General features: G+C 37.6%; 46 protein-coding genes, 3 tRNA genes and 1 pseudogene (1 of these 50 running past the window's edge). 27 read left to right on the top strand and 23 right to left on the bottom strand.

The features are described 5' to 3' along the window. On the top strand, positions 1–1091 hold the 3' portion of the coding sequence (locus tag IQ215_RS08595; protein ID WP_193800902.1) for an aldo/keto reductase. 37 nt of this gene lie to the left of the window's left edge; only the last 1091 of its 1128 coding nucleotides appear in the window; its start codon lies beyond the left edge, outside the window; the stop codon is at positions 1089–1091. A gap of 210 nt (positions 1092–1301) precedes the next feature. Here the strand turns inward: IQ215_RS08595 and IQ215_RS08590 are convergent, their stop codons facing one another. Both IQ215_RS08590 and lipA read right to left on the bottom strand, forming a co-directional pair. After that, positions 1302–2555, bottom strand: a complete 1254-nt coding sequence (locus tag IQ215_RS08590; protein ID WP_193800901.1) for a lipid-A-disaccharide synthase — start codon at positions 2553–2555, stop codon at positions 1302–1304. An 8-nt stretch (positions 2556–2563) separates the two neighbouring features. Further along, positions 2564–3454: a lipoyl synthase gene (lipA, locus tag IQ215_RS08585; RefSeq protein ID WP_193800919.1), complete on the bottom strand. Its 891-nt coding sequence runs from the start codon at positions 3452–3454 to the stop codon at positions 2564–2566. 175 nt (positions 3455–3629) lie between these two features. On the opposite strand from lipA, the gene IQ215_RS08580 reads away from it, so the two are divergent. Further along, positions 3630–4877 carry an S-layer homology domain-containing protein gene (locus IQ215_RS08580; RefSeq protein WP_193800900.1) on the top strand — a complete coding sequence of 416 codons (1248 nt, stop codon included), beginning with the start codon at positions 3630–3632 and terminating at the stop codon, positions 4875–4877. A gap of 443 nt (positions 4878–5320) precedes the next feature. On the opposite strand, the gene IQ215_RS08575 is transcribed toward IQ215_RS08580, so the two are convergent. Further along, positions 5321–5977, bottom strand: coding sequence for a hypothetical protein (locus IQ215_RS08575; protein WP_193800899.1), 657 nt, complete (start codon positions 5975–5977; stop codon positions 5321–5323). Positions 5978–6180: 203 nt separating this feature from the next. Between IQ215_RS08575 and trpD the strand changes: the two genes are divergently transcribed. The 4 genes from trpD to thyX all read left to right on the top strand — a co-directional run bounded on the left by trpD (position 6181) and on the right by thyX (position 9965). Continuing rightward, entirely contained in the window at positions 6181–7215 is a 1035-nt protein-coding gene (trpD, locus tag IQ215_RS08570) for an anthranilate phosphoribosyltransferase (RefSeq protein WP_193800898.1), read from the top strand. A gap of 173 nt (positions 7216–7388) precedes the next feature. Next, positions 7389–8642 carry a cell division protein FtsZ gene (ftsZ, locus tag IQ215_RS08565; protein ID WP_193800897.1) on the top strand — a complete coding sequence of 418 codons (1254 nt, stop codon included), beginning with the start codon at positions 7389–7391 and terminating at the stop codon, positions 8640–8642. A gap of 221 nt (positions 8643–8863) precedes the next feature. Then, a complete protein-coding gene (locus IQ215_RS08560; protein ID WP_193800896.1) occupies positions 8864–9184 on the top strand; it encodes a nucleoside triphosphate pyrophosphohydrolase family protein in 321 nt (106 codons plus the stop codon). After that, on the top strand, positions 9174–9965 hold the full coding sequence (gene thyX, locus IQ215_RS08555) for an FAD-dependent thymidylate synthase (protein ID WP_241735290.1): 792 nt from the start codon (positions 9174–9176) through the stop codon (positions 9963–9965). Before IQ215_RS08560 ends, thyX begins: the two co-directional genes overlap by 11 nt. Before the next feature lie 10 nt (positions 9966–9975). Here thyX and IQ215_RS08550 read toward each other — a convergent pair. Further along, positions 9976–10049, bottom strand: a tRNA-Met gene (locus tag IQ215_RS08550). A gap of 337 nt (positions 10050–10386) precedes the next feature. Here IQ215_RS08550 and IQ215_RS08545 point away from each other — a divergent pair. The 3 genes from IQ215_RS08545 (at position 10387) to IQ215_RS08535 (ending at position 12268) form a co-directional block, all read left to right on the top strand. Then, entirely contained in the window at positions 10387–11301 is a 915-nt protein-coding gene (locus IQ215_RS08545) for a DMT family transporter (protein WP_193800918.1), read from the top strand. 159 nt (positions 11302–11460) lie between these two features. Beyond that, on the top strand, positions 11461–12162 hold the full coding sequence (locus IQ215_RS08540) for an HAD family hydrolase (protein ID WP_193800894.1): 702 nt from the start codon (positions 11461–11463) through the stop codon (positions 12160–12162). A gap of 33 nt (positions 12163–12195) precedes the next feature. Further along, positions 12196–12268, top strand: a tRNA-Ala gene (locus tag IQ215_RS08535). A 67-nt stretch (positions 12269–12335) separates the two neighbouring features. Here the strand turns inward: IQ215_RS08535 and IQ215_RS08530 are convergent. Further along, entirely contained in the window at positions 12336–14081 is a 1746-nt protein-coding gene (locus tag IQ215_RS08530; protein ID WP_193800893.1) for an ABC transporter ATP-binding protein, read from the bottom strand. A gap of 239 nt (positions 14082–14320) precedes the next feature. After that, positions 14321–15838: a site-2 protease family protein gene (locus tag IQ215_RS08525; RefSeq protein WP_193800892.1), complete on the bottom strand. Its 1518-nt coding sequence runs from the start codon at positions 15836–15838 to the stop codon at positions 14321–14323. 107 nt (positions 15839–15945) lie between these two features. On the opposite strand from IQ215_RS08525, the gene IQ215_RS08520 reads away from it, so the two are divergent. The 3 genes from IQ215_RS08520 to IQ215_RS08510 all read left to right on the top strand — a co-directional run bounded on the left by IQ215_RS08520 (position 15946) and on the right by IQ215_RS08510 (position 19015). After that, entirely contained in the window at positions 15946–16593 is a 648-nt protein-coding gene (locus IQ215_RS08520; RefSeq protein WP_193800891.1) for an MBL fold metallo-hydrolase, read from the top strand. 386 nt (positions 16594–16979) lie between these two features. Then, positions 16980–18341 carry an MFS transporter gene (locus IQ215_RS08515; RefSeq protein WP_193800890.1) on the top strand — a complete coding sequence of 454 codons (1362 nt, stop codon included), beginning with the start codon at positions 16980–16982 and terminating at the stop codon, positions 18339–18341. 200 nt (positions 18342–18541) lie between these two features. Next, positions 18542–19015 carry a DUF4168 domain-containing protein gene (locus IQ215_RS08510; RefSeq protein ID WP_193800889.1) on the top strand — a complete coding sequence of 158 codons (474 nt, stop codon included), beginning with the start codon at positions 18542–18544 and terminating at the stop codon, positions 19013–19015. Between the two features lie 21 nt (positions 19016–19036). Here the strand turns inward: IQ215_RS08510 and cdaA are convergent, their stop codons facing one another. From cdaA to IQ215_RS08490, 4 genes are all read right to left on the bottom strand, one after another. Further along, the gene (cdaA, locus tag IQ215_RS08505) at positions 19037–19975 is read right to left on the bottom strand and encodes a diadenylate cyclase CdaA (protein WP_193800888.1); all 939 of its coding nucleotides are present in this window, start codon (positions 19973–19975) and stop codon (positions 19037–19039) included. A 298-nt stretch (positions 19976–20273) separates the two neighbouring features. Next, positions 20274–21674, bottom strand: a complete 1401-nt coding sequence (lysA, locus tag IQ215_RS08500) for a diaminopimelate decarboxylase (RefSeq protein ID WP_193800887.1) — start codon at positions 21672–21674, stop codon at positions 20274–20276. Positions 21675–21821: 147 nt separating this feature from the next. Further along, the gene (locus tag IQ215_RS08495; RefSeq protein ID WP_193800886.1) at positions 21822–22934 is read right to left on the bottom strand and encodes an ATP-binding response regulator; all 1113 of its coding nucleotides are present in this window, start codon (positions 22932–22934) and stop codon (positions 21822–21824) included. 192 nt (positions 22935–23126) lie between these two features. After that, positions 23127–24128 (bottom strand): DnaJ C-terminal domain-containing protein, encoded by a 1002-nt coding sequence (locus IQ215_RS08490; RefSeq protein ID WP_193800885.1) that lies wholly within the window; start codon positions 24126–24128, stop codon positions 23127–23129. Between the two features lie 313 nt (positions 24129–24441). Here IQ215_RS08490 and IQ215_RS08485 point away from each other — a divergent pair, with 313 nt between their 5' ends. Both IQ215_RS08485 and IQ215_RS08480 read left to right on the top strand, forming a co-directional pair. Next, the gene (locus IQ215_RS08485; protein ID WP_431355528.1) at positions 24442–24831 is read left to right on the top strand and encodes a hypothetical protein; all 390 of its coding nucleotides are present in this window, start codon (positions 24442–24444) and stop codon (positions 24829–24831) included. A 79-nt stretch (positions 24832–24910) separates the two neighbouring features. Beyond that, complete coding sequence (locus IQ215_RS08480) at positions 24911–25684, top strand: ABC transporter permease (RefSeq protein WP_193800917.1); 774 nt, start codon at positions 24911–24913, stop codon at positions 25682–25684. Positions 25685–25880: 196 nt separating this feature from the next. On the opposite strand, the gene murQ is transcribed toward IQ215_RS08480, so the two are convergent. The 3 genes from murQ to dacB form a co-directional block, all read right to left on the bottom strand. Beyond that, a complete protein-coding gene (gene murQ, locus IQ215_RS08475) occupies positions 25881–26798 on the bottom strand; it encodes an N-acetylmuramic acid 6-phosphate etherase (RefSeq protein ID WP_193800883.1) in 918 nt (305 codons plus the stop codon). Between the two features lie 86 nt (positions 26799–26884). Continuing rightward, positions 26885–27274: a DUF3110 domain-containing protein gene (locus tag IQ215_RS08470; protein WP_193800882.1), complete on the bottom strand. Its 390-nt coding sequence runs from the start codon at positions 27272–27274 to the stop codon at positions 26885–26887. Between the two features lie 121 nt (positions 27275–27395). Then, positions 27396–28283: a D-alanyl-D-alanine carboxypeptidase/D-alanyl-D-alanine endopeptidase gene (gene dacB, locus IQ215_RS08465; RefSeq protein WP_193800881.1), complete on the bottom strand. Its 888-nt coding sequence runs from the start codon at positions 28281–28283 to the stop codon at positions 27396–27398. A gap of 379 nt (positions 28284–28662) precedes the next feature. Here dacB and IQ215_RS08460 point away from each other — a divergent pair, with 379 nt between their 5' ends. Beyond that, the gene (locus IQ215_RS08460) at positions 28663–29310 is read left to right on the top strand and encodes a lysophospholipid acyltransferase family protein (RefSeq protein WP_193800880.1); all 648 of its coding nucleotides are present in this window, start codon (positions 28663–28665) and stop codon (positions 29308–29310) included. On the opposite strand, the gene IQ215_RS08455 is transcribed toward IQ215_RS08460, so the two are convergent. Next, entirely contained in the window at positions 29296–30393 is a 1098-nt protein-coding gene (locus IQ215_RS08455) for a sensor histidine kinase (protein ID WP_193800879.1), read from the bottom strand. The genes IQ215_RS08460 and IQ215_RS08455 overlap by 15 nt on opposite strands. Before the next feature lie 160 nt (positions 30394–30553). Next, positions 30554–31132: an Npun_F5749 family FMN-dependent PPOX-type flavoprotein gene (locus IQ215_RS08450; protein WP_193800878.1), complete on the bottom strand. Its 579-nt coding sequence runs from the start codon at positions 31130–31132 to the stop codon at positions 30554–30556. 75 nt (positions 31133–31207) lie between these two features. Between IQ215_RS08450 and uvrC the strand changes: the two genes are divergently transcribed. Next, on the top strand, positions 31208–33007 hold the full coding sequence (gene uvrC, locus IQ215_RS08445; RefSeq protein WP_206688554.1) for an excinuclease ABC subunit UvrC: 1800 nt from the start codon (positions 31208–31210) through the stop codon (positions 33005–33007). Positions 33008–33462: 455 nt separating this feature from the next. Then, a tRNA-Glu gene (locus IQ215_RS08440) sits at positions 33463–33535 on the top strand. A 127-nt stretch (positions 33536–33662) separates the two neighbouring features. Here IQ215_RS08440 and devC read toward each other — a convergent pair. Then, on the bottom strand, positions 33663–34811 hold the full coding sequence (devC, locus tag IQ215_RS08435) for an ABC transporter permease DevC (RefSeq protein ID WP_193800877.1): 1149 nt from the start codon (positions 34809–34811) through the stop codon (positions 33663–33665). Between the two features lie 739 nt (positions 34812–35550). Here devC and IQ215_RS08430 point away from each other — a divergent pair. Further along, on the top strand, positions 35551–36363 hold the full coding sequence (locus tag IQ215_RS08430) for a hypothetical protein (RefSeq protein WP_193800876.1): 813 nt from the start codon (positions 35551–35553) through the stop codon (positions 36361–36363). A 45-nt stretch (positions 36364–36408) separates the two neighbouring features. Here the strand turns inward: IQ215_RS08430 and IQ215_RS08425 are convergent, their stop codons facing one another. From IQ215_RS08425 to IQ215_RS08415, 3 genes are all read right to left on the bottom strand, one after another. After that, complete coding sequence (locus IQ215_RS08425) at positions 36409–38004, bottom strand: FAD-binding oxidoreductase (RefSeq protein ID WP_193800875.1); 1596 nt, start codon at positions 38002–38004, stop codon at positions 36409–36411. Positions 38005–38411: 407 nt separating this feature from the next. Continuing rightward, positions 38412–39173, bottom strand: a complete 762-nt coding sequence (locus IQ215_RS08420; protein ID WP_193800874.1) for a PEP-CTERM/exosortase system-associated acyltransferase — start codon at positions 39171–39173, stop codon at positions 38412–38414. Between the two features lie 444 nt (positions 39174–39617). After that, positions 39618–40556 (bottom strand): DNA polymerase III subunit delta', encoded by a 939-nt coding sequence (locus IQ215_RS08415; protein WP_193800873.1) that lies wholly within the window; start codon positions 40554–40556, stop codon positions 39618–39620. A gap of 127 nt (positions 40557–40683) precedes the next feature. Here IQ215_RS08415 and recQ point away from each other — a divergent pair, with 127 nt between their 5' ends. The 7 genes from recQ (at position 40684) to IQ215_RS08380 (ending at position 52965) form a co-directional block, all read left to right on the top strand. Beyond that, positions 40684–42825, top strand: a complete 2142-nt coding sequence (recQ, locus tag IQ215_RS08410) for a DNA helicase RecQ (protein WP_193800872.1) — start codon at positions 40684–40686, stop codon at positions 42823–42825. A gap of 266 nt (positions 42826–43091) precedes the next feature. Beyond that, positions 43092–43733: a Uma2 family endonuclease gene (locus IQ215_RS08405; protein ID WP_193800871.1), complete on the top strand. Its 642-nt coding sequence runs from the start codon at positions 43092–43094 to the stop codon at positions 43731–43733. A 162-nt stretch (positions 43734–43895) separates the two neighbouring features. Next, on the top strand, positions 43896–45524 hold the full coding sequence (locus tag IQ215_RS08400) for a serine/threonine-protein kinase (protein WP_193800870.1): 1629 nt from the start codon (positions 43896–43898) through the stop codon (positions 45522–45524). 129 nt (positions 45525–45653) lie between these two features. Then, entirely contained in the window at positions 45654–49571 is a 3918-nt protein-coding gene (locus tag IQ215_RS08395; protein WP_193800869.1) for a hypothetical protein, read from the top strand. A gap of 289 nt (positions 49572–49860) precedes the next feature. Beyond that, entirely contained in the window at positions 49861–50640 is a 780-nt protein-coding gene (locus tag IQ215_RS08390; protein WP_193800868.1) for a pentapeptide repeat-containing protein, read from the top strand. Between the two features lie 99 nt (positions 50641–50739). Continuing rightward, positions 50740–52218 carry a DNA phosphorothioation system restriction enzyme gene (locus IQ215_RS08385; RefSeq protein WP_193800867.1) on the top strand — a complete coding sequence of 493 codons (1479 nt, stop codon included), beginning with the start codon at positions 50740–50742 and terminating at the stop codon, positions 52216–52218. A gap of 105 nt (positions 52219–52323) precedes the next feature. After that, positions 52324–52965, top strand: a complete 642-nt coding sequence (locus tag IQ215_RS08380) for a response regulator transcription factor (protein WP_193800866.1) — start codon at positions 52324–52326, stop codon at positions 52963–52965. A 458-nt stretch (positions 52966–53423) separates the two neighbouring features. On the opposite strand, the gene ftsY is transcribed toward IQ215_RS08380, so the two are convergent. Beyond that, positions 53424–54884, bottom strand: a complete 1461-nt coding sequence (ftsY, locus tag IQ215_RS08375) for a signal recognition particle-docking protein FtsY (protein ID WP_193800865.1) — start codon at positions 54882–54884, stop codon at positions 53424–53426. A 61-nt stretch (positions 54885–54945) separates the two neighbouring features. On the opposite strand from ftsY, the gene mutT reads away from it, so the two are divergent. Then, entirely contained in the window at positions 54946–55377 is a 432-nt protein-coding gene (gene mutT, locus IQ215_RS08370) for an 8-oxo-dGTP diphosphatase MutT (RefSeq protein WP_193800864.1), read from the top strand. Between the two features lie 34 nt (positions 55378–55411). On the opposite strand, the gene IQ215_RS08365 is transcribed toward mutT, so the two are convergent. The 3 genes from IQ215_RS08365 to IQ215_RS08355 all read right to left on the bottom strand — a co-directional run bounded on the left by IQ215_RS08365 (position 55412) and on the right by IQ215_RS08355 (position 56928). Beyond that, on the bottom strand, positions 55412–55888 hold the full coding sequence (locus tag IQ215_RS08365) for a pentapeptide repeat-containing protein (RefSeq protein ID WP_193800863.1): 477 nt from the start codon (positions 55886–55888) through the stop codon (positions 55412–55414). A 21-nt stretch (positions 55889–55909) separates the two neighbouring features. After that, a complete protein-coding gene (locus IQ215_RS08360; protein ID WP_347239024.1) occupies positions 55910–56584 on the bottom strand; it encodes an energy-coupling factor ABC transporter ATP-binding protein in 675 nt (224 codons plus the stop codon). Positions 56585–56655: 71 nt separating this feature from the next. Beyond that, positions 56656–56928 carry a hypothetical protein gene (locus IQ215_RS08355; protein WP_193800861.1) on the bottom strand — a complete coding sequence of 91 codons (273 nt, stop codon included), beginning with the start codon at positions 56926–56928 and terminating at the stop codon, positions 56656–56658. A gap of 322 nt (positions 56929–57250) precedes the next feature. Between IQ215_RS08355 and IQ215_RS08350 the strand changes: the two are divergent. Further along, a pseudogene (locus tag IQ215_RS08350) lies at positions 57251–57671 on the top strand (photosystem II D2 protein (photosystem q(a) protein)); the annotation flags it as partial.

Below are 57671 nucleotides of genomic sequence, written 5' to 3'. Positions count from 1 at the left end.
TTTCTATATTCACCTTAGGCTTAATGCGCTGTTGTTACTCAGAAAATCAATTATTTGATACGGTAAATAAAGCCCTTTTCCTTGGGATTAACCATTTTGAAATGGCAAGGGCATATGGCAAAAGTGAAGAATATTTTGGTAATTTTTTACAAACATCTAATGTTAACCGCCAAAATATTATTATTACTACTAAATTAACACCTTCAGAATCTCAAAAAATTAATAAAGCTACCATTCAAAAATCTTTAGATAACTTACAAACCAGTTATATCGACTGTCTCGCTATTCATGGTATTAATACAGAAAAACACTATCAGCAATTATTAGAATCTGATAGTTACATATATAGCTTATTAGAGGCAAAACAAGAAGGTAAAATCAAATATTTAGGTTTTTCAACCCATGGTAATTTAGAGGTAATAAAAAAAACCATCGAAACAGGGCTATTTGACTTTGTTAACCTTCATTATTATTATTTTTTTCAAAGAAATCATCCCATTATCAATCTAGCCCAAGAGAAAGACTTAGGTATATTTATTATCTCTCCCGCTGATAAAGGAGGGATGTTATATCAACCCCCTCAAAAGTTGAAAGATTTGTGTCATCCCTTCACTCCCCTAGAGTTGAACTATCGATTTTTACTTGATAATCCTGCCATTACAACCCTTAGTCTTGGGGCGGCAAATCCTGATGAATTACTAATCCCTTTACAAGTTGCAGAAAAAGACTATCCCCTTACGGCAGATGAGATAAAAACCTTTGATAAGGTGGAACAAAGTCTATCTCACACTTTAGGTCAAGATATTTGCTCTCAATGTTATCAATGTTTACCTTGTCCTGAAAATATTAATATCCCAGAAGTGTTACGTCTTAGAAATTTAGGGGTTGGTTTGGATATGGTCGATTTTGCTCGTTATCGTTATCAAATGTTTGAAAATGCCGGTCATTGGTTTTGGGGAAATAAGGGCAGTAAATGTACTGACTGTGGGGAGTGTTTGCCTAAATGCCCTCAAAATTTATCTATTCCTAATTTATTAAGGGATGCTGATTCTCGTTTTAAGGGTAGTCAGGGAAGACGTTTATGGGAGTAGTCAAATTTTTTTTATTTTTGATAGTTATTGAGCGGTTTTATGGTATGCTTATAATATAATGGGAATCTAAGTGTTAATTTTTAAATTACAAGAGGCACATTATAAAAATAACTACTATAATAATCCCATAATCTAACCAAAAAGTCAATGGCAAAATTTAACTTTAATCTTTTGTAACAAAAAAATATTTCAAAGAAAAAGGGATAGATTTTATTTTTGGTTAATGTATTGAATAATAATTTGAGCTATTTTATGCCGAGCGCCCTTAGCCTTAGAAACAAGGGATAATTCTTGTCTGATAGCCTGTAACTTTTGAGGATGGTAATAGTAATCTAAAATTAAATCACCTATGTCCTCAACTTTTAAATGACCGATTAATTCAGGAACAATTTCTTTTTTTGCCCAGATATTAGGCCAAGCATATAGTTTTTTATTACGCATTGAATAGTTAATTATTAGCCAATTAATTAATTTAGCAAAATTATTTCCCAACCAAGGTAAATTCATTAATAATCCTAAAATCCCATCCCAAGACTTCATCGCATCCAATTGATAGGTAGGAATTACAACAATCATAGGAACATTTAAAGAGGCTAATTGTGCGGTATTAGCCCCCACGGTAGTTAAGCAAATATCGAAGTTTTTTATATCATCATAACAGGGAAAACTGGTAATTAATGTTATGTTTAAATCATTAGATATTTGTAAAAATTGAAAATTATCTAAAGTTGATAATTCAATACTTAAATCAGTAAAATTTTCAACATATTTGTTATTATTTTTATTACCATAACTAGCTAATATTTTTGGAGAAATAGTAGGAGCAACAGGAATACTAAACTTTATATCAGGTTGTTTATGATGTATATAATGGGCGATCGCACTTAAAAAAGGAACACCCTGAGTGAGCTTACTAGCCTTAGAACCGGGTAACAAACCAACACAAAAATCAGAATCAGAATCATTAAGGGGAACATCAGGAACATCCGCCATTAAATCCCCCACCACCGTAACCTTATGATGGAAACGAGGGGAAATTTTCTCTTTAAGAGCAGAATTCATCACCGCAAAATGATCAATCTGACGAAGCCAACGGGCATCCCACTCCCCATAAACCACACTCCTATAACCCAACCTTTTAGCCGCCACCACCGTAAAAAACTGATCACCCCCCAAAAACAAAACCAAACCATCCTTACACCAAGCCCAATTATCCGCCGTCTTGCCCCACAACAAAAAACGCCAAAAGTGATCCGCCGATTGCACCCTATGGATGCCATCACAACCGAGAGCCACATCAGCTTCATTACCTGTGCTATGGGGGCAAGGAGATAAAATCAAAGAAACCCGAACATTCTGAAATCCCTCACCCAAGAGAGATTTAACCTTTTCCACCACCGGTATAACCCAAGTAACAATCTCCCCCGGGCCATTGGATAAAATCAGAATGTCAAAGTTTGTCATAATACTCTTTAATGCGCCACAGTAACCATTTCACGGGGATATAATTTCATTAAATTACGTACCTCCTCCGCATGATAAGAACTACGGGTGAGGGGAGTAGAAACCACCTGTAAAAAACCAATACCCTCCCCATAAACACGCCAACTATCAAACTGAGCAGGGGTAACAAACTCTTTTACTTGTAAATGATGAGAAGAAGGCTGTAAATACTGTCCAATGGTCAAAATATCACAATCTACCCCCCGTAAATCCTGCATTACCTGCTTAACTTCTCCATCGGTTTCCCCTAGACCTACCATAATACCCGATTTAGTATAAACCCTCGGATTTAACTTTCTCGTCTGGGCCAAAAGTTCGAGCGATCGCCCATAATCCCCCTGAGGACGAACCTTGCGATATAATCGAGGTATAGTCTCCGTATTATGATTCAAAACCTCAGGATTAGCACTCAAAATAGTCCCCAAAGCATCCCAATTACCACACAAATCAGGAATCAAAACCTCAATAGTAGTATGGGGAGATAAACGGCGAGTTTCCTCAATACAAGCCACAAATTGACTAGCACCCCCATCAGCTAAATCATCACGATTAACAGAAGTAATCACCACATGATTAAGATTAAGACGTTTAACCGCTTCAGCCAATCTCAAAGGCTCAGTCGAATCCAACTCCTTCGGTGTTTTTTCAAAATCAATATCACAATAAGGACAAGCACGGGTACAAGCAGGCCCCATAATTAAAAAAGTAGCCGTCCCGGCATTGAAACACTCCCCAATATTAGGGCAAGAAGCCTCCTCACAGACAGTATTTAAACTTAAATCCCTGAGAATATCCTTCACGCTACCAACTCTTTGTATTTGAGGAGCTTTCACCCTCAGCCATTCTGGTTTTACACTCACGGTATTTGATGCCATCTTTTAATTGTCGTTTTCTCCCCTTGATCATACCAAAATTATAGAAACCAAAAGACTTATTATTTATCCCATAGTCATAATTAAAACATCAAATCAGGAACTTGATCACCGCCCATAGAGTCAATAATCACAACAGTAATTATAGATTTTTATTAATATAATGTCTCCATTTAACTTATACAAAACAAGTTCAGCCCTACTTTTAAGCCTTACCATGGGTTCTACATCCCTACTACCCCTGACTACAACCTTGGTAAACCCAGCCCCCGTTATGGCTCAAAACAATCAATTTAACGACCTTTCCCCCAATCATTGGGCATCAGAATTTATCGGTGCGTTGGTACAAAGGGGAGTAATTGCAGGATTTCCCGATGGTACTTTTCGCCCAGAATCTCCCGTAACAAGAGCGCAATTTGCCGCTATGGTACAAAGTGCCTTACCTAAAGATAGAATTCGGGGTAGTATTAACTTTAACGATGTCGCTTCTAACTACTGGGCCACTGGTGCCATTAATAATGCTTATCAAATGGGCTTTTTATCGGGTTACCCTGGTAATGTTTTTCGCCCTGAGCAAAATATTCCCCGTGAACAGGTATTGGTATCTTTAGCCAATGGTTTAAATTATTCCCCGAGGAGTAGTGCGGCTAATGTCCTCAGTTTTTTCAATGATGCTAATGCCATTTCTGGCTTTGCTCAATCACCCATTGCCGCCGCCACCGAAAATCAGATTGTCGTTAACTACCCCAATACCAGACAACTCAACCCCACCCGTAATGCTACCCGTGCCGAAGTAGCCGCTTTTATCTATCAAGCCCTACAATCCCAAGGGCAAGTAGCTAGTCTAAACTCCCCTTATATTGTCAATCAAGCACCCGTTGCCACCAATAATCGTATTACAGCAGGAACACAAATTCCTGTTACCTATGAGGCAGAAAAAATTCTTTTAACTCAAAATGAAACCGTACCTCTTACCCTCGTTGTACGACAAGATATAGTTAATGGTAGTGGACAAGTGCTGATTCCCCGTAATAGTGAGATAATGGGCGAATTACGTCCGAGCGGTAATGGAACTCAGTTTTTTGCCCAAACTTTACAGTTATCCAATGGCAGAATGTACAATATTGATGCTTCTTCTCAAATTATTACTGAAACCGAAAGTGTTTCCCGTGGCACTGATGTGGGTAATTTAGTTAAAAATGCCGCCCTAGGTACTGCCGCCGCGGCTGCTATTTCTGGGGTAACGGGCGATCGCACCATAACCACAGGGGAACTACTAATCGGCACCGGAGCAGGAGTTTTAGCCACCCTCATTCCCCAATTCCTAGGCAGAAACAGAGTTGATTTATTAGTAATTCGCCCTGAAACTAATTTAAATATCACCTTTAATCGAGACTTTGCCATCCAATAAAATCACATTGACTAATTAGCAATATCTCAACCTCTATTCGAGAAAGGTTGATAATAGTTCGGCGTTGGTGAATTAAGGTATGATTTCTTGTTAAGGAAGGGAACAGGGAACGGGGAATAGGGAACAGTTATAATATTTAGAAGTCTCAGTTTTTTGTGTAATTCAATAATGCTTCATACTCAAAATCAGCAATGCCAATAGTTCCATTTATTGAACGATAAAATATTAGCCTTGTAATTCATTGCAAGGCGAGTAATGATATATTTTCTTTCTAATTTAGTATCACATTAGACTTGTTGGGAATTAAATATCTGCCTATCTGAAACCCTTATCAGATAAGGACGAAATTTGGCAAAAAACCTATTTCGCAACCACTCTACTAACTACCCTTAGCCGTGTAATTCATTACACGCTGGGGCTACTTGATATGACTAATATTACCATCAAGGAAAATAATTCTCACAACCAGCATTAGGATAATCATTAACATTCAATTCCTCAATGGTTTGACTATCCCCATCCACTCGCCAGAGCTTTCTAATATTAGTGTGAAAAGCCTTCGTTATATCCTTTTCTAAAGAAACAAGGGCAATTAAATCCATAGGGCTATTACTATTATTACGATCCCCCAAACAATTATCAAATAAAGTTTCGTCAGGCTCTAACGCCGGCATAACCACCACATCCGTCACCTGATTAATCGGGATAGCCGAACCAGGAGAGCGCTCTAAATATCGAATGAACTTTTCTAACACCAAAATTCCCCCAAAGTTACTTCCCAAGGGGGAAGGATTCAACCAAGAAAGAGAATATTGACACTTAGAATCAAGACATCGCCCAAACTTATTCCAAAACGGAGTATATATATCTTCCCCACGGACATATACATCCCTTCTAAATTGTTGATAGTAAAGATATTCAGCTAATAAACTAGCTTTGTAAGTATTTTCTAAATCATTATTGTTAAAATACCAGTGAGAAGCCCGTCGTAAATCATCCATCGCCCCCTCAAAGTCTTCTTGGGAGGTTTTGAATAAACCTTGATCAAAAAAAGGATTATCCATTTGAGCTTGTGTCGAAGACGATGTAGCACAAGACATAAACCCGAACATTGATAATAAAAACAACAATTTGAAGGCTAATCTTTTCACTGAGAAATCAGCCATATTAAAACTATTAAACAAATTTTCAACCATTTTCGCCATAGTCATTACTCTCCTCACAAAGTTAAAAATAAAAAGTTGATAGTATGCAAAGTGGGTGATAAAATTTAGCCATTATGGCAATTACCTGATCAACCAACATGACAGACTGGTCTTCATTACTACAACAACTTCTCGCCCAAGAATCCTTAACTCAAAGTCAAGCCGCAAATCTCATGGAAGGATGGTTAAAAGAGGAAATTAGTCTGGCCCTCTCAGGAGCGATTTTAGCCGCTCTACAAGCTAAAGGAGTTTCAGGAACAGAGTTAGCAGGAATGGCACAAGTCTTAAAATCTCAATCATTACAATCAGAACTTCTTAATCATTCTACCCCCGTTATTGATACCTGTGGCACAGGGGGCGATGGTTCATCTACTTTTAATATCTCTACCGCCGTGGCCTTTGTGGCAGCAGCCGCAGGAGTCAAGGTAGCCAAACATGGTAATCGTTCAGCGTCTAGTAAAGTGGGTTCTGCCGATGTTTTAGAATATCTTGGCGTCAAACTCAACGGAGACATTACAGAATATAAACAAGCCCTCGACGAAGTCGGTATCACCTTTCTTTTTGCCCCCGGATGGCATCCTGCCATGAAGGCTGTAGCCCCTATTCGTAAAGAATTAAAAATCAGAACCATATTCAATTTGTTAGGCCCTCTAGTTAATCCTATGGCGCCCACAGGGCAAATTATTGGGGTATATGCACCCACATTCATTGAACCCATGGCACAAGCCCTGAACATTTTGGGAGTACAAAGGGCGATCGCCCTTCACGGCAGAGAAAAACTAGATGAAGCAGGACTCGGAGATCTCACCGACATGGCCATCATTGACCATGGCAAAATAAATAAAACCACCATTAATCCCCAAGAATTAGGTTTAACCCCGGCCCCCCTCACCCATTTAAAAGGAGGAGATGTGCAAGAAAATGCCCACATTTTAACTCAAGTATTACAAGGAAAAGGAACTCAAGCCCAAACCGATGCAGTCATCCTCAACGCCTCCCTTGCCCTACAAATAGGAGAAATTACACCCCTAGGGGATTATGCCACAGCCATTGAAAAAGCAAGGAATATTATTGAAAGTGGTGCGCCCTGGGACAAATTACAAGAATTAGTTAACTTTTTTGCCCAAAGGTAAAATTATCTACCCATACCATTCAAAAAGATAAATACTATAGGTTAAGTTATAATTTTTGTGAGCATTGGTACAGCCATTAGTCCTCACAAATTGAAATATTTATGTAGCCTTTATTTGTACTAAAAAAATAGTATTTATTTTTTAAACCACAGCAAAATAAACCTAAAATAAAAATGAATGAATCAGATCTTAACCTTGCTAAATACTTAATCGAGTCATCAGGAATCAAAAAAAATCAGAATAATAACTCCCATCAAAAAACCAAGGCTCAAAACCCCTCCCCAGAAAGTAATATGAACTCACGTCAAATTATGCCTAGTAATGTCGCTCAAATAAAAGTTATCGGCGTAGGTGGGGGAGGTTGTAACGCCGTCAATCGCATGATTCAAAGCAACGTCTCAGGGGTAGAATTTTGGCAAATCAACACCGATGCCCAAGCCCTTACCGAATCCATGGCCACCTCCTGTCTTCAAATAGGACAAAAACTCACCCGAGGGCTAGGCGCAGGGGGTAACCCTTCCATTGGACAAAAAGCCGCCGAAGAATCTCGAGAAGAAATAGCCAAAGCTTTAGAAAATACTGATTTAGTCTTTATTACCGCAGGAATGGGAGGAGGCACAGGCACAGGAGCCGCCCCTATTGTTGCCGAGGTTGCCAAGGAAATGGGTTGCCTTACCGTGGGGGTAGTTACTCGCCCTTTTACCTTTGAAGGTAGAAGACGCACCACCCAAGCCGATGATGGCATTAGTGCCTTACAAAGTCGGGTAGATACCCTAATCGTTATTCCCAACAACAAACTTTTATCGGTTATCCCTTCCGACACCCCTTTACAAGAATCTTTCCGTATTGCCGATGATATTCTCCGTCAGGGGGTACAAGGTATTTCTGATATTATAACTATCCCTGGTTTAGTTAACGTTGATTTTGCTGATGTGAGAGCCGTTATGGCCGATGCAGGTTCAGCCCTTATGGGTATTGGTATTGGTTCGGGGAAATCTCGCGCCAAAGAAAGCGCCGTAGCTGCTATTTCTTCTCCCCTTATCGAATCTTCCATTCAGGGGGCAAAGGGAGTTGTTTTAAATATCACTGGGGGCAATGATTTAACTCTCCATGAAGTTAATACCGTGGCCGAAACTATTTATGATATTGTTGATCCCAATGCTAATATCATTTTTGGTGCAGTGATAGACGAGAGTATGCAGGGAGAAATTCGCATTACGGTAATTGCCACAGGATTTTCTGGGGAAAGTAGTGGAGATGATTCTTTACAAAATATTATCTCTCCCCCTAGCCCTAGTTTGCCCCTTACTTCCCCTAGTGAAGAAAATGAGGAGGAAAAGCCCGTTAATGCTGAATCGGAAAGTAACCCCCTTGCAGGGTTAGATATTCCTGAGTTTTTACAGCGTCGTCGTTTTCCTCGCCGTTAGTTACCTATGGATAATTGACAATGGACAATGGACAATGAGATACTACTTAATTCTTGTCTGTTGTCTTTTTCTTTGCCATGGTTGAAATTGATTTTAAATACTATATGGATTAAATTATCATGGCATTTTTGAGAGTTTAATTTAATTTATATTTATTGTATCAAAAAAGATTCAGACTATTTTTTAATGTTAATTTTTTTAGTGAATGTTTTTATTTTTTTATGAATATTAAAGAGTATGTACAGTTAACAAAACAAACGGCTATTTATCCTCCTGATACTTTTTTGGAGTATTTAACTTTGGGTTTAGCTTCTGAGGCTGGGGAAGTTAGTGGGGTGGTAAAAAAATATATTAGAAAGGATTTTTCTATGGAAAATGCCCAAGAAAAATTGACCAAAGAATTAGGGGATGTTTTATGGTATTGGGCAAGATTATGTGATGAATTGGGTTTAAACCCTGAAGAAGTAATGGAAGCTAATATTAATAAACTACTTAAAAGAAAAGAAAATCAAACTTTACAAGGAGATGGAGATGACCGATAATTTACAGTTATTAGATCCTCGTTTTGCGGTGACGGTTTTAGGTAAAAGCGATCGCCCTAATTTGCTTTGTTATTTAGCAATGCACCAAGATTATAGCGAAAGTTTTGTGGCGGAGGAATACGAAAAATTAGCTAGTTATTCTGAGGCGGAATTAGGAAGAAGAATTGTCCGCAATTGTGTTAATAAAATGCACTGGGGTATCATTGAACATCCTAGTATTACTTTTAATGTGATTAATTTTCCCCATTCTGTGATGGTACAAGCGCGCACCCATCGGGTAGGAGTAAGTTTTGATTGTCAGTCTCAGCGCTACACCAGTCAGCGCATCTTAACCCTAGCAAACAAAATTGAGCAGTTAGAAGCTCAATCCGCTGATTTTGATACCATTGCCCATGAGATTGAAACCCTCTTTTATTTTCGTGCCATTGGTCATTATTTTGATCGGGAGGGTAATAAATATTTTTACTCTCAAGATACCCGTAATAAGGATATTGTTTTTACTAAAAGTGCGATCGCATATTACGCCGAAAAAATAAATAATGATGGTTATGCCCCAGAACATGCTAGGGATATATTAACCCAAAATATCCGTCAACATTTCGTTGTGTCCTTTAATGCTCGTAGTTTACTGCATTTTTGCGACCTTCGATTACCTAAGGATGCCCAATCGGAAATCCGAGACTTGGCAACCCTATTTCTATATCACTTTGAGCAATGGATGCCTGAAGTTGCCCAAGTATATAAGAAAAAGAGGCTAGGTAAAAACTTACTAGCCCCTTAATCATCTTCTATGGCGGGAGGCGGATTTGAACCACCGACCTTCGGGTTATGAGCCCGACGAGCTACCTGACTGCTCTATCCCGCGTCATCACTCTTACGAGTATAACAAACTTTTTTAGATTATGCAAGGGGATAATCTAAAGGTTAACTTGCAAAAGCATCCCTGAGCTAAATTAAGTTCAATTTGGGTAATAATTGTAACCATGCTACTTCTGTAAAGGTTTTAGGTGACTGGTTGCAGGTTGGAGGTATTAAGGTAATGAGGGGTGATGGAGAGTGCAGGGGATGGGGAGTGCAGGGAATGGGGAGTGCAGGATAAAATAGTTAAATTATTCATTGTCAATTGTCAATTGTCAATTATTCACGCCTTTAAAGACTATACATTTTATTCCGAACTCAAGTTAAATTATTTTTCTGCTGAAATGTTCTCAACTCTCAAAAAGATACCTAATATTTGGCAAGTCAGAATCATATTAACCATAGGGGTTTTTGCTGTGTCAACGGCAGCCATTTTTGTCAGACTTTGTCAACAGGAAATGGGGATATTTAGCGATGTGGGTTTTAGTGTTTTTATTGCTTCTTCTCGTTTACTGATTACGGCGATTATTTTTACTCCTACCTATGGTAATTTACGATATATTAGGGCGGATTTTCGTGCTATTTTGATGGCGGTGGGAGCGGGAATATGTCTTGCCCTCCATTTTGCCACTTGGATAACTTCCCTTAGTTTTACTTCGGTGGCGGCTTCGGTGACAATTGTGACGACAAATCCTCTTTGGGTAAGTTTGTTGTCTTGGTGGTTATGGGGGATTAAATTAAAGTGGCGTAATTGGTTGGGCATTTCCATTGCCCTTGGGGGTAGTATAATTATCGCCTTGGGTGGTAATGGTGGGGATATTGGGGGCAATAATCCTCTTTTGGGGGCATTTCTTGCCCTTTTGGGCAGTTGGTTTGCTAGTGGTTATATTCTTTTGGGTAATCAGGCACAACAACGGGGATTGAAAATTGGGGAATATGTGGCGATCGCCTATTTAACCTCTGCCCTTTGCTTACTGCCTTTACCATTCATTTTTGGCACAGGATATGCAGGTTATCCTACCTCAGTGTATATCTATTTGGTGTTAATGGCGATCGTTTCTCAAGTAATTGGACATACCAGCTTTAATTGGTCTTTGCGTCATCTCAGCCCTACCACTGTATCATTAGTTATTTTATTAGAGCCTGTGGGTTCAACTTTTTTGGCGTTTTTACTATTTCAAGAAATACCACCGACGACGGTTTTAATAGGGGCAATTATTTTATTAACAGGGGTAATCGTATCAGAATATAAATCTTAAACTAAGAAAAATAGTATATCAAATTAGGAAAATTAGTTATAAATAGAAAGAATAACCTATCGATTCTCTAGCATCTATCCCGATGACTGATATTATTATCAAGTTATAATTATTAAGAGAGTTTTTTACCCTTTAATTTTTTATTATTAACCTATATAAATGACTTTGAAGGCAATTTTATTCGATTTTAGTGGAGTTATCATTAATGATGAAAATATTCATCGTCAGTTAGTTAATGATATATTGATAGGTGAAAATTTAAGACCTTCAGGGGAAGATTATAATAATTTGTGTTTTGGTAGGTGCGATCGATTTTGCATCAAAGATATACTAGAAAGAAAAGGTCGTGTAGTTAGTAAAGATTATTTAAATAGACTATCCATTAAAAAAGCCCAAGATTATCGTTTTATGATAGAGGGAATGGACAAACTTCCCCTCTATGAAGCTGTTATCGGTTTTCTTCGTCAGATGCCTGAAAAATGTCTTCATACAGCCTTAGTTACAGGGGCTTCTAGGGAAGAAGTGGAATTTATCCTTGATAAAGCCAAGATTAAACAATATTTTGATGTTATCGTCACAGGGGAAGATGTTAAAGCCCGTCAACCCCATCCCGATGCTTATCTTTTGGCCGTCGAAAAATTAAACCAGAAATATCCTGAATTACAAATAACATCTCAAAACTGTTTAGTCATCGAAGATACCCCCGCAGGAATTGAGGGCGCTAAAAATGCTCAAATGCAAGTGGTGGGCATTACCCATACTTATCCGTTTCATTTACTCCATCGCAAGGCTGATTGGTGTGTCGATTATTTAGCAGAATTAGATTTAGATTTGGTTAATCAAGTATTAGCACGGGATTAATTTTTGATCTATACTATTAGATGTTCAAATTTTGGGGCATTAGCTCATTTGGTAGAGTGCTGCGATCGCACCGCAGAGGTGAGGGGTTCAAATCCCCTATGCTCCATTTTTTCTTAGGATTAAATAATTTTTATTTTGGTATCCAGAATTTTTCCATTGATTAAAAAAGTATGTTATGCCAAAATTTCCTTAAGCTGATGTTGTTGCCAGAGGGTTTGATATAATCCTTTCTGGTTAAATAACTCTAAATGAGTTCCTGTTTGTACGATTTTACCCCTATCCATAACAAAGATGCGATCGGCATTTTGTACCGCCGCTAGTTGGTGGGTGATAAAAATAACAGTTTTACCTTCCTCCTGTCTCAAATTTTCGAGGATTTGGGTGGCGGTTTTATTATCAACGCTAGAGAGGGCATCATCAAGGATTAATATTTTGGACTCGGCAAATAATGCCCTAGCTAATGAACTTCTTTGCCTTTGCCCCCCTGAAAGAGTGATTCCCCTTTCTCCGACTAGGGTTTGGTATTGTTTGGGGAAAGTGATGATTTCGGGGTGAATTTGGGCTTGTTTGGCGGCGTATTCCACCTCGGTTATTTCTCCCATGGGGTTACTGTAGGAGATATTATCTTGAATAGTGCTAGAAAATAGGAAACTTTCTTGGGGTACATAGGCGATCGCCCTGCGCAAATCGGCTAAACTAATCTTAGTAATATCAACCCCATCGATAAATAATTGCCCCGCGTCGATTTCCAATAAACGGGGAATGGCATTGGCAAGGGTAGATTTTCCCGAACCAATTAAGCCAACAATGGCGATGGTTTCCCCGCCACGAATTTTAAAATTAAGACTATCTAAAGCTGAAAAATTAGCATCGGGATAAGTATAGGTAAGATTAACCGCTTCAATATCTCCTCTCATGGTTTCGGCATCCATGGAAACCGCATCCGCATCATCTTGGATTTTTGATTCTACATTCAAAATAGCTTCTAAACGTTCAATGCTTACTTCCCCTCTTTGGTAGGTGGTAATGGTGAAACCAAGGAGGGCGGTGGGAAATACTAATCTTTCTACATAGATAATCAAAGCGATAAAGTCACCGACGGTGATTAATCCTGCGTTAATGTCGCTAGTACCAAACCAAAGTAAAATTAACAGACTGACACTGGCGATGCCTTGAATGACGGGAAATAAGATATTTCTAGTTCTGGCTAACCCTAAATTTGCCTTAAGCAGATTACGATTTTTTTCCGCAAAAGCCCTTCTTTCATTTTCCTCTTGGGCATAGATTTTTATCAAGGCAATACCGCTCATATCCTCTTGGATTAGTTCGCTAATGTCTGATAAACTTTCCTGTACGTGGAGTTGTTCTTGGGCTAGTTTACGGCTAAATAATTGTACCGTGATTAACATTAAAGGATAAACTGCGATCGCCATTAGAGTCAACTTGACATTAATCAACAACATCGCAGGTAAAGTCAAACCATAGGCAAACACAGTATTAACCAAACTCAAAATAGCAAACCCCACCAAACGACGAATATTATCCACATCGCTGGTGGCACGGTTAATTAAATCTCCCGATGTATTGGTACTAAAATAAGAAGGCTCTAATTTCAACAGATGCTCAAAAATTTTCTGTTTGAGATCAAATTCTACCTGTCTGCCAATGCCAAATATCATCATGCGCGACAACATCCTAATGCCCCACATCACACAAGCTAACACCATTAAAATGGTGACATAACCCATCAATTGTTCAAAGGTAAAGCCTTCTTGTAAATCATCAAAAATATTGCGAATTAACCAAGGAATCGCTACCCCGATTATATTCACTGCAAAAAGGGCAAATATACCCCAATACATCATTTTATTGTAGGGTTTGAGATAAGAATATAAAATTTTCAGTCTGGGGTTTGCCATTATAAACGAACGATAACGATGTAAAGAGTTATTAATATACTATAACATTCTAGGGAACAGGGAATGGGGAGTAGGGGAGGTGAGGAGTAAGCGAGATGAGCGATTATCAATTATTCATAAAATACCCTGAATTCGGGATAACATTTTTAGCCTTTTAAAAGTGTAAACGATGAACAATTAACAATTACTACTGTAACCTGTAATCTAAACATACTAACAGCTATTATCCTGAACTCAGGTTAAATATTAATCAATTGAGCAATGATAGGAGGCACGGGAAAAAGAATGAAAATAAGTAACAACAAAGACATCAAACCCAGAAAATCTCGAGTATTATCCAATTCTGTCACATCATTGAGCGCTGGTTGATCGGCAATGGGCATAAAAATTAAAATGATTGCCCACAAAAGAAATTCAGGACGAATAAAAGCCAACAAAATTACCAATAAACGGGCAATTTGCCCAATGGCAACGGCTTTGCCTTGCCCAAACATAGCATGGACGATATGCCCCCCGTCTAGTTGCCCCACGGGCATCAAATTAAGGGCGGTAATAATTAAACCGATATATCCTGCCACGGCGGCGGGATGTAAAGCTATGGCATCTCCTGCGCCTAATTGAGAGCCAAAAATTATTTTACTAATTACGGCAAAAATGAGAGAAAAGCGGGGATCTAGGGCGTTAAAGTCCAACATACTAGCGTTTTCGGCCATGGGTACGACCCTAGAGAAAATTAGACCCCAAACTAATACAGGAATGGTAACTAAAAAACCGCCCACTGGCCCGGCTAGGGCCACATCAAATACGGCTTTGCGGTGGGGCATGGGGGATTTAATGGAGATAAAAGCTCCAAAAGTACCGAGGAAGAAAGGGAGGGGGATAAAATAGGGTAGGGTGGTTTTGATGCGATGGAAAACGGCAAACAGGTAATGGCTTAATTCGTGAATTCCTAAAATGCCGAGTAAACAAAGGCTGTAGGGTAATCCTTGTAATACTAAACTAAAGTCTCTTTCTAATTCTTCTACACTTACGCCACTGATTTCGGCGCCGATGATGGTGGTAGTAATTAAGGTTAGCAGTAAAAGGGCGATCGCCGTTAGGGGTTTAGTTAATTTTTCGGGGGCTTGTTTAGCTTTATTTTCCTCAGAATAAGGATTAGGCACTAGGGCAAAAAAGGGTTTTCCCTGCATGGTTTCTTGGAAAACTACCAAAAATCGATCATTAAATACCCTTTCTAAGTTCTTTTTTACTGTAGGATAGGCTTTTTCTGGTTCGGTGCGTAATTTTCCTACACAGACGATGGCTTGGGGGAGATAATCAATTTTTTGTAGATAATACACCCCCCAAGGAAAACAATCTTTAAGGGCTTTTTCTTCTTCGGCATTAATGGGGCGGGGTAAATCTTTTTTGTAACCCATGGGTATATTCTCAGGATTTAAATCTGGTAAATCTGGTTTTGTCATAGGGTTGAGGGGGAGTTTTGAGTCTATCTTTTTTTCTTCTTTTTGTTTTGGTTTTCCTTTCTGAATTAACCAAATATAAATAATCGGGGAAATAATTAACGGTATGTAAATTAATGGGGCGGGGGGGTTACTTCCTTCAGGGAAAAATAATTCCCATATTAACCATACAAAACTAGGAATCATTAAGGCTAACCATAACAACCAAGGGGGAGTATTTGTTATCTTGGTTACGGTGCGATCGATGACAAAGTAAATAAAAATACTTAATATTAGAAAAAGAACAATTGATTCCATTTTTGACCTACAATAACGAGTCTATCCTGATTGCTTGGGATACCTCTATATAAATACTACATGGCATTGACAATCACCACATCCAGAGGACTATTTAACCAATAAAAATGACCCCTACTCCTAATTCTACAGAAAAAGATCAGCAAACGACTAAAATAACAACCCCCAAAGCTCCTAAATTAATTTTAGAAAATATCTGGGCTTTCCCCCCCAATCGAGAAATTTTGGGAGGCACATCCTATTTGATAACTCACCCCTCGGGAAATATTCTCATCGATTCTCCCCCTTGGCATCCCCACAACGTTGAATTTTTACAACAACAAGGGGGGGTTAAATATCTTTTCATTACCAATCGAGATGGAATTAGTAAACATATTGCTAAAATTAAACAAGAGTTTAGCTGTCAGTTAATTTCCCAAGAACAAGAGGTTTATTTATTACCAAACCTTGATGCTATTTCTTTTGAGGATGAATATTCATTAACAGATTATTGTCAGTTAATTTGGACATCTGGCTATTCTCCTGGTTCATCCTGTTTATACTATAAAAGTAATGGAGGAGTATTATTTTCAGGGAGACATCTTTTACCCACAAAAGATGGTAAAGTCGCCCCTTTGAAATTGAAAAAAACTTTTCACTGGCGTAGGCAACAACGTAACGCCACAACCATTCTTGAAAAAGTGCAACCTCTAAGCTATGTTTGTCCGGGGGCTAGTACGGGTTATTTAAGGGGAAGGGGTTATGTCGCTATTTAGGACTATGGATTAGTTTTGTCGATATTCAAGGATATTTATTTCCCTGTAAGTATGGTGTTTTATACCCATTAATCCTATAGTATTTAAGTATATAATTAATAATCTATTTAATTTAAAACTTAACCTCAAATAGTTGATATAAACTTTGAGCAGTATAGTTATTATTATCATCAAGGTTTATTTTAGATAGAAAAATATTGAATTACTTTTATGTATTTTTACCATATTTATGGTTGGATAAATATATCTGATCTAAATCAAGAAAATTATCGGCTATAAAATTTTGTCAAAGTAACTTCAATTATAATTTAACTTAACTATTAGTTTAACAATTAGGGTAAAATAAAATTAGAGTGCTTTTCAATAGATTGATATTTAGAAAATAAATGCAACTTTTTGAGCAGAAAAAAGATAAGGATAAGCAACAGGAGTCAAGCTCAGTGAAAGACGAGGAAGGCTCTGCACAATTAGTCAATAAAAATGGGTTTATTAGTGTCTTAAAAAACCTTAATTTTTTAAAATTATGGCTAGGTCAGGTATTTTCACAATTAGCAGATAAAATATATCTAGTTTTGATGATTGCAATTATTAGTAATGATTTTCATCGAGACGGGGAAACCATTAGCAGTTGGGTATCAGCGATCATGATTGCCTTTACTATCCCTGCAATTTTATTTGGTTCATTGGCTGGAGTATATGTAGATCGTTGGTCAAAAAAACTGGTTTTAGTGATCTCTAATTTGGGTCGAGGATTATTAGTTTTTACCATTCCTTTTTTTATTGACCAAGAAGGTTTGAGGGGCGGTTGGTTTAATTTACCTTGGAAATTTTGGTTATTATTATTAATCACTTTTCTTGTTTCTACTTTAACGCAATTTTTTGCCCCGGCCGAACAATCTTCTATTCCCCTGATTGTTAGAAAAAACAATTTATTAGCGGCTAATTCTCTTTATACTACTACCATGATGGTAATGTTAATTATTGGTTTTGCCATTGGTAATCCGTTATTGGAGTTGGTAAGTGCTTGGGGTAATAGTTTTTCTTTTAGTTATGGAAGGGAATTATTGGTAGGGGGTGGATATACCCTCGCTGGTTTAATTCTCATTGTAGTGAATACTAAGGAAAGGGAACAAGATAGACAAACCCAAGAAAATCATGTTTTTGAAGATATAAAGGATGGTTTGATTTATTTACAAAAAAATCATCGGGTGCGTAATGCTTTATTCCAATTAATTATTCTTTTTTCTATTTTTGCTGCTTTGGCAGTATTGGCGGTGAGTGTGGCGGAGAAAATTCCGGGTATTGAAGCCGAGGAGTTTGGTTATTTATTAGCTGCGGCAGGGGTTGGTATTGCTATGGGGGCGGCTTTTGTTACTCAACAGGGTAAGTTTATCAGTCATGGAAAACTTAGTTTTTATGGCTCGATGGGAATGGCGATCGCCCTTATGGGGTTATCATTTTCTACAGGTAATCTAGCCATCGCCTTGTTAATGATAGCCATAGTGGGAGGATTTGCAGCCCTCGTGGGAGTGCCGATGCAAACCACCATTCAAGCGGAAACCCCCCCCGACATGAGAGGTAAGGTATTTGGTTTACAAAATAATGCGGTTAACATTGCCCTTTCTTTACCCTTAGCATTGGCAGGGGTAGCCGAAACATGGTTAGGATTACAAGGAGTATTAGCTATTTTGGCTTTATCTTCGGTGGGGGGCGGAATCCTAACATCTCTATTAACCCTCAAAAAATAATCAGCCCAAACAGTGGTTATCGGGAACTAAAATTAAGCAAATCAATCATAAATAACAATTGGGGCATTACCTTCTCTAATATCGCCATCGCCAGTTTAAATAAATAATCAGAGATGGAAATTATGGTTATTAGACCATAAAAAATTGTATTGTCATTTTCACTATTACCAACAAAATATTATTTATATATATCATCAACTATGATTAATCAAGTTAACCATCTATCTACAATTAAATTATCAAGCACTAAAATTATCCTTACCTTGGGTTTAAGTACCTTAGGAATTGTCACAGGATTAACCCCAGAATATAACTTTCAGTCTAATGCTATCACCATCAATAATCAAGCCTTTGCTCAAAACTTTTCCGATGCCGAATTAACTAGATATGCCCAAGCGGCGGTGGAAATTGAGAGGTTAAGACGTTCTACCTTTGCTAACATTGAAGCTATTGTCGGAGAAGAAAGAAGCAGTCAATTAGCTTGTCATCAACAAAATTCTATTAATGAGTTACCTAGTAATGCTCGTAGTTTGATGAATGATTTTTGTCAAAATTCCGAAGCCATTGTTAGACGTAATGGATTAAGTATGAATCAATTTAATCAAATTACCCAACAAGTTAGACAAAATGATGCTTTGAGGAGTAGATTAAGGGATATTACCCGTCAATTATAAATTAAGATGGGGTCATTGAAACTATTTGTCCTTTGGTTTAGGTAATTGATTGTAGTAATTATCTTTGGCGGAGGCTTTTTTGCTTTTGAATAAACCTGTAATTAAACTCCAACTCCTAAAGCCTAATTGACGACTGATGCGAGTTACCCCCGTGACGACTTCAGCATCTTGATTAACATTTAATTTTTCTTCTAATAATTCTTTTAATTTTGTACTGGTGAGGGGGCGATTTAAAACCCCCTTTTCCCCCAATGAAATTGAGCCTGTTTCCTCGGAAACCACCACACAAACACAGTTTTCCACTAATTCAGTGATGCCCATAGCGGCACGATGACGAGTGCCTAATCTTTTGGAGGCACTTTTTTCGGATAGGGGTAGGATAACACTTGCAGAGACTATTTCTGAACCTCGGATAAAAACTGCGCCATCATGTAGGAGGGTTTTAGTTTGGAAGATAGTTTGTAATAATTCTTTGGTAATTTCGGCATTTAGTTGCACTCCTGGGCTTAGAAATACCCTTTCTTCTACGGTGTTAAAGGTTTCGATGATAATTAATGCACCCGTGCGGTTTTGGGATAATTCTTTGACGGCTTCGACGATTTCATCGATGATGGTATCTCCTTTAGGGATGATGTTATCGGATTGCCATAATAGTTTGATTTCTCCTTTACCTAGTTGCTCTAAAAAACGTCTAAAATCTGATTGAAATACTACCCCCATGGATAGGGAACAAATTAGGATTAATTGTTCTAAAAAAAAGCTGATTATTGTTAGTTGTAGGAGGCGATCGCACGTTAGATAAATAAGAATTAAAAACAATAAACCCCTTACCATTCTTTGGGCTCGACGCTCTTTAACAAGACTTATAATTAGATAAAAAAAGACACTAACTAAGCCTAGATCGAGAAAAAATAGCAAAAAAAATTTTAAATTGTCAGGAAAAAAACCCGACCAAAACATTCAATTATAACCCGTTTTATATGTTGTTTACTAAAAGCTAATAACTACAAATTTATTCTAAAACAACAACTAGCAAGATGCCATAAAATTATGAAACAACTATTTATAGAGAAATATAGTTACCATCAAATTTAGGAGATAAAGGGGGTAAGATTGCCATATTTTTCTTGGTAAAACACCATGATTTTTTACTACCACCCTTTCCCCATGGATTGATAAATGATGACTTAATATCCCATTGCCCACAAGGGGTAAAAACCCCCTGCCCCATAACCAATAAGATAAAATCAATGTAACCCTATACCAAACGACTAGGCAACAAATCTTGTTTTACCAAATCATCATAGGTTTCACGGCGGATAATTAAATTTGCCTCTCCTTCATTAACTAAAACAGCGGCAGGACGTGCTAGACGGTTGTAGTTAGAAGCCATACTATAGTTATAAGCCCCTGTTGCTAATACTACCAGAATATCACCCTCTTTTGTCTCAGGAAGGGCGACATTTTTTACTAAAATATCTCCTGATTCGCAATGTTTTCCCGCAACCGTTACGGTTTCGGTATTTGGGCTTGTCATTTTGTTAGCAATCACCACTTCATAAAGGGATTGATAAGTAATTGGGCGAGGATTATCCGACATTCCCCCATCTACTGAAATATAAGTTCTTACATCGGGTATTACCTTTCTTCCCCCCACGGTATAAGCCGTTACGGTACTACTACCGACCATGGAGCGGCCCGGTTCGGAAATCAATTTTGGTAGGGGTATATCGCGCTCCTGACAGGCTTTGACGACGGATTTACAAACAGTCTCTACCCATTGTTCAATGCTGGGGGGATCATCGGATTCAGTATAACGAATACCTAAGCCACCGCCAACATTTAATTCTGCCATGGGTAAACCATAATCGAGGGCTTTTTTATACCAGTCGGCTAAGACTCCTGCTAAGTCGTGGTGGGGTTGAAGTTCAAAAATTTGTGAGCCGATGTGGGCGTGTAAGCCAATACAATTAATAAATTCTTGCTCTTTGGCAAAGGTAAAAACCCCTTCTAGTTGGTTAGCATCAAAGCCAAATTTACTGTCAATGCTTCCTGTGCGGATATATTCATGGGTATGACATTCAATGCCGGGGGTGAGGCGCACGAGAATGGAAACGGGGGTTTGTTTTTGGGCGGATAATTTGGCGAGGTTTTCTAATTCTAGCCAGTTATCTACCATAATTTTACATTGACTATCGATGGCTAATTCTAGTTCGGCAATGGATTTATTGTTACCGTGGAGGTAGATTTTATCTTGAATATATTCTTGACCTAAGTTGCTCATCTCGAGGGCTTTTGTGGTAGTATATAATTCGCCTCCAGAAACCACATCAAAGCCTATTTCTTCGGTGGCTAGGATAGATGCGATCGCCATACAACACCAAGCCTTGGAGGCATAGATAACTTGGGATTGCCCTGGGTAATATTTTCTAAAGGCATCTCGGTATTGACGGGCGCTAGTACGTAAAGTTTGCTCATCAACAATATACAAAGAAGTACCAAATTTTTTAACTAAATCAACCACATCACAACCACCAATTTCCAAATGATTTTGATCGTTTATTTTTGCTGTTAAGGGTAAAAGCTGTTGATTTGGAGATAAACTAGAGTCAAATTCTTTAATAAACTTTTCGGAGCTATTTTTTTCGGTAACTAACATTTATATTTTCACTAATATATAAAAATGAATATAGATGACTTAATTTTGTTACTAAATCACCTTTTTGAACGGTCATTTTCCTAATAATTAATTTTATCAGGAGTCATCAAAACTATTTTAAGTTTAAAGATAAAGGTAAATATAATTCTAACTCGACTTTGAAACAATGGGAAGAATTATCTTAACCATAGTTTCTTGCTGGTAAATACTATTTATTATTAAACTACCGCCATAGATTTCTAACATTTTTTGGGCAATGGCAACCCCTAAACCGCTTCCCTGTTGCTCATATTTTGCTCGTTGAAACTGCATATATGCGCCTATGCGTTGAATTTCTTCCTGTGTCATTCCTTTACCCTGATTAAAAATAGAAATTTCTAACCAATTGTCATTTTGTTTTTGACAACTAATTCTCACCATATCCTTAGGCTGGGAATATTTAAAAGCATTATCAAGTAATTCACGACATATTTTATCTAAATTATTTTCGGCAATTGCCACCATCTCATCGTCAATTTGCAGGGATAAATCCGATTGACGGTGATATTGTTGCGATATTTCTTGGCTTAGGGAAACTAGAATATTAAAGATACTACATTGAGAAGTTTTTGATTGTCTAATGTGTTCAATTTTTTGATTATCTTGACTAATTAATTCTAATTCGGCATACAGTAAAAAATTCTGCATTAAATGGGTTAGCCTCTTACTACTTTCTAAAATTAAATCAGCAATTTCTTTCAATTCTTCTTGACTCAAATTATCTGCATAATCTTTGAGCAGTTGAGCCGAACTATTGATACCATTAAGGGGAGTATTAATTTCATGGGGTAGGGCAAAACTAATGTTGTGTCTTAACTCTGTTAATCTTGTGGAGGATTGTTTTTTGAGTCGGGCTGTTTTTTCTAGGCGAGTGTTAATGGCTTTGAGAAGACTATCAATGGTAAAGGGTTTAAATAGATAATCATCCGCACCTAATTCCATCCCTTTTCGCATATTACGGGTGTCTGAGTTACCTGTTAAAAAAATAAAGGGAATAGAGGAAAACTTTTCTTGGCTTTGTAATGTTTCTAGTAATTCATACCCTGTCATGGTGGGCATGGAGACATCACATAATATTAAATCAAGGCTATTTTTTTTTATTAACTGTAACCCTTGTTTACCGTTACTGGCTGTAATGACTTGAAAATCGAGGGTAGTTAGAATTTCTCTGATGCTATCTCTGATACTAACATCATCATCAATTACTAATATTGTGGTCATGATAGAAGGGTTTTAAATTCATAAAAATCTGAATAAATAATTAGTCGGTTTAATTTTTAGTTTAGTTTGGCAATAGGGAATGGGCAATAGTAATAATACTTTTAATACTATACATTTACTGTAATTTAATAATGTTTCATATTCAAAATCAGCAATGCCTTATATTTAATAATTATGGTGAGCTCAATGATTTTAGAGTTTTATTTTATCTAGGTTTTGGCGAGGATTGTAGGTGCTAATTTCCTCTATTTTTTGATAATATTCTTTCTCTTTATCACTTATGTTAGCAGGAGTTGCGATCGCAATGCGCACTAACAAATCACCTCGACTACCCTTAGCGCTACTCCATCCCTTACCTTTGAGACGTAAAGACTGCCCATGACGAATACCTGCAGGGATTTTGACACTAACACTACCATCGGGGGTAGGCACAGAAATTTCATTACCTAACACAGCTTCTGGGGGTGTAATGGGCATTTCACAAACCAATTTATCATCCTCAAAGGAAAAAAAGTTATGGGGTTTTAAGTCAACTTTCAAATATAAATCGCCCCTTTGCTGAGTTAAAGGATTAACATTTCCTTTACCCCGTAAACGAATTTTAGTGCCTGATTTTGCCCCGGGGGGAATTCTCACGGTGACAGTTTCTGTGCCTAGGTTAATTTTACTCTCTACCCCCTTAAAGGCTTGGGCGAAAGTAAGACTGATATTTTTTTCGATGTTATAGGCGCTATTATTAGAGGTTTGTTGCCCCCCAAAACCGCCAAAATCTCCAAATCCTGTGCTGTTGGTTCTACTTCCTGTGCTACCATATCCCGTGGAGGATGGGTTAGAAAAACGTCCTAATAGTTGATCGATAAAGTCATCAAATCCACTGTATTGACTAAAATCGAAGCCGTCAAAATTTACCCCCGCACCAGCGCTGCTGTTACCCCAAGGGGATTGGGTTTTTTGCCCTGCTTGTTGCCAATACCGTCCAAATTGATCATATTTTTTCCTTTTATCTGCGTCTCCTAATACTTCGTAAGCCTCACTAATTTCTTTAAATTTTTCTTCTGCTTGTTTGTTGTCAGGGTTACGATCTGGATGATATTTTACTGCTAATTTACGAAAAGCCTTCTTAATTTCATCTGCTGTGGCACTTTTATTAATTCCTAAAACTGAATAATAATCTTTAAAATCTGTACTTGCCATAGTTCTATTTTTTTTGCTTTTTCCTTAACAATAAAATTAATTTTAGTAAGATATATATGATAACTTAGGGGTAAGTATTACTTATTTTCAAGAATGTTGAATGTTTTTTATTATCAAGATTTTATTAGGGGTTGTCAATAATTGACGCTAATCTTGATCTTTGATTTACTTTGAAAGTGTTACTTACTTAATTCTAAGGTAGCAAAATTATATCTTGATTTAGGTTCGGTTAAACCTCCATTTTGTTTTGATTGATAATTTTTTATGATCATTTCTCGGCTTTTTTTTCGTTATGATATTAAAATCTTAATTAATTGTATATAGTATGTTTCCTTTTTATTTTTCTTTTGATATGGCTATAATTACGGGTAGTTGTTTATGGTCATTGGCTTTATATTTGGCTTTTGCGTCTTTACGGGAAAAAGTTATTAATGGTTTAGAAAGATGGTTTAATTTTGCAGAACAATATTTATATACTTCTGAGGAAGAATTTGAACGTACTAGGAAGGGTAGAGAGTCTCAAAATGCTTTTTTAGCTTCTTTAATGAGTATTATTCCTTTTTTTATTTTTGGTATTTTAACTAATTATTTAGTGCAAATAAGTTTTGGCAAAAGTTGGGATATTAGCATGGGAATTTTAGGGGCGATCGCCTGTGGAGTTTATGCTTTAGGTCGTCAAGATTCCCAAGGTAGGGAGGAATAGTCAATAATTAATAGTAATATGTGACCTTATTAAATATAATTGTTTAGCCATTGATTTGATAATAAATAAATTAGTTATGATGAAATATTGGGATGAAACATTAGCAGTTAGTCAAAGAATTTTAACGGAATTAATTAAGAGAAGAAGAAGTTTAATTTTTTGGTCAATTTTTCCAATTTCTATTTTATTTATTAATGGTTATATTTTAGGAGAAAGGGCAAGTTTAGAGTTATCAGAAGCCCTGAAAATGGCAGCACCTCCTAGCCTCGTGGGGGCAGCTTTATTTTTTAGTTGTTTGGGGGGAAGTGTGGCAACGGTGGTATCTGAAAGGGAGCAAAAAACCTTAAAAAGATTATTTATCTCTCCATTAAGTGGTTTTTCTTATTTTATCGGCATTTTTCTGGCTCATGCTTTAATCGGTATTGGGCAAACTGTTTTGGTTTATGGGGTGATTTTGGTGAGGGGAGAAACCATTGAGGGTGATTTTTTTCTGGGGGTTGCGATTCTGTTTCTTAGCATTGCTGGTTATGTGGGGGTTGGTTTTATTTTAGGTACTCAGTTGGCCAAACGCACAGAGGATGTAAATGCGATCGTGGCTACTTTTGGAGTACCATTATTAATTATTGGGGGGGCTTTTTTGCCTACTTCTTTGTTTCCCGATGGTTTATTAACGGTAGCTCAATTTAACCCCATTTTTCATATGAATGAGGCTTTACTTAATGTGTGGGCTGGGGGTAGTAGTTTTGAAGATGTAGAAAATCATTTTTGGTTTTTAGTTATCTTTGCGGGGGTTATGGTTATTAGTGGTTGGTTTTCTTATTATCGTATGGTGCAATCGGAAAAAACTCTTTAATATTAGGGTGGGATAACTCCTTCTCAAAAAATGAGGTTAATTTTAAGTTTGGGACAACATTTTTGATTTTTGAAAGGTGTTAACCATTGCCTATTGCCTAAAAATCACTCATTTTGTACCTCACCGAGATGAAAATGGCTATATTGTCAATTCTTACACGGTGGATAATAGTAAACTTTACTAATCTGATTTGGTATCAGGTTGAGAATGTGTTATCGAGGGCTTGGCGTAGGTTACCTTGATGTTTGTCGAGGAGGGTTTGGGCTTGGTTTTTATTAAGGTTTTTCCAGTGCATTAGTAGGGCTAGTTTAACTTTTGAACCACTGGCAGTTAATAATTCTTGGGCTTTTTCTCGCTCTAAGTCGGTTAAGTCGGTAATAATTCTTAAGGCTCTATCTAGTAGTTTAGAGTTGGTGACGGATACATCGATCATTCTGTTGCCGTAAACTTTGCCTAGTTTGACCATTACCCCTGTGGAAATGATGTTTAGGGCCATTTTGGTGACTGTACCTGCTTTGAGGCGGGTTGAACCTGCTAAGACTTCTGGGCCTGTGAGTAGTCGAATGTCCACATCTACTTCTATTTTTAGTTGCTCTTGGGGAATACAACTGATAAAGATGGTTTTCGCTTTTCTTTTTCGGGCTTCTTCTAACGCTCCATGGACGTAAGGGGTAGTACCTCCTGCGGTGATGCCGACTACTACATCTATTTCGTTGATTTCGTAATGGGCGATCGCCCTTGCGCCATCTTCGGGTAAGTCTTCTAGGGCTTCGGAACTTTTGAACATTGCCCCTTCTCCCCCTGCTAGAATGCCTTGTACGAGGGTTGGATCGGTGCAGAAGGTGGGGGGACATTCCGCCGCATCAAGTACCCCTAAACGACCGCTAGTACCTGCCCCAATGTAAAATAATCGACCCCCTTGACTAAGGCATTGGGCGGTAATGTCGATGGCTTGGGCTAAGGATTGACGGGCAAGGGCGATCGCATCTACGGTTTTTTGATCCTCTTGGTTAAAAACATCAACGATTTGCAAACAAGAAAGCTGATCAAGATTCATACTAGCAGGATTAATCTGCTCGGTTAAAAGATGTCCCCTAGTGACTTCATTATTCATGATTAAAAACCAAAATTATCAATATTGTTCATTGACCATTATTAACAGTCAAACAACATTATCCATTATCCATTCTCAATTATCAATTATAGTAACCCCTCCAATTGACGGCGAATACGCTCAAGTTCAAAAGCAGACATTTCGGCTTGGGAAGAATTTTCGGTAATCGGTGCTTGAGGAGTGCCATTAATATCCCAGTCCATATGTTCGACATTATTCTCAGGGGGAACTTCTAACATACCCTCAGAGATAAACTTGTAATCATACCCCGCACTGGCACAAAAATCCTCAATCTCATCCATTTCAATGGCTTCAGCCGAAGGCATGGGAAAATCTTGAGCCTCCAAAAGTAACGCATAGCGCACCGCATCATCTTCCGATTCAAACATCAACACACAGTCGCGATCGCCTATCTGTAATGTGTGAATACCTTCATTGCTTGTTCCCGAATTGTATAATAAAACATAAACAATCATAGACCATACTCCCAAACTCTAAATATCGATTACCTTCCCCACCATTAATAACCATCAAGGATAGGGCTAATAAACTATATTTTCATGGTTAAATACCCATGTCAATTTTGTTACAAATTCGTTAAGAACGACAAGGCCCGGCCATATTAATGCGAATTAACATTTGATCGATCGCCCCTACCAAATTAGTACCCACATTACTAGGATGATTAGCCATAATACTAAAGATTAAAGTACCATGATCCTTATGATCCAAATAACCAGATAAAGCCCTTACCCCCCGTAGAGTACCTGTTTTTGCCCTAACAATGCCCTGTACAGGGGTTTGCCTCATGCGATTAGTTAGAGTACCACTCACCCCCGCCGTGGGTAAAGAAGCTAAAAATACATCCCGATGACGGTCATTATACATTACCCTTAAGGTTTGAACGATCGCCCTTGGGGTAGCCACATTATTACGGGATAATCCAGAGCCATCGGCAAAATGGAAGGTACTCGGATTGACCCCCATTTGAGCTAAAATCTGTTTAGCAGTGGTAGAACCCCCCACACGACGTAACAGGGTATCGGCATAATAATTATTACTTCTGAGATTAACCACATTAATCCATTCTCGTACAGAAGTATTACCACTAAAATTAGCATTGGGGTCCATTCTTTGTAAAGCGGCCGCCGTGGTTAAAATTTTGGTGTTAGAAGCAGGAATAAAACCCCTATCGGCGTTGTAATGGTAAATGGTTTCCCCCGTCTCTAAACTTTCTACTAAAATTCCCCAACCTCCACCATAGGCATCAATAATTTGTTGGATAGAAGCATTTAATTCTGGGGTGCAAATATTGGGGGTGATACTTCTAATTTCTGGGGGGTTAACGGGAATGGGGATAGATTGATTTCTCTGGGCAGGATTAAACTCTAAAATAGAAGCGTTATCTTGGGCAGTAACCGCCCCTCCACTAAAGGCCATGGAGAGAATGGAGAGGAAAGTTATAAACTGGTGCTTTTTAATCATATGATAATGGAAACTCTTAAATGTGTTGTTTTGATGTCTTAAAAGTAATTAACTATTTTTTTTGTTTGATCATTAATTATCAGGGGGAATTTCTGAACATAAGCTATTCGTAATATTTATACCAAATCCGAATATCATCACTGCCCTTGCAATGAATTACAAGGCTACGGGTTTATGGTTCAATTTATTGAACTAAGGTATATTTTGATTGACTGATTTAGTATTCTGTGCATCAGAATAGACTTAATAATTGGTGGTCAATTATACACCTTATTTACATTAATTTGGCTCAAAGGTTTATCCTTGAATGACCAAGGGCGATCGCATTTAGAGATCTTACTTTTTTTGACTTAAAGTATCTTAACAAAAGAAATTCAAAATGACGAAGGAATCAAAATTATCCATTAAAAAGACCAATCCAGCAGTTTATTATCTAGCAAGGTTTTTGGTGGTTTCCCCGTTTTTTCATCTTTATTTTCGAGGTAGGGTAGAAAATGTGGAGGGTGTACCCCGTGAGGGCAAATTGATGATTGTGAGTAATCATGCCAGTGTTTTTGACCCACCTATTTTAGCTTGTGCCATTCCCCGTCGGGTATCTTTTATGGCCAAACAAGAGTTATTTAATTCCCCTTTATTTGGTAAATTAATTTCCTTTTTGGGGGCGTATCCTGTGAATCGGGGTGAGGGCGATCGCAACGCCATCCGTCAAGCCTTAGCTAGAATAGAACAAGAATGGACAACCTGTGTGTTTATCGAAGGTACTCGCACCGACGATGGTAAAGTAAATAATCCCAAGTTAGGCGCGGCCCTAATTGCCGCCAAATCCCAAGCCTCGGTGTTGCCCGTGTGCCTTTGTGGTACAGAAAACATCTTAGTTAAGGGAAAAAAATTACCTCAACCCGTCTCCGTTAACATCAAAATTGGTGAGGTGATGCCCCCTCCCCCTTCCACCAAGAAAAAAGACTTAGAATTAGCTACCCAATCTTACGCTGAAGCCATTAATAAATTACACTCAAGCCAAGGGTAAACAAAAGCGAAAAGTAGTGCCTTGGTTAAGTTGACTGGTTACCTCGATAGCTCCGCCGTGCAATTCTACCAATTTTTTGGTAATAGCTAAACCAATACCACTGCCCCCAGAATAACTGTTACGGGAGCGATCGGCTCGCCAAAATCTTTCAAATACATGGGGTAAATCTTCCGGGGCAATGCCTGTGCCGGTATCTTCGATGGCAATCCATAAAAATTTATTAACTATTTCTGTAAAAATTTCAATAGAACCAATTTCCGTGTAACGAATGGCATTTCCCAATAAATTCACTAAAATTTGTTCGGTGCGATCGCCATCAGCCATTACCAAGGGCAAACTATTAGGACATGATAACTTTAACACTGGCCCATCATCCAAAAGTTGATCCCGAAATCTAGTAATCAAATCCCTCAACAAAGGTAAAACATTAATCGGTTTCACATCAATAGATAAATAACCAGCCTCCGCCTTCGACAACTCTTGTAAATCCCGAGTCAAATTTTCTAAACGTTTTGTTTCGCGCACCATATTCAAATATAACTGGGGAGAAGCCTCCATATCCCCCGATGCTAATTCTTCCAAATAACCTCTCACCACCGTTAAAGGGGTGCGTAACTCATGGGTTAAATCTCCCACTAAATCCCTTCTTCTTCTCTCCACATCCTCCAAACTACTAGCCATGCGATTAAAACTGACGCTCAATTGATTTAACTCAGGAATCTCGCTTTCTGGCATTCTTTGCTCCCAATGCCCCGCTGCAAAATTGTGGGTAATGTCTTTCATTTGCTGTAGGGGTTTCATAATTCTTCGACTCAGATAATAACTTAATCCCCCTGCGGTTAAACCACCCAAAACCAATGACCACATGGTACTACGATTCCACGCCGTCTCAAAGCCTTCAATCAGATAAGTTTTAGCAGACCTTACGGTTAAAAATCCTTTTCTTTCTAACTGTTCTAATCTTAGGACAAAAAATTGGGGAGAGGACACTTTCGCCACACCAATAAAAGTGCTTAAACCTACCACCATCACTGCTAAATGGGATAGAAAAAGCCTTGTGCCTAAAGTCATTTTTTGTTTCATCTTTTGTTCCTTTTATTACTTTAACCTGAGCTCGAGATAACATTGTTAGTGTTTTAATTGACAATTAATCATGAATAATTCAACTATTATCCCCCTACTCCCCATCACCCCTATTCCTCATCCCCCATACTGACAACTATTATTCCCAACGGAGGTTACTTTACGGATTAATGGCAGTGATTACCCAGTTATTTTTTTCATCTAGGTGGTATCGGTATCTATTTTGGGGGTTACCCTTGAGTTGAAGATGGTCAACTTTTTGAGGTTTTAATATTAATAAACAAAAGGTATCAAGGGGTTGTTCAAGGCTATCTGTTGCGGTGTGGTATTCTTTAATAACTTTTTCTCCTGGGGTTGGCCATGTAAATTGTATTTTGGCGTTATCGCTCAATTTTTCCCATGCTTGTTGACGGGCATGGCTCATATTTTTATTGTTTTCTTGGTAGGTGATAATATCGATCAAACCTTGGATTCTAAATTGTTCTCTGGTTTTGGTAAAATACCAACAAATCTCGCTTTGAGGTTGTTTTTGTAGATGTTGATATTTTTCGCTTCTAATGTCGGTGATAATTTGTAGGTTGTTGGTATCTGCATAAAAACCACGAAAAACGACGGTACGATTGTGGGGAAATCCTTCTGGGTTGATGGTTGCTATTTGAAAATAACGGCTATGGGGTTTGGCTCGATTTAGATGTAAGGCTTTGGCTAGGGGCGATCGCCACGGTGCTATATTAGTCATAGGTTTAAGTTTAGATCAATCATTATCCATTATTCATTATTTTTTTGAGTAATTAAAACCATCGTGAATTATCAGTTGCCGAAATTAAAGGATTTGCCCTCCGATGCGGGGGTTTATTTTATGCGCGATCGCACCGGGGAGATATTATATATAGGTAAGGCAAAAAATTTACGCAAAAGGGTATCATCCTATTTTGCCCCCTCCCAGAGACATAGTAACCGTATTGCCTTGATGGTATCTCAGATACGGGATATTGATTTTATTGTCACCGACACCGAAGCCGAAGCCCTGGCATTAGAAGCGAATTTAATCAAGCAACATCAACCCCATTTTAATGTGTTGCTCAAAGATGATAAGAAGTATCCTTATGTGTGTATTACTTGGTCTGAAAAATATCCTCGCATTTTTATCACCCGTAAAAGAAGGGTAAAAAGTAAGGGCGATCGCTACTATGGGCCCTATACTGATACAAGGGGATTACGGCATACCCTCGACTTAATTAAAAATAATTTTGCCCTCAGACAGCGCCCCAAGCCGTTACATAAAGATAGACCCTGCTTAAATTATGATATGGGAAAATGCCCTGGGGTATGTCAAAACCTCATTTCGCCTCAACAATATCAACAAACCATCCAAAAAATTGCTCTTATTTTTCAAGGGAGGACAAATGAACTAATCAATCAGTTACGGCAACAAATGGAAAAGGCGGCGGAAAATCTTGACTTTGAAAAGGCGGCAAAATATCGAGATCAAATCCACAGTTTAGAGCAATTATTTGCCACCCAAAAGGTAGCCTTGCCTGACGATACCATATCCCAGGATGCGATCGCCCTTGCCCAAGATGAACAACATACTTGCATTCAACTATTTCAAATTAGGGCAGGGCGTTTGGTGGGTAGATTGGGCTTTTACACCGATAGTGGTAAGGAAACCGAGGCGGGGGAAATCTTACAAAGGGTATTAGAACAACATTATCAACAAATTGAACCCTTAGAAATTCCCTCCGAAATTTTGGTACAACATCCCCTCGAGGATGCGGAAATATTGATGAAATGGTTAGGAGAAAAAACAGGCAAAAAAATCACCATCATTAACCCCCAAAGACAAATTAAGGCGGAATTAATCGCCATGGTGAAAAAAAATGCCCACATTGAATTGGAAAAAACCCAAAAATCCGTCCTCGTAAACCTCGAAGCTATGGAGGATTTAGCCCAAATTCTCGGTTTAAAACACCTTCCTAAGCATATCGAAGGGTATGATATATCCCACCTTCAGGGTTCCAATGCCGTGGCTTCTAGGGTGGTATTTATCGATGGACAACCTGCCAAACAATATTATCGCCACTACAAAATTAAAAACCCCACCATCACCATTGGACATTCCGACGACTTTTTATCGTTACAGGAAGTGATTAGACGGCGTTTTTCGGGCAATGACCCCCATCCTGACTTAATTATGATTGATGGCGGAAAAGGGCAACTCTCGGCGGTGTGGGAGGTGTTAGAGGAGTTAAATTTAACAGGTAAGCTGAAAGTAATTAGTTTAGCGAAAAAAAGGGAGGAGATATTTTTACCCAAACAATCCCAACCTTTGCCTACGGATGCCGAACAAGCAGGGGTACAATTATTGAGGAGGTTAAGGGATGAAGCTCACCGTTTCGCTGTTACCTTCCACCGACAACAACGATTAAAGGCTTCGAGGCGATCGCAACTTGACCAAATCCAGGGCTTAGGCTTTGAACGCCAAAAACGTCTCTTAGCCCATTTTCACTCGGTGGATTACATCAGGGAAGCCAGTGTAAAGCAAATTCAAGGGGTGGATGGTATCGGGCCTAATTTGGCTCAAAATATTTACGACTACTTCCACCCTATTTGATCAAAACCAACCTTTATTCTAAATTCGAGAATATAGAATTTCACAACTCTATTCCCTATTGCCAAACTAAACTAAAAATCATAGCTTAATTCACCAACGCCCTTTTTTTAATATCAAGTTTGCTCGATCATATGCCTATTAGGGTCAGGTTTCAGGTGACAGGTTAGAGTTTATTAATTGTCATTGTTAACTGTTTACAAGACTATAAATCTTATCCCGAACCTAGGTTATCTTAGTTCAATTTATTGAACGACAAACTATTAGCCTTGTAATTCATTGCAAGGGGAGTGATCTATTTTTATCTCATACCCAATATTTACAAGGCTTTCAAGGAATCTATAAAAAAAGTTTAAAAAAAATACCCCATTTCCTTGACACTAGAATATGGATTCGTTATATTAATATATGTGCGTTAAACGAAGGAACACAAACCACAAGTTAACCACAAAGCCTAAGCCCCCATCGTCTAGAGGCCTAGGACACCTCCCTTTCACGGAGGCGACAGGGATTCGAATTCCCTTGGGGGTATATAAAAAAAATGGGAACTAGCTCAGCGAGTTGGTTCTTATTTTGCTTTTGTGCAAAATTAAAGGCGATCGCAAAGTAGTAGACTATGTTTGATCGCACTTAGACACCCTTTACATCCTTATTATGATTAAAATATATCAGCAGGATCAGCATCTTTTAATTTTCTAACGGCGATCGCCCCTGAAATAAAACACATAATAATAGTTAAGAGTAAAACCATCACAACCCGAGAAACCTTCATAGCTAAAGGTAAAGCCGTAGCAGTCTTCGTTAAACCATATAAACCAGAAGAAATCAAGAAACCAGGAATAAAACCCAAAATAGCTAGAATAATCGCCTCCTGAAATACCAACACCAAAAAATAATTATCCCCATATCCCATCGCCTTGAGGGTAGCATACTCAGGTAAATGATCCGAAACATCAGCATATAATATTTGATATACTATCACCGTACCCACCACAAAACCCATACCAGCCCCCAACAAAAAAATAAAACCGATGGGCGTACTATTAGACCAATAACCTTGCTCAAAATCGATAAACTCTTGATGGGTAAGTACCCGCACATCAGCACCCAAAAAAGAATTTAACCTATCCTTAACCATTAAAGGATCTACATTATCCTTGAGCTTAACTAACCCAACCTCAATATTACCACTACTACGCTCGGGGAAAGTTCGTAAAATATTTGTATCACTGGTAATTACTGTACCATCCACCGCGAAAGAAGGACCAAGGGAAAATAAACCATTTACCTTAATATTTCGATTATTAATCTCCGTTTTTACCTCACCTTGACTCTCATATAAACTTTCAACCCTGCCAAACTCAGGGCGAGAAGCCACATCAAATAAAAAAGTATCCGATAACTTAATTTCATCCAAATTTTTATTAACCAAAGGTAAGTCCAAAATAGAATGGGAAGGATTAAAACCCATAGCCATAATTGTTCTCACTTGGCCAGTTTCAGGGTTTTTCCAATCACCCAAACTAATATAAATCGGCGCAACGAATTCCACTTCTTCTAAGTGCAATGTTTGATATAAACCCCGACGGGAAAAAGGCTTCATTAAATGTATAGCCTCAGACTGAGGGCTAATCAACACCAAATCAGCTTCTATTTTTTCATGGATAAGGGTAGCACTATCTAATAAAGCCCCTCGAAAACCTAATTGCATAAACATGAGTATATCAGCAAAGCCAATACCCGCTAAGGCAATCAACAATCGCATTCTTTCATGGCTTAGTTGTAACCACGCTAAAGGAGTTTTCACTATTTCACACTTACTATTTTGATCAATTTTTGTTACACCTACTATTTACCAATCATCCTCAATCCCATTACTTACGGATGCTTAATTAATTGGTAACCCACAATAATTCATGATATACGATTATTTATTACTCATAACCTTAAAAAAGAAAGAAACTAAAGCTCATACCAGCGCACCCTAGAATAAACCAGAAATAATATATTTAAGCTAAGGAAATATACTTAAGAAAGAATTAAGATTCTCAGATTTGTTACTTTAAGAATCACAAAAAGAACCAATAATAAACAATCCGTTACACTCTCGTTGGTAAATAAAAATTAGTTTTAAATCAAGAAAATCAGAGTAAATAGGAGCAAAATTAATTAAATAGTTTTTCCATTGCTTTCACAGTATATTTTAACTATATTAACGTTTAAACAATCTATTTTACCTAATTTGTCTTTGATTATCATACTTAAGCAAGACCATAAAAATAACAGAGATTATTACTGATTATTAAGTAGTTGGTTTGTCGTTTTTAATATTATTTATCTTATCTTCATAGAAAAAAACTAACTTTATCTTACCTTCATACAAGGGAGTTGACATTTTTTTGTCTAATTGTTAAATTTATACCTAGATATACTTACGTACAAACAATCAATTAAGTAAGTAGTGACTAATAGTTATTTACTTAAGAATAAGAAGTCAAGAAAAGGCATTATAGATTTTTTCATACATATACAAGGAGATAAACAAGATGGTTGGTAACACACTAGGAAAATATTTAGCTGTAGGTTCTTTGGCATTTACTGGAATCTTCGCGCACACTACAATGGCTGATGCAGCTATTATTACTGGAGATCAATTTAATTTCACAGGAAACTTATACTTCACGGGAGCTCAATTTGATTTTACTGGTCCTCCGGTAACTACAGCTAATACTCCAAACGTTGCAGGGGGTTTCAGGATTACTTCAGATACACCAACTAACGGTACAGACTTTGCAAATGGTATAGATGGTATTGGAACAGGCGGTAACGGTTCTATTCTTGACTTAAGAGCGGCGGACTGTCCAGCCATAGTTTGTACAACAATCACTCAAGCAGGCCCTATCGTAAATAATGCTAATCCTAACAACTCGGTTGCTAACTTCATGACATTTAACAATACTGGGGCTGGAGGATTATTGAATTTTGGTATTCAGTTAGACAGTATTCAGAGGGTACTTTTATTAAATGGTGATATTGCTGATCCTAGCTCCACTCTCAATCAAATAGCTTTTGATGTGTCAGGGATTTTTACCGACAACATAACTGGGGATATTTTTAAAGCTACTGGTAGATTTACCCCAAATGTTGAAGCGGCTTTGCAAAATGTTAGTATTGCTCAGTTAGAAGCAAATCCCGATACATTTCTTCCATCATCTGGTTCGGCGAGTTATACGGGTGTATGGCAGATCGGAAGACAAGTGACGACCCCTGAACCTTCGGCCATTGGTGGCTTAATAGCTTTCGGTTTCCTCGGTTCAATGACCGTATTAAAAAAGAAAAAAGCAAAAGCATTAAACTAATTCACATTAAACAACCCTCCTGATGAGGGAGGGTAAAACTGTCACCTATTCTGGGGAATAACGCCCTGGTGAGAGAATGTTGTTCGGGTCGAGGGTACTTTTTAGTTGTTTGAGTAGTTGATTATAACTATCTTCTCCTTTATTCATGGTTTTCATGGAATGGATACCTAAACGATAGGGGTAATAACCATTGGTGGTTAGTTTATCCATCAACTCTTCATAACATTCCAAAGCTCGTTGATCTTCTCCTTGTATATCTCGATCATAGCCAATGGTAATGACGCAATCAAGTACCCTTTCCGTTAATAGGGTGATAGACTGTTGAGGCTCAAACCCAAATTTGAGTAAGGTTTCTCGGACAATCTGGTTAATTTTTGCCCCATGGCTTCCCAACAAGGGTGCGACAGGGGCGCACCAGATTAAACCGCAACCATCTCGATCAGGGTCAGGATTTTGGGGAATAGGCGTTTTTTTGCGCCAATAGGTACTAGCTAACTGGGTGCTAGTAGGTACACCTTTCATTAATCCATAAACGGGGTGCATTAGGTCTAGTAATTCTGGCAAATGAGAACCTGTTATCTTTTGAAAAGGTTTAGCAATACCATCGGCAAGTTTTATGGTGCGATCATCCAAAAACTGGATTCGGCGAACTTTTCCTTTGAGGGCATTATTAATTAATCTTTTTGCCTCTGCAACTTGTTTTTTTGTTCCATAAATACCTCCTGAACCATTCCATGCTCCAAAATCCCAATCCTTAGCAAACTGATTTAACACCTCATCGGGTAATGGTGTAACTCCCTTGGATTCCTCCCAAGGATATTGCCGCAAGGCACATAATACCTTATAACTATTACCGATATGTACCGCACTTTTTATGGTGCCATCTAATCGGAGAGGGCGTAAAGCATCTATTAAATCAGCTAGTTGATCATCCCTTTGGACACTAAAGAAAAATGCTTCAAAGTGTTCAGGTGCTGGCATTAACCAAAAAGTCATCTGCGTAACAATACCTAGGTTAGACTGGGTAAAAAGTCCATCTAAGTACGGGCCTAATCCCCAACGATAAACAGGCGCCGCAGTAGCATTACCGAATTTGCCAAATCCTGTGTGGATGATTTCCCCTGTGGGTAAAACGGCTTCTAAACCGCAAACATGGGCAAAATGATCACCATAGGGAGTATGCCCAAATCCCCGCTCCATGGTATTACCAATCAGGCTACTTTCTACAGAGGAAGCATTACAGTCTAGCCAAAGATTCGATTTTTTCTCTTGTAAAAACTCATAGAGTTGTTTTTGAGTAACCCCTGGTTCAATGGTAACGTAACCCAATTCTTCGTTGAAATCAATGATTTTACTCATCTTTGTCAATTCCATTAAGGCACAATTATTCTCCGTAGGTACTTTTGATCCATAGCCCCAGTTTTTGCCTGTGCTAACAGGATAAATAGGAATTTTGTATTTATTTGCTATTTGTAAACATTTTTGTATTTCTTGAGCATTTCTAGGACGTAATACGGTAGAAATTTTTTTATCAGTTAAATATGTGGCAGTTGCTTTTTCTTCTAGTATTGATTGTTGAGTAATGACATTTTCTGGGGTTAATATATCTCTCCAAAAATGAACGGCTTGTTCAATATCCATAATATTTGTTTGGGGTAGTGGAACATAATTATATTTTAAATTATTTTATGTTTTTTATTTTTATAGATATTTAGTTATTTGTACAACTTAAACTTATTACTACTAACTTTATTTTTATCAATTTAATTCAATGTTTGCCAAAACTATTCATTATCTTTCTATTAAAGTACCTTTTTTGTAATTATTATTATTTTAAAAAAATGTCTGTATATTAAGCTATATTTGATAACTTTTTACTTTTGTTGTTAGTCAATTAAGTAATAGAAATTATTACGATAATTTATATCTATAATATTTACTAAGTTTTCTATAGACAATTATTCATTGATAAAATAAAAATCCTAAATTAAACTAACAAATGATAGTGAATATAGTATTACTTTGATTAGAAAATAAGTCATAAACAATTAAGCAATACAAGAATGATAAGAAAAGCCCTTTTTTAAGGTATTAAGTATTTTTTGGTAAAGATGATATACCTCTACGTTAGAGCCAAAAGCGCTAACAATTTCGTCTTTATCCATGATATAGGGGCCTCTTTTGCCGTGGAAATCCACAAGACTACCAATGGGATGAGCTATTAAACCACTCATACGTAAATGTCGGGCTAATCTCGGTTCCATTAGGGTTACACCATGACTAAGGCTTAAATCAATAACTAAACCAGTGGCCGCTAAATAAAGCCCTAAGGCAATGACAGATGAACGCCTTCTCTGTTCTCTAATTTCTTCTTTATTTCTGTTGTTAAAAACGATTAAACCATCGGGAGTATTTTGTTCCCCTGCTCTTTTTCGGAAACGGGAAATAACTGCTAATCGTGATACTTCTCCTATTTTTGTTCTAGGTATTTTTCTAAAATCAAGACTATGATTTGGACAGACACTTTCAAAGGGAAAACGATCATTTATATCGCTGGTATTTGATAAAACTAGACGCACACACCCTGCATAAATTCCCGTAGATTTATGTTGCAAAATACAATGAATTGACCTGTTATCGTAGGCATCTCTTTCCATTGAATCAGGAAAGTTTTCTAAAGGTTCGTAACCTAATTCTTGACAATATACTTGATACCTAATTCTGAAGACTTGTTCTTTTAATTCTTGAGTGTTTGCGACGAATATATTGAAGTATTCAAAAAAGTGTTCTCCTAAACTTGTATTATCCATAATTGATATTTTTTGAGGGATATACTTTTGATTATATCTTTTTTGTCTGTATATAACTAAGTAATTTTATTTTTTTTTGTCAGTAATTATTATTAATTTTTGATAAAATATAGTAATTGTACTTAATATTTTACGAAAAATGTCTAAAAAATCTTTTTTTTTGAGAAAAATAAGAGAAAATCAGAGGTAATAAGTTTTATTTTATGAGTTTTAAAATCTTAGTTTTAAACATGATTTATGATAATTTTGACAATTTTAATTGTGAATTAGAGTGCACTGAAAAAGTAGTTCATGGTTACCTAAGATGTAATACCAAGTTCAGAAAATTCGTTACAAATAGATTCTATCCTCGCACCCTCACCGTGTAATGAATTTAACGAAGGTCATTGGTTGTTAATTGATAAGTATTGAAAGAAATTTGAGAGAAAACTATTTAGGTACTATCTAAGTAATAGAATGTAGATAAAAGCAATCCCAAACGAGGCGGGGTTGGACATAGTTTTTCAGCGCACCTTTAACCCTTTCGAGACTCTCAATGATTTCCATATTCCTTTGTTTATCCCAATACACAGACTGTAAATAATCCGCTAACCATAATTGGGTTTCCAATTCCAAACCCTCACTAATTTCCTTAGCCAGGTGGAATCCCTCGATCGCCCTTAGGGGTAGTTGAGATAACCTAGAAAGTAAATCTGATGGTATTTCTAACAACTTAGTGCGATCGCCCATAGCCTTACCTGGAGAACCCTGTGCCAACTTAATTAACTGAGGATATTGCAACACATCCCCTGCATTTTGTCGCTGTAATACATAGGCAACATCATCTTCCGTCAAACGAGAAAAAGGAATTATCTGACAACGAGACACAAGGGTAGAAAGAATCGCATCCACACTAGAGGCAATTAAAATAATAGTAGCCCTCCCTGGTTCCTCCAGAGTTTTTAACAAAGCATTCCCCGCCGACTCCGCCATCAACTCCGCATCATCAATTACTACCACCGAGCGAGGCGCTTTCAGGGGTGGACGAGCCAAAAACTGACTGACTGCCCTGATTTGCTCAATTCTGATTTGGGGAGCATTTTTTCGCTTTAAACCCTGTTCCTGAGCTTCTGAGACGGTAATCAGTTCACCTTTATCAGTGTATGTAGGCTCTACCCAAAGAAAATCGGGATGATTTCCTGCCTGTATTTTTTGCACCATCACACCATAATCATCCTCCGGGCGAATCATCAACATTTCCGCAAAACATCTCGCCCCATAGGCCTTTCCCACCCCCTTCGCCCCTACAAACAAGTAAGCGGGGGCAATGCGGTTAATGGCGATCGCCCTTTCTAACAATTCTACAGCTAAGGGTTGTCCAATTAATTTCGCAAGAGGCTTCATAAAAAATTGACAATGGACAATGGACAATTGACAATGATAGGTAAATAAATTTCGGTCAATATCAAATAATAACCTACTTTTTGACGGAATAAAATTCCCCCCTGCCCACTACCCACTGCCCACTGAAATGTCTTCACTCACAGAGTCTCTAAAAAAATACTTCGGTTATGACAGTTTTCGCCCAGGGCAAGAAAAAATAGTCCAAGATGCGATCGCCCATAAAGACCTTTTAGTTATCATGCCCACGGGGGGTGGAAAATCGCTCTGTTTTCAGCTTCCTGCGCTCTTGAAGCAAGGTATAACCATCGTTATATCCCCCCTCATATCCCTGATGCAAGATCAAGTTATGGCCCTACAGGATAACGGTATCGGGGCAACCTATCTCAATAGTACCCTTAATTACGAACAAACCAAAATCCGTCAACGGGATATTTTAGCAGGGAAAATAAAACTCCTTTACCTCGCCCCCGAAAGACTGGTTAGCGATACATTTCAACCCTTTTTAGTAACCCTCGCCCAAAAAATCGGCATTGCCGCCTTTGCCATCGATGAAGCCCATTGTATCTCGGAATGGGGCCATGATTTTCGCCAAGAATATCGCCAGATGAGATATTTACGCCAACAATTTCCCCAAGTGCCAATTACTGCCCTCACCGCTACCGCCACAGTTAGGGTGCAACGGGATATTATTCAACAGTTAAACCTCAGAAATCCTCAAATTCATCGTTTTAGTTTCAACCGTCAAAACCTTTACTATGAAGTACAGGAAAAAGAAAGACGTGCCTATAATCAACTGCTCCATATTATCCGTTCCCATCAAGGTTCTGGTATAGTTTATTGTATCAGTCGCAAAAGCACCGAAGAAATTGCCCAAAGACTTGTTAAAGATGGGGTTTCTGCCCTCCCTTACCACGCTGGATTGAGTGATAAAGTGCGATCGCACTATCAAACCAGTTTTATCCGAGACGATGTACGCATCATGGTAGCTACCGTCGCCTTTGGCATGGGCATCAACAAACCCGATGTCCGTTTAGTGGTACATTACGACTTACCCCGCAACATAGAAAGCTATTATCAAGAGTCAGGGAGGGCAGGTAGAGACGGAGAAAAAGCTAACTGTATTCTCCTATATAGCCGTGGAGATAAACAAAAAATCCATTATTTCATCAGACAAAAAACCAATCCCCAAGAACAAAAAATTGCCTATGCCCAACTAGCAAAAGTCATCGAATATGCCGACACAAATTATTGTCGTCGTATCCCCCAACTAAGTTATTTTGGTGAAAAATTTAAGGGCGATTGTGGTAACTGTGATAATTGTCTAAACCCTAAACCCATAGAGGATTGGACCATCGAAGCACAAAAATTCTTATCCTGTGTTTATCGCACTAATCAACGGTTTGGAATTAAACATATAATCGATGTTTTAAGAGGTTCAAGGGATAAAAAAATCTACGAATATGGACATCATTTATTATCCACCTATGGCATAGGAAAAGATCATACCACCGATGAATGGAAAAACCTAGCCACTTCCCTTGTTTATCAAAATTTAGTCAGACAAACCAACGATGGATTTAATATTCTTAAAATAAACGATCAAAGTAAAAAAATCCTCAAAGGAGAAAAAAAAGTTTATATCGCCGTCAAAGGAAAAACCGTCAAAAAAGTTACCCGAGATAATAATTCTCAAGCCCTAGAAGTAGAAATACTACTTAATAAACTGAAGATGTTACGCAAAAAATTAGCCGACTTAGAAAACATCGCCCCCTATGTCATTTTCAATGATGCAACCCTTACCATCATGGCGCAAATGCAACCCGACACCAAAGCCAAATTTGCCCAACTTTCGGGGGTAAACGACTATAAACTAAACAAATATGGAGATATATTTATCTCCGAAATTAGAACATTTATCCAACAAAAACAACTGCCTTTCCAACTGCCCAACAATACCCAAATGAAAACCCTACGACTATATCAACAGGGGTTAAATATTGCCGACATTGCCAAAGAAAGAGGATTATCCGTCAGTAGTATCGTATCTCACCTCAGCGAATTGATCGAATTAAATCAACCTGTTACCATTGATAATCTCGTGAAAGCAGAGAAACAAAAAGTTATTCTCAATACTCTTAAAATAATAGGTAATAAAAAGTTAAAGGAGATTAAAGAGCGTTTACCTGATGAATATACCTATGATGAAATAAAATTAGTTCGAGCATGGTTTAAGAGAATTGACAATGAACAATGGACAATGGACAATTAAATTTCAATGTATTTTTCAAAGTAGGTTGGGTTGAGGAAACGAAACTCAACTATATGAAATAGAATCAGGTTAAGAGAGTATATTATTTTTTACTGGCTCGTAGTAAGGGCTTCAGCCCTAAAATAGTTATTATTGGAGATGTCTATTATTAAAAAAAATAGGTTTTGAACAAAGAATTTGGGGATATTATTCCACAACCAAAAAGTTTACGATTAGGTTAATTATTTTATTTTAAATAGGATCTTTTAAACTCAGGAAAAAAAGCAATGACAGCAGTTATAAGTAAACCCAGAGGAGAAAATATTGTTAGGTTAAACTCCGTTAGTTGGACGACTTTTAATCGCCTTCTCAATGAATTAGGTAATAAAAGAAATCAACGTTTAACTTACTATGATAACGTTTTAGAGATTATGAGCCCTTTAGGTGTACATGAAAATAATAATCGTTTTATTGAAAGTTTAATTTTTGTAATAGCCGATGAATTAGGATTAAATTTGAAGAAGTTTGGCTCATTAACCCTTAAATCGAACCAATTTCAACAAGCGGTAGAGCCTGATTCTTGTTATTATTTACAGAATGAGCCTAAAGTTAGAAATAAACAACAAATTGATCTGACAAACGATCCGCCTCCTGATTTAGTATTAGAAATAGATATAACTAGTGGTTCATTACATAAATTACCTATTTATGCTAACTTAGGTGTGCCAGAAATCTGGCGTTATGATGGAGAAAAATTAACCGTTTTTATTCTTAAAAAAGACATCAACAATTATCAGGAGGTAGATAAAAGTTTAGCGTTTCCATTTCTCAATTTAAGTGTAATTCCAGAGTTAATTGAACAAAGTTTAATTGATGGAGAAACTGCGGTTTTAAGAGGTTTTAGAAATTCTTTCAAAAATAGTCTGTAATCATTAATAGTTATTAATTTTATCACACAAAATAACCATAGGCATTTAGGAGCTAAAAATAATCTTATTTAACCACTGATTAGACACCTTTAATAATAAATATTTTAGGGCTGAAGCCCTTACTACGAGCCAATAAGAATAAATTATAGATATTTTTTTTAGATGGATAATATACTATTAAATAGATACGAAATAATTAAACATTTAGGCACAGGAGGATTTGGAGAAACCTATCTCGCCAAAGATTTACATAGCCCTACTCAAAAAAGGGTGGTTGTCAAATCCTTAAAACAAATCCATGATAAAAGTCGCTCAGAATTTATTGAGAAACTATTTTTAAAAGAAGCCTCTACCCTTGAAGAATTAGGGGAAAATTGCAAACAGATTCCTACCCTTCATGCCTATTTTCATCATCAAGATAGATACTATTTAGTACAAGAATATATTGAAGGAAAAAGTCTTCATAAATTAGGAATTATTTCTGCTGATAAATGTAAGGAAATTCTGCTTTCTTTTTTGGAAGTATTAAAATATATACACAGTGAAAATATTATCCATCGAGATATAAAACCCGACAATATTATTATTAGGGAAAAAGATAATTTGCCCGTCTTAATCGATTTTGGGGCAGTTAAAGAAAAAATGGGTAGTTTTACCACCGAAGACGGTTCAGTTTTAAGCTCTGTAATCGTTGGTACGAGAGGCTTTATGGCACCTGAGCAAAGTATGGGGCGTACGGTTTTTAGCTCGGATTTATTTGCCCTTGGCTTGACGATGATTTATTGCTTGACGGGTAAATCACCCATGGAGTTTCCTTCAGATACTATAACAGGGGAATTACAGTGGCAAGATTTTGTGCCAAATTTAGAGCCTCGATTTAAGGAAATTTTGGAAAAGGCTACTAAAATGGATATTCCTAGCCGATACAATAGTGCGGAGGAAATGTATCAGGATTTGTCGGCGATTATGGGAGGAATGTTAATGGTTTCTCCTCCCCTTGTGACTCCTATGGTGGAAACAACTCGCTTATCCTCCCCTCAAAATACAGATTTAAAAACGGAGGTGATAACTCCTGTAGCTAGTTATGAGGAGGAGTCTAATTCTTCTGCTTTTTTGATGGGAATTTTGGGGGCTGTAGTTATTTTTCTGGCTTTGATTGCAGGTTTTTTTGTGGCACAACCAAGGCAGGATAGTCAAGTAATTGTCAAGGAGACGGAGGAGGAAGAAACTTCGTCTATTGATAGGGAAAATGAGGAAAATATCAACATCAATCCTGTGGAGGAAGAAACCCCGCCGATAAATTCTAATCCTATTAGGCAGGAAATTCCTGAAGAAGAAAATATAGGGGAAATCGAATCTCCTCCCGATAATAATCCCCCTCCTGTAGAAGAAACTCCCCCCGAAGAAAATAACCCGACTCCTCCCGTAGAAGAAAATCCTCCTATTGATAATACTCCTGTACTATCTGAACAAGAAGCGATACAGACTGTACAATCATTATACTCCTATTTGTCATCAAGGCAGTTTGAAAGTGCGATCGCCCTTTACTCCCCATCCATGCAAAGTCAATTTAGCCAAAGTTTTTTTGAGCAATTTGATAGAGTGACAGTGGAAGATATAACCATCACATCTCAATCTCCCCAATCCATAACCCTTGTGGGTTACAACACCTATTATTATCCAGACGGCAAAACCCAAAAAGAACAAAGAAACTATACTATAACCAATATAAATGGAGTACCCCAAATTTCCTCATCTCAATTTTTAAGGGTTACAAAACCAAAATCATAGTATCAAATATTTGAAAAACTAGAGAGAATAGACACAAATAAAGCAATCCATAAAAGAATTAACAAATATTTTGAGAGTAAATCCTTTAAACTTAATATTATACCAAGTAATGTAATAGGTACTTTTGCCATGGATATAACTTTCTCTTTTTCCTTTTGGAATCAACTAAATAGATTAAATGCTCAAGAAAATTATTATTTATTGAGCAAAATTAGAGAAACTATTACAACAAATATCACAGAAGAAAAGAGTTTTTCCCCTATTATCCATGAGCAGAAAACAATCATTAAAATAAATTTAAATCAAAATAATTACATTATTGGCTTATCCCTACCTTCCCACAAAACAATAAAATTAATAGGCTTTGCATCACAGGAAAACCTTGAATTAGATAACTATCCCTATCATCATAAAATAATTGATTTTATCAAAGAAAAAAATCAACATATAGAAGAAAATATAATCAATAAAATAGATTTTAATTTCACAATTAATAACCTATTAATCACCAATACAACCCAAGAAGCCAACGACTTTTATTTACATAACCTAAATATTAATCCCCTCAAGTATATTCCCGTCGCCCTATCCAAACAACAAAAAGACTTCCTCCAAACCAATAAAAATCTTCCCATCATCCTTTCAGGCAATAAAGGCACAGGAAAAAGCACCTTATCCCTATATCATGCCCTAACGCAAAATAATAAACATCAAAGTAATCCCGAATATAAAACAGCATTTTTTACCAATACTCCCAAGGAAGAAAAAAAACTTAATAACCTAGTTAAACTATTTAATAAACACTCCTTAAAAAATTTACAAATTAAAGATTACCATTCATTTCTCAAAACATTTGTAGCAGAAAAAGAATTTAAAAGTAAAAATCAATTTTTAGCCCAAAGACAAATAACAGAATATAAATTTAAAGAATACTTTTGTAAAGAACAAACCATAGAATCCATAGATATTGATTTACTATGGAGAGAAATTCAACAATTAATTAAGGGTGCTAGTAAATCCTTAAAAAATAGTCAAGGATTAATTAGCTATAACGACTATTTAGCATTAAAAAACCAAAGTTTATTCCCTTCTAATAGTAACTTTAATTATATATATAAATATGCCAATAACTATCAACAATGGTTAGAAAATAATAACTATTGGGATAAAATAGATTTAGTACAATATATTTTAAAAAAATTACCTGACAATTATTTAGGAGAATATGACTCAATTTATCTTGATGATGTACAGGAATTGAGCGAAATTGAAATACAACTTGTATTCACTCTTTTAAAAATAGAAAATAAACAAGAATATATTCCTCAATTATTTATCATTGGAGAAGATAATTCATCCTTAATAAGAGGTAGTTTTAATTGGGGTAGAGTGAAAAAAATTGCCATTGAAGAATACTTAAAATCCCCTCAGTGGAAAACAATTCGTCCAGCCCTTGAACCTCAATATATTAATTATAATTTTTGTACCAGTGATAAAATTACTAATCTTATTAACTTCATTGTTGAATTAGTAATTAATCATCAAAATCAAGAAGATATTATTTTTCAGACCAATGAATCTTGGTTAAAAAGTAATTCTAAACCCTTAGTAGTGTATGGCAGAGAAGATGAAATATTTGCTCAAGGAAATCGATTTTCGGGAGCTAATGCCATAATAGTTAAAAATAACATAGATAAGGAATATTTAACAGGCTTATTTCCCCAAGACAGTGAAAGAATTTTAATGGTTAATGAAATTAATAACTTACAATTTGATGGGATATTAATATGGAATTTCTTTGAAAATAAAATCTCCATGTCTGCTCAAGAATTATTAGAGGACGAGCAATTTTATCAAGATTTATTTATCGCCCTAAGATCTGCTAAAGAAAAAGTCTATTTCTATGATAAAAATGATGTTATTTTATGGAATAATCATCATTTAACTAATTTAATTGAGTTGGGCTATCCCACAGAGCTAAAGCCTTTTTTTACGGAAGATGATGAACCAATAATTAATAATATTATCGAAGAATATTTACAATTTTGCTCCTATAAAGCCTATAAAATTTGTAGTCAAATTTATTTTCAAGCCAATGATATTTTGGGAGCAGCTAAAATTGAGGCTTTACTCGAGGAAGTGAAAGGAAATTGGGGTAGGGCTGGAGATATTTGGAATAAATTATTTATTTTTGATGAAGCGATTCGTTGTTGGAATGAAGTTGATAATAAGTTATGGGAGGCTAAATGGGCGACTACGAAGCCTGAGAGTTGGAGTCAAAGGGGGTTATATTTTGAGGAGAAAAAAGATTTTGATTTAGCTAATTTTTGTTATGATAAAGCCAATGATTTTGCTGGGAAATTACGTTGTTTTGAAGCCAATGATGATTGGGAATTAGCAGGGGATAAATGTCAAGAAAAAAATCTTTCATCTCAAGCTCAATATTATTATGATTTAGCGGATAAATATTATCAAGAAAAAGGACAATTTCAATCCGCTGTCAAAATGTGGACAAGACTAGAAAAGTTAGATAAAGTTGCTTTAATTTGGGAAAAACTAGAGCAGTGGGAAAAAGCAGGAAATTGTTGGCAAAAACAAGGAGATATTCAACGGGCGGCCGACTGTTGGCAAAAGGCTCAAAAATGGTCAGAGGCTCAAAAATGTTGGCTAGAATTGGGTAAATGGGAAAATTTAGCCCTATCCTATGAATCTCAGCAAGAATGGGTATTAGCAGCCGAAGTTTGGCAAAAACAAGGGGATTTACAACGGGCTGGTTTTTGTTATCAAAATGCCAATGAATGGGTTTTGGCGGAGGATTTGTGGCGAAAATTGGAGTATTGGGGCTATGTGGCGATCGCCCTTCAACAACAAAAAAAATGGCAAGAGGCAGCCTCCATGTGGGCAAAAACAAGCCCCTACGAACTACAAGCCCTATGTTATGAAAGACTAGAAAATTGGGAAAAAGCCAAAGAATCATGGTTAAAAGCCAATAATTGGAGTCAAAGCATTATTTGCACCGAAAAACAACAAAAATGGGATGAAGCCGCCGAAAGCTGGGAAAATTTAGGGGAATGGTATAAAGCAGGGAAAGCATGGCAAACCATTGACGAAATGGAAAAAGCAGCCCTTTGTTATGAGCAAGGTAACTTTTGGGCAGAAGCGGAAATCTGTTGGCGTCACTTAGACGAACAAAGTGCGATCGCCCTTACCCTCGAAAAACAAGAAAAATGGTCACAAGCCGCCGAAATTTGGCAAGAATTAGCCCAATGGAAAAAAGCAGGAAAAGCATGGGAAAAAACAGGAGAAATACAAAAAGCAGCCCTCGTATTTGAAATGGGCAACCACTGGCGCGAAGCCGAAGAATGTTGGCGTATCCTCAATAACGAAAGCAAAATAGAAACCGCCATCAAACAACAAGGCACATGGGTAATGGCCGCCCACGATTGGCTAAAATCAAACCAAATAGAACAAGCAGCCCTCTGCTACGAAAAATGTGAAGACTGGGAAAGAGCTGAAAAATATTGGCTTCAAGCCAACAACCACGAAAAAGTAGCCGAAGTATGCGAACATCAACAAAAATGGCAACAAGCCGCCGATGCCCATCTCCAAAACGATAACCCCGAAAAAGCGGCCCTCTGTTACGAAAAACTAAAAGACTGGGAAAACGCCGAAAAATGTTGGCGTAAATCATGGAAATGGGAACAACTAGCCCGAGTCTGCGAATATCAACAAAAATGGAAACAAGCCGCCGATGCCTGGGTAAAAGCCGATAACCTAGAAACCGCCGTCACCTACTACGAAAAAATTCAAGACTGGGAAAACGCCGAAGAATGTTGGCGAAAACTATCCAACTGGGAAAAACTAGCCCAAGTATGCGAACATCAAGGAAAATGGGAAGAAGCCGCACAACTATGGACATTCTTAAACAACTGGCGAAAAGCCGCCCAAGCCTGTCTAAAAATGGACGACATCGAAACCGCCATCAAATACTACGAAAAAGGAAACTACACCCAAGAAGCAAATCAACTAAAACAAAATAAACCATAATCTATTTTATACTTTAACCTCCGTTCGGGATTTTTCAGTATGGGAGGGACGTAACATGTTACGTCCGTAAAGGTTTCAGGTATTAAGGAGGTGGGGTGATGAGGATAATAATAATTTGACTATTCATTGTTCATTGTCAATTGTTAATTGTTTAAACCTTTGCCCACATCCTCTCCAATGAAATCTTATCTTTACCCATTCAGACTTGATATAATTTTCCATAAGCCCCAAACAACTAACGTAACAAATATCCAGCGCCCCTTAAACAATCAATCAACCAACCTCAGCCATGAAAAAATATCTTACCCTACTCACCCTAACCCTATCCATCCTACCCCTAAGCGCCAAAGCAGAAAACATCGCCCATCTCAACCAACTATTACGCACAAAACAATGTCAAGAATGTGATTTAAGTCAAGTCGGCCTAGTCATGGCAAACCTTTCAGGAGCAAACCTAGTCGGTGCAAACCTCATTGGGGCGAACCTTAGCCGTGCCAACCTCATGGGTGCAGACTTAAGCTATGCTAACCTTACAGGGGCATCCCTCCACGGAGCAAACCTCGCAGGAGTAAACCTTACAGGAGCTATCTTAAACCAAACCGACCTCAGAAATGCAAGGGTAAACGGAGCTAACTTTGAACAAACAGATCTCAGTAACGCCCAAATAGACGGCATCATCGGCATATCTAACAACGCCTTTTCCGCAGAACAATTTTTTGCCTGGGCCCTAGCCGAAGATCGAAAAGGAGACTACCCCGAAGCCCTCAGATACTACAATACAGCCATTGAACTCGATCCAGACATGGCATCTGCCTACCTTGCCAGAGGCATTATCAGAGCTCGCTACGATCGCATGAACATCGCCCTAGAAGACTTTACCAAAGCACAAGCAATATTCACCAAACAAAACAACGAAGAAGGCTTAACCCTTGCCAACCAATTTATTGAACTTAGCCAAGCTAAAATCGAAAATCCCATGGACCCCCTCGGTAGCAATCAAGGTAGCCCCGGTTTTGTTCAAGCCGTTAGTGGAGTATTACCATTTGTATTCAGATTTTTTGGCTTTTAAAAAATATTTTCCGTTGCCCATTCCCCAGACCAATGACCATATCCTTAAAACAAGATTTTATGTCAACTTATTAAAAATTAGCCAAGATAATTAAAAAAAATGAACCTTTCAGGCTTAGCCAATCAACCCTTAAAACATATAAATTGGCAAAAATTAGCAAACAATTATCAACAGCGAAATAAATATCAGTTAGCAGAAAAATCTTACCTTTACCAAACCAAAACAAAAAATACAGGCATTCCCAAAATTCCCGATAATTTAAACCTCAGAGACTATCAAAAACAAGCCATAACAAACTGGTTAAGAAATAGAGGTAGAGGAACATTAAAAATGGCCACAGGCAGTGGCAAAACCATCACAGCATTAGGAATTACCAACGAACTTTATCAACAAATTGGGTTACAAGTTTTATTAGTTATTTGTCCATTTCGCCATCTAGTTTTACAATGGGCAAAAGAAGCAGAAAAATTTAATCTCAATCCTTTTCTTGCCTTTAATAACGTCCATAATTGGCATAATCAACTATCCACAAACCTTTATAACATTAATAATCTTAATAGTCAATTTTTGACAATTATTACCACAAATTCTACATTTATAAGCGAAAATTTTCAAAGTCAATTACCCTTTTTTCCCGAAAAAACTTTAATTATCGGAGACGAAGCCCACAACCTAGGTAGCACCAAATTAAAACATCTCTTACCCAAAAACATTGGCTTAAGACTAGCCCTCTCCGCAACCCCAGAAAGATATTATGACGAAGATGGCACTGATACCCTAATCAGTTACTTCGGAAAAGTATTACAACCAGAATTTACCCTAGCAGATGCCATCAAAAAAAAAGCCCTCGTCAGTTACAACTATTATCCAATCTTTGTTCAATTAACAGAATCAGAAACCCAAAAATATACTCAATTAACTAAGAAAATAGGCTGGGAATTATCTCGGGATAACTCACCCCATAACCGTCATCTTACCGCACTCCTAGTAAGAAGATCCCGCCTAATTGGTACAGCAAAAAATAAATTAATAGCCCTCAAACAACTAATGAGAGAAAGAATAGATAGTCATCACACCATTTTTTATTGCGGAGACGGAAAAATAGAATATCAAGGAAAAACTGAAAGACAACTAGAAATCGTTACCCGCATCTTAGGAAAAGAAATCGGCTACAGAGTCAACATCTACAGTGCCAACACCCCTTTACATGAAAGAGAAATTATCAAAAAACAACTAGAAAAAAAAGAATTACAAGGTATCGTCGCCATTCGTTGCCTCGACGAAGGTATTGATATTCCCATCATTAAAAATGCCGTCATCCTCGCCAGTAGCAGTAATCCCCGTCAATTTATTCAAAGGAGAGGTAGAGTATTGCGCCCCCATCCTAGCAAAAAAGAAGCTAACATCTTCGACATGATAGTAACACCGCCCACCCTAGACAGGGAGATATGGGAAATCGAAAAAAATCTTCTCAAAAAAGAAATTAAAAGGTTTATCGAATTTGCCAACCTCGCTAACAACGCCAACCATGCCAAAGAAAAACTATTTCACCTTCAAAATCAGTATGATGTATATTAAAAATAAGACATAATATCAGCCCCAAACCATCATCCTTGTAACTTTGTATCTTTGCGAGAAAAAATTTTCCCTAACCTTCTGCGCTACCTCTGATAATTATCCACTATGCCTTTACAAATTCTAGTTACTGACGATGACTCAACCATTCAAAACCTAGTCAAAGATTGCCTCGAATTAGAAGGTTATTCGGTTATTTTAGCCAATGACGGAGAAAAGGCACTATCTTTAGCCATGGAATGTCATCCCCATCTGCTGATTTCTGACATCAAAATGCCCCACAAAGACGGTTATCAGCTGGTGCAGGAATTAAGAAATTTCCCCCCTTTTCGTTTATTGCCTGTAATCTTCCTTACTCAGCAAGATAGTATGGAGTCAAAAATTAACGGTTATGAGGCTGGGTGTGATGTTTATTTGGGTAAACCTTTTGAGCCTATGGAATTAATTGCTATTGTTAAACATCTCCTGGAGCGATCGCAAATTATCCAAGCCGAAAGATTATTTAACCATGATAACCCCCCTAGGACAAATAATAATCATATTCCTTCTTGTACCCTTCATCTTACCCAACGAGAAAAGGAAGTCTTAGCCTTGATTATTGAAGGTTTATCCAATGTTCAAATCGCCCATCAGCTATATCTTAGCCCCAAAACCATTGAAAAATACGTTGCCAATTTGCTCAAAAAAACCGACTCCCAAAATCGCACCGAATTAGTGGCTTTTGCCTTTAAAAATCATCTGACTTCTTAAAGGAATGGTCAAGGGTTTTAACCTAAATTGAAGTTAATTAGGCTGGGATTTTATTTGAGAGGTTTTATTTGTCGTAAACATTTAAGTATTTCATATTCAATGATAAACTGTTAGCCTTGTAATTTATTGCAAGGCGAGTAATGATATATCTTCCATATCGGATTGGGTATGACAATAATTTAACGATTCAATTGTTTATATCTTCATTTAAAAGGCTAAAAATGTTATCCCTAACTTAAGTTAACTACCCATGAAAAAGATGAGGACAAAACTAATACCCTCCAAAAAAAACGGCATTGCACGGGTTATGGTATGAAATATAGTTCAATTACACAAAAAACTAAGACCCCTAAATATTACAACTGTTCCCTATTCCCCGTGGTTATCGAGCGAAGTCGAGATGCCCTATTCCCTTTCCCAACGAGAAATCATACCTAAAATCAGCAACGCCAAAAAAACTATTGAGATAATAAAGCCTCCACAAATTCAAAACTAGAAAAAGGGCGTAAATCTTCTATCCCTTCCCCCGCACCAATAAAGCGGATAGGGAGATTTAATTGTTGGGAAACAGCGATCGCCACTCCCCCTTTAGCAGTACCATCTAACTTAGTTAATACCACCCCTGTTAAATCTGCCGCCTCAGAGAACACCTGAGCTTGACGCAGTCCATTTTGTCCGAGGGTTGCATCTAAAACCACCAAAGATTCTACATGGGCATTCACGGCTTTTTTATCGATGATACGGCGAATTTTTGCCAACTCCTCCATTAAATTCTTCTTATTTTGCAGTCTTCCAGCAGTATCTACCAATAATAAATCAGCATTACGGGCGATCGCCGCGCTAATGCCATCAAATACCACCGCCGCAGGATCTGTATTTTTGCCAGGATTAGCAATCACAGGAGTATCAGTCCTTTCCCCCCATACCTTTACCTGCTCCACCGCAGCCGCCCGAAAGGTATCTGCAGCCGCAATCACACAACTATAACCCGAACTTTTGGCCAGATGAGCCAGTTTACCGATAGTGGTAGTTTTTCCTGCCCCATTTACCCCCGTTAACAACCAAATATTTAACTTGCCCTCTTGGGGTTCAAAGGCTTTATCCTCAATATTTTCCAATGGTTTATCCAACAGAGTTTGTAAAATTTCCTTCAAATAGGCGATCGCCTCTTCGGGGGGTAAAGCCTCCTCCCGTAACCTTTCCTGTAGAGTTTTGATAATATAATCCGTCGCCTCAATGCCCACATCCGCACTCAACAACAATGCTTCAATTTCCATCACCGCATCATCATTAAGGGGGCCTTGCCCCACCACAGATTTTAATTGATTAATTAAATTTCGTCGGGTTTTGCCTAAGCCCTGCCTTAATTTTTTCAGCCACTCAAACTCCTCCATGCTCACATCTTCAGCACTTCTACCCTGAGAAGCCAACACCTGCGCTGACCACATGAAATCTTCGTCTAACTCCTCCTCGGTAGTATCCATGGCGGTTTCTTTGAGGGTTTCGAGGCGATCGGATTTTTGCATCCAAGCAGGAACATTTCCCCCCACCTCCGAGGTTTCTTCCTCCTTCTCCTCCACCTGAGCAACTATTTCTGGTGCAGTTAAACTTTTTTCCAAGGATTCAGTTATCCCTTCTTGTTCGCCAGTTTCCTCCCCTACTTCCTCAACCACTTCTTCATCTTTAGAGGTCGGCTTTTCCTCATCCTCAGGTGGGGTAACGGTTTGAGTTTCACCCCCTGTCTTTTGTTTTTGAATATTTGCAAAAGCAGTCTTTGCCCATTCCAAATATTGCTCCTGAGAAGCCGAATCTTCCTCCTCCTCTTTCACCGCTTCTTCTTGAGGCTCAGGGGTAGGGGCAACATCTTGCTTTACTTGCTCTTGATTATTATCTTTATTGCGACGAAACCAATTAAACATATAGAATATAAATGCTATTTTAAACTTATCTTTTACTTTATCTTAATATTTGTAACTCCCCATGTCTAATTTACCCTACCTCAGAATCGGTACTGCCGTAATTGTTAATGATGAAGGGTTAATTCTCATTGACAAAAGAAGAAATAAAGGCACCATGGCTAATAAATGGGAGTTTCCGGGGGGCAAATTTGAAGATGGAGAAAATGCCCAAGAATGTATCGTTAGGGAAATTAAAGAAGAATTAGGTATTGATATTAGAGTAGGAAAACATTTAATGAATGTTCGCCATGACTATCCCCATGTTTCCCTGACTCTCATGGTGTACTATGCCCATATTCTCTCAGGAGAGCCTAAAACCCTCGAATGTGCTGAGATTCGTTGGGTAAAACCAGAACAGTTGTCTGATTTTGATTTTCCTGATGCTAACTATCAAATTATTGAAAAAATTCAAGCCCAAAAGACATTAAACAATTGTTATTCCCCTAACACCTAAAACCTTTCCTTAACCAATTTATTTCATCTTTAAACTAAGGACAATAAAGGGTATCACGGGTATTTCTTCCCGTCACAGGATTTGTCCCAGAAGCAACCTCGCACAACATTTCTTCCACATCAGGACGCAAAAGCACGTCGGTAAAGTCAGCCCCTTCGATGTTGGCTTTTTCAAATTTGGTGTTGGTGGCAAAAGCACCTTCTAAAACGGCGTTATGTAAATTCGCCCTTGTCACCCTAGCCGAGTCTAAGACGGCATTAGTCAGATTTGCTCCTTCTAAGTTGGCTGAATCGAGGTTAGCACCAAAAAAACTTACATTGGAGAGGTTAGCATTAGTAAAGTCACTACTACGCAGGTTAGTTTTATTAAAAGTTGAGCCGCTCAAATCTTGCCCTGAAAAATCTGATTCTACTAAATGGGCTTTGGTATAATCTAGGGCTTGGGCTGGATTGATCAGAGTAATAAATACTATTAGTAAAGAAAGGCTAAATTTTATTAATTTGGATAACATTTTGATTAAACAATAAACTCATTATCTTTTCATTGTATCTTTAATGTTATTCTCCCTTGACAATTGTGGAAATAAGTCTTGGGGTTTGCCTTGTTTGATTACTTTGCCTTTCTCTAATAAAAAGTAACCGTCGGCGTAGGCTAATTCTTCGAGGCGGTGGGTTACCCAAAGGGCTGTGATACCTCTTTCTTTAACTATTTTTTGCACCAAAGCCACTAATTCTATTTGGGTATCTGGATCTAGTAATGCTGTGGGTTCATCTAATAATAATACTTTACAGTGACGGGCGATCGCCCCTGCAATGGCAATTCTCTGCTTTTGCCCTCCACTAAGTGCATAAATAGGTCTTCTTTCCAAATCTAACAAATTAACCGCCAATAACGCCTCTTTGACCCTCATTTTGACCTCTGGTAAAGTCAACTTTTCTTCCACCAAGCCAAAAGCAATATCCGCCGCCACCGTGGGCATCACTAACTGATGATCTGGATTTTGAAACACAAACCCCAAAGGAGAATCAATTTTAATGCTCCCCTCATCAGGGGATAAAATTCCCCCAATTAACCTGAGTAAAGTTGATTTTCCACAACCATTATCCCCCAACAACATCCAAAACTGCCCCTGCGGCACTGCCAAATCACAGCCATTTAAGATGGGGCTTTGAGGATTCCAGCCAAAGTTAAGCTGTGTCGTATGGATACCAAAAGAAGAACTACTCAAAATAAATGTTAAAAATAGTGATCAGAAAACCTAACACCATCCACCCCCAATTATTTTTCCTGTAGCGCCGCAAAAAATCCAGGTACTTTTGCCCCAGTATTAGCACCATCTTTTTGAGAAATAATTACCCCCGTTACCTGATCACTTAAAATAGCAATTTTTTTATCTTCTTGTTTATCACAGGTTAACTCAATTACCTCAGGGGTAGAACCTTTAATTTTGCTCAAAATCTCCTGATAAAGAGCTTGAGCATCACTTTCCTCTTTCTTCTGTACCGATATAGGCATGGGAATGTATCTTACAAGTAAATCAATGGTAAACATAGATAATAACTATTTAATCCTTATTTTTAGATTATTCTAACCTAGGGAGTCCCTCAATTATCAAATTCCCAATCCATAACCCTACAAATTGTCTTCGCGCCCAAACAAAATTAAACTTAAATATTGTTACCGTTTGATTACAAAAATTCTCATTTTTTTATAATTTCTTAACACAACCCTTGTCAAAGGCTCGGTTTTTCCTGTATGATGAATATACACATAAACGTTAAGAAAAGTAAACTTTTCTGAGAGGAGATAAAATCTCTAACCAGAAAACAAATACACTTAACATTAGAAATTATATACATTCGGAGATCACTTTATGACAATTGCAGTTGGACGCGCGCCGGCGCAAAGAGGGTGGTTTGAAGCCCTCGACGACTGGCTCAAAAGAGATAGATTTGTTTTCGTAGGTTGGTCTGGAATCCTTCTTTTCCCCTGTGCCTATATGGCTTTGGGCGGTTGGTTAACAGGCACTACCTTCGTAACTTCTTGGTACACTCATGGTTTAGCTAGTTCCTACCTCGAAGGTGCGAACTTCTTGACCGTAGCAGTATCTAGTCCTGCTGATGCTTTTGGTCATTCCATTCTATTCCTATGGGGTCCCGAAGCTCAAGGCGATTTTACTCGCTGGTGTCAAATCGGTGGTTTATGGTCTTTCGTAGCATTACACGGAGCTTTCGGTTTAATCGGCTTCATGCTACGTCAATTTGAGATTGCTCGTCTGGTCGGTATTCGTCCTT

This window comes from Cyanobacterium stanieri LEGE 03274, from assembly GCF_015207825.1.
Lineage (GTDB): Bacteria > Cyanobacteriota > Cyanobacteriia > Cyanobacteriales > Cyanobacteriaceae > Cyanobacterium > Cyanobacterium stanieri_B.
This window is presented reverse-complemented; position numbering and strand designations above follow the sequence as displayed.

Coding starts and splice junctions, on each gene's coding strand:
- IQ215_RS08460 (WP_193800880.1), top strand. CDS start 28,663: ATGACGAAGGAATCAAAATTATCCATTAAAAAGACCAATCCAGCAGTT.
- IQ215_RS08430 (WP_193800876.1), top strand. CDS start 35,551: ATGGTTGGTAACACACTAGGAAAATATTTAGCTGTAGGTTCTTTGGCA.
- IQ215_RS08470 (WP_193800882.1), bottom strand. CDS start 27,274: ATGATTGTTTATGTTTTATTATACAATTCGGGAACAAGCAATGAAGGT.
- IQ215_RS08365 (WP_193800863.1), bottom strand. CDS start 55,888: ATGTTATCCAAATTAATAAAATTTAGCCTTTCTTTACTAATAGTATTT.
- IQ215_RS08450 (WP_193800878.1), bottom strand. CDS start 31,132: ATGACTAATATAGCACCGTGGCGATCGCCCCTAGCCAAAGCCTTACAT.
- dacB (WP_193800881.1), bottom strand. CDS start 28,283: ATGATTAAAAAGCACCAGTTTATAACTTTCCTCTCCATTCTCTCCATG.
- IQ215_RS08480 (WP_193800917.1), top strand. CDS start 24,911: ATGAAATATTGGGATGAAACATTAGCAGTTAGTCAAAGAATTTTAACG.
- IQ215_RS08560 (WP_193800896.1), top strand. CDS start 8,864: ATGAATATTAAAGAGTATGTACAGTTAACAAAACAAACGGCTATTTAT.
- IQ215_RS08495 (WP_193800886.1), bottom strand. CDS start 22,934: ATGACCACAATATTAGTAATTGATGATGATGTTAGTATCAGAGATAGC.
- lysA (WP_193800887.1), bottom strand. CDS start 21,674: ATGTTAGTTACCGAAAAAAATAGCTCCGAAAAGTTTATTAAAGAATTT.
- IQ215_RS08590 (WP_193800901.1), bottom strand. CDS start 2,555: ATGACAAACTTTGACATTCTGATTTTATCCAATGGCCCGGGGGAGATT.
- IQ215_RS08490 (WP_193800885.1), bottom strand. CDS start 24,128: ATGGCAAGTACAGATTTTAAAGATTATTATTCAGTTTTAGGAATTAAT.
- cdaA (WP_193800888.1), bottom strand. CDS start 19,975: ATGTTTTGGTCGGGTTTTTTTCCTGACAATTTAAAATTTTTTTTGCTA.
- IQ215_RS08390 (WP_193800868.1), top strand. CDS start 49,861: ATGAAAAAATATCTTACCCTACTCACCCTAACCCTATCCATCCTACCC.
- IQ215_RS08575 (WP_193800899.1), bottom strand. CDS start 5,977: ATGTCTTGTGCTACATCGTCTTCGACACAAGCTCAAATGGATAATCCT.
- IQ215_RS08520 (WP_193800891.1), top strand. CDS start 15,946: ATGACCCCTACTCCTAATTCTACAGAAAAAGATCAGCAAACGACTAAA.
- murQ (WP_193800883.1), bottom strand. CDS start 26,798: ATGAATAATGAAGTCACTAGGGGACATCTTTTAACCGAGCAGATTAAT.
- ftsZ (WP_193800897.1), top strand. CDS start 7,389: ATGAATGAATCAGATCTTAACCTTGCTAAATACTTAATCGAGTCATCA.
- IQ215_RS08405 (WP_193800871.1), top strand. CDS start 43,092: ATGACAGCAGTTATAAGTAAACCCAGAGGAGAAAATATTGTTAGGTTA.
- IQ215_RS08540 (WP_193800894.1), top strand. CDS start 11,461: ATGACTTTGAAGGCAATTTTATTCGATTTTAGTGGAGTTATCATTAAT.
- IQ215_RS08355 (WP_193800861.1), bottom strand. CDS start 56,928: ATGTTTACCATTGATTTACTTGTAAGATACATTCCCATGCCTATATCG.
- recQ (WP_193800872.1), top strand. CDS start 40,684: ATGTCTTCACTCACAGAGTCTCTAAAAAAATACTTCGGTTATGACAGT.
- IQ215_RS08395 (WP_193800869.1), top strand. CDS start 45,654: ATGGATATAACTTTCTCTTTTTCCTTTTGGAATCAACTAAATAGATTA.
- IQ215_RS08385 (WP_193800867.1), top strand. CDS start 50,740: ATGAACCTTTCAGGCTTAGCCAATCAACCCTTAAAACATATAAATTGG.
- IQ215_RS08525 (WP_193800892.1), bottom strand. CDS start 15,838: ATGGAATCAATTGTTCTTTTTCTAATATTAAGTATTTTTATTTACTTT.
- IQ215_RS08455 (WP_193800879.1), bottom strand. CDS start 30,393: ATGAAACAAAAAATGACTTTAGGCACAAGGCTTTTTCTATCCCATTTA.
- IQ215_RS08530 (WP_193800893.1), bottom strand. CDS start 14,081: ATGGCAAACCCCAGACTGAAAATTTTATATTCTTATCTCAAACCCTAC.
- mutT (WP_193800864.1), top strand. CDS start 54,946: ATGTCTAATTTACCCTACCTCAGAATCGGTACTGCCGTAATTGTTAAT.
- thyX (WP_241735290.1), top strand. CDS start 9,174: ATGACCGATAATTTACAGTTATTAGATCCTCGTTTTGCGGTGACGGTT.
- IQ215_RS08415 (WP_193800873.1), bottom strand. CDS start 40,556: ATGAAGCCTCTTGCGAAATTAATTGGACAACCCTTAGCTGTAGAATTG.
- ftsY (WP_193800865.1), bottom strand. CDS start 54,884: ATGTTTAATTGGTTTCGTCGCAATAAAGATAATAATCAAGAGCAAGTA.
- trpD (WP_193800898.1), top strand. CDS start 6,181: ATGACAGACTGGTCTTCATTACTACAACAACTTCTCGCCCAAGAATCC.
- IQ215_RS08515 (WP_193800890.1), top strand. CDS start 16,980: ATGCAACTTTTTGAGCAGAAAAAAGATAAGGATAAGCAACAGGAGTCA.
- IQ215_RS08510 (WP_193800889.1), top strand. CDS start 18,542: ATGATTAATCAAGTTAACCATCTATCTACAATTAAATTATCAAGCACT.
- IQ215_RS08425 (WP_193800875.1), bottom strand. CDS start 38,004: ATGGATATTGAACAAGCCGTTCATTTTTGGAGAGATATATTAACCCCA.
- IQ215_RS08380 (WP_193800866.1), top strand. CDS start 52,324: ATGCCTTTACAAATTCTAGTTACTGACGATGACTCAACCATTCAAAAC.
- IQ215_RS08545 (WP_193800918.1), top strand. CDS start 10,387: ATGTTCTCAACTCTCAAAAAGATACCTAATATTTGGCAAGTCAGAATC.
- IQ215_RS08420 (WP_193800874.1), bottom strand. CDS start 39,173: ATGGATAATACAAGTTTAGGAGAACACTTTTTTGAATACTTCAATATA.
- IQ215_RS08580 (WP_193800900.1), top strand. CDS start 3,630: ATGTCTCCATTTAACTTATACAAAACAAGTTCAGCCCTACTTTTAAGC.
- IQ215_RS08400 (WP_193800870.1), top strand. CDS start 43,896: ATGGATAATATACTATTAAATAGATACGAAATAATTAAACATTTAGGC.